The organism is Proteus hauseri (assembly GCF_040139125.1).
Taxonomy (GTDB): Bacteria; Pseudomonadota; Gammaproteobacteria; order Enterobacterales; family Enterobacteriaceae; genus Proteus; species Proteus hauseri_B.
The window spans coordinates 346,028-403,698 of record NZ_JBEEUB010000003.1 but is presented as its reverse complement, the minus strand read 5'-3'; the positions used below and the strand labels follow the sequence as shown (position 1 = coordinate 403,698).

General features: G+C 37.8%; 47 protein-coding genes and 1 other RNA gene (2 of these 48 running past the window's edge). 30 read left to right on the top strand and 18 right to left on the bottom strand.

Annotated features, from left to right (window positions below; genetic code table 11):
- A protein-coding gene (gene hpmA, locus ABN099_RS07740) for a calcium-independent hemolysin HpmA (protein WP_349463060.1) crosses the window boundary here: on the bottom strand, positions 1-2,733 show its 5' portion. 2,001 nt of this gene lie to the left of the window's left edge; only the first 2,733 of its 4,734 coding nucleotides appear in the window; the start codon lies at positions 2,731-2,733; its stop codon lies beyond the left edge, outside the window.
- Positions 2,734-2,766: 33 nt separating this feature from the next.
- Positions 2,767-4,452: a ShlB/FhaC/HecB family hemolysin secretion/activation protein gene (locus ABN099_RS07735; protein ID WP_349463059.1), complete on the bottom strand. Its 1,686-nt coding sequence runs from the start codon at positions 4,450-4,452 to the stop codon at positions 2,767-2,769.
- 845 nt (positions 4,453-5,297) lie between these two features.
- On the opposite strand from ABN099_RS07735, the gene tnaC reads away from it, so the two are divergent.
- The 4 genes from tnaC (at position 5,298) to mutT (ending at position 8,747) form a co-directional block, all read left to right on the top strand.
- A complete protein-coding gene (gene tnaC / locus ABN099_RS19050; RefSeq protein ID WP_432807490.1) occupies positions 5,298-5,402 on the top strand; it encodes a tryptophanase leader peptide in 105 nt (34 codons plus the stop codon).
- 114 nt (positions 5,403-5,516) lie between these two features.
- Entirely contained in the window at positions 5,517-6,920 is a 1,404-nt protein-coding gene (locus tag ABN099_RS07730; RefSeq protein ID WP_349463058.1) for a tryptophanase, read from the top strand.
- A 76-nt stretch (positions 6,921-6,996) separates the two neighbouring features.
- Positions 6,997-8,247 carry an aromatic amino acid transporter gene (locus tag ABN099_RS07725; RefSeq protein ID WP_349463057.1) on the top strand — a complete coding sequence of 417 codons (1,251 nt, stop codon included), beginning with the start codon at positions 6,997-6,999 and terminating at the stop codon, positions 8,245-8,247.
- A gap of 104 nt (positions 8,248-8,351) precedes the next feature.
- The gene (mutT, locus tag ABN099_RS07720; RefSeq protein ID WP_349463056.1) at positions 8,352-8,747 is read left to right on the top strand and encodes an 8-oxo-dGTP diphosphatase MutT; all 396 of its coding nucleotides are present in this window, start codon (positions 8,352-8,354) and stop codon (positions 8,745-8,747) included.
- 88 nt (positions 8,748-8,835) lie between these two features.
- Here the strand turns inward: mutT and yacG are convergent, their stop codons facing one another.
- The 6 genes from yacG to ppdD all read right to left on the bottom strand — a co-directional run bounded on the left by yacG (position 8,836) and on the right by ppdD (position 13,565).
- A complete protein-coding gene (gene yacG, locus ABN099_RS07715; RefSeq protein ID WP_349463055.1) occupies positions 8,836-9,054 on the bottom strand; it encodes a DNA gyrase inhibitor YacG in 219 nt (72 codons plus the stop codon).
- Positions 9,055-9,123: 69 nt separating this feature from the next.
- Positions 9,124-9,876 (bottom strand): cell division protein ZapD, encoded by a 753-nt coding sequence (gene zapD, locus ABN099_RS07710; protein WP_349463054.1) that lies wholly within the window; start codon positions 9,874-9,876, stop codon positions 9,124-9,126.
- Complete coding sequence (gene coaE, locus ABN099_RS07705; protein WP_349463053.1) at positions 9,869-10,492, bottom strand: dephospho-CoA kinase; 624 nt, start codon at positions 10,490-10,492, stop codon at positions 9,869-9,871. The genes zapD and coaE overlap by 8 nt, the downstream gene beginning before the upstream one ends.
- A 234-nt stretch (positions 10,493-10,726) precedes the next feature.
- Positions 10,727-11,926 (bottom strand): type II secretion system F family protein, encoded by a 1,200-nt coding sequence (locus ABN099_RS07700; RefSeq protein WP_349463052.1) that lies wholly within the window; start codon positions 11,924-11,926, stop codon positions 10,727-10,729.
- On the bottom strand, positions 11,923-13,023 hold the full coding sequence (locus tag ABN099_RS07695; protein WP_349463051.1) for an ATPase, T2SS/T4P/T4SS family: 1,101 nt from the start codon (positions 13,021-13,023) through the stop codon (positions 11,923-11,925). Before ABN099_RS07695 ends, ABN099_RS07700 begins: the two co-directional genes overlap by 4 nt.
- A 95-nt stretch (positions 13,024-13,118) precedes the next feature.
- Positions 13,119-13,565 (bottom strand): prepilin peptidase-dependent pilin, encoded by a 447-nt coding sequence (gene ppdD / locus ABN099_RS07690; RefSeq protein WP_349463050.1) that lies wholly within the window; start codon positions 13,563-13,565, stop codon positions 13,119-13,121.
- Between the two features lie 216 nt (positions 13,566-13,781).
- Between ppdD and ampD the strand changes: the two genes are divergently transcribed.
- The 10 genes from ampD to ABN099_RS07640 all read left to right on the top strand — a co-directional run bounded on the left by ampD (position 13,782) and on the right by ABN099_RS07640 (position 27,968).
- On the top strand, positions 13,782-14,324 hold the full coding sequence (gene ampD / locus ABN099_RS07685) for a 1,6-anhydro-N-acetylmuramyl-L-alanine amidase AmpD (protein ID WP_349463049.1): 543 nt from the start codon (positions 13,782-13,784) through the stop codon (positions 14,322-14,324).
- A 327-nt stretch (positions 14,325-14,651) separates the two neighbouring features.
- Positions 14,652-15,422, top strand: a complete 771-nt coding sequence (gene pdhR / locus ABN099_RS07680) for a pyruvate dehydrogenase complex transcriptional repressor PdhR (RefSeq protein WP_349463130.1) — start codon at positions 14,652-14,654, stop codon at positions 15,420-15,422.
- Between the two features lie 166 nt (positions 15,423-15,588).
- Complete coding sequence (gene aceE / locus ABN099_RS07675) at positions 15,589-18,255, top strand: pyruvate dehydrogenase (acetyl-transferring), homodimeric type (protein ID WP_349463048.1); 2,667 nt, start codon at positions 15,589-15,591, stop codon at positions 18,253-18,255.
- A gap of 12 nt (positions 18,256-18,267) precedes the next feature.
- Positions 18,268-20,127 carry a pyruvate dehydrogenase complex dihydrolipoyllysine-residue acetyltransferase gene (aceF, locus tag ABN099_RS07670; protein ID WP_349463047.1) on the top strand — a complete coding sequence of 620 codons (1,860 nt, stop codon included), beginning with the start codon at positions 18,268-18,270 and terminating at the stop codon, positions 20,125-20,127.
- Between the two features lie 201 nt (positions 20,128-20,328).
- On the top strand, positions 20,329-21,756 hold the full coding sequence (gene lpdA, locus ABN099_RS07665) for a dihydrolipoyl dehydrogenase (protein WP_349463046.1): 1,428 nt from the start codon (positions 20,329-20,331) through the stop codon (positions 21,754-21,756).
- 528 nt (positions 21,757-22,284) lie between these two features.
- On the top strand, positions 22,285-24,882 hold the full coding sequence (gene acnB, locus ABN099_RS07660; RefSeq protein WP_349463045.1) for a bifunctional aconitate hydratase 2/2-methylisocitrate dehydratase: 2,598 nt from the start codon (positions 22,285-22,287) through the stop codon (positions 24,880-24,882).
- A gap of 140 nt (positions 24,883-25,022) precedes the next feature.
- Positions 25,023-25,394, top strand: coding sequence for a YacL family protein (locus ABN099_RS07655; RefSeq protein WP_349463044.1), 372 nt, complete (start codon positions 25,023-25,025; stop codon positions 25,392-25,394).
- Positions 25,395-25,486: 92 nt separating this feature from the next.
- Positions 25,487-26,347, top strand: coding sequence for a small-conductance mechanosensitive channel MscS (mscS, locus tag ABN099_RS07650; RefSeq protein WP_349463043.1), 861 nt, complete (start codon positions 25,487-25,489; stop codon positions 26,345-26,347).
- A gap of 176 nt (positions 26,348-26,523) precedes the next feature.
- Complete coding sequence (gene argO, locus ABN099_RS07645) at positions 26,524-27,153, top strand: arginine exporter ArgO (protein ID WP_349463042.1); 630 nt, start codon at positions 26,524-26,526, stop codon at positions 27,151-27,153.
- An 80-nt stretch (positions 27,154-27,233) separates the two neighbouring features.
- Positions 27,234-27,968, top strand: coding sequence for an oxidative stress defense protein (locus ABN099_RS07640; protein ID WP_349463041.1), 735 nt, complete (start codon positions 27,234-27,236; stop codon positions 27,966-27,968).
- A 74-nt stretch (positions 27,969-28,042) separates the two neighbouring features.
- Here the strand turns inward: ABN099_RS07640 and ABN099_RS07635 are convergent, their stop codons facing one another.
- Positions 28,043-28,942 (bottom strand): LysR family transcriptional regulator ArgP, encoded by a 900-nt coding sequence (locus ABN099_RS07635; protein WP_349463040.1) that lies wholly within the window; start codon positions 28,940-28,942, stop codon positions 28,043-28,045.
- A gap of 161 nt (positions 28,943-29,103) precedes the next feature.
- Here ABN099_RS07635 and rpiA point away from each other — a divergent pair, with 161 nt between their 5' ends.
- A complete protein-coding gene (gene rpiA / locus ABN099_RS07630) occupies positions 29,104-29,760 on the top strand; it encodes a ribose-5-phosphate isomerase RpiA (protein ID WP_349463039.1) in 657 nt (218 codons plus the stop codon).
- Positions 29,761-30,032: 272 nt separating this feature from the next.
- Positions 30,033-31,283 carry a phosphoglycerate dehydrogenase gene (serA, locus tag ABN099_RS07625; RefSeq protein WP_349463038.1) on the top strand — a complete coding sequence of 417 codons (1,251 nt, stop codon included), beginning with the start codon at positions 30,033-30,035 and terminating at the stop codon, positions 31,281-31,283.
- A gap of 89 nt (positions 31,284-31,372) precedes the next feature.
- Here serA and ABN099_RS07620 read toward each other — a convergent pair whose 3' ends face one another.
- The 6 genes from ABN099_RS07620 to zapA all read right to left on the bottom strand — a co-directional run bounded on the left by ABN099_RS07620 (position 31,373) and on the right by zapA (position 38,412).
- Positions 31,373-33,520 carry a type I secretion system permease/ATPase gene (locus ABN099_RS07620; protein WP_432807489.1) on the bottom strand — a complete coding sequence of 716 codons (2,148 nt, stop codon included), beginning with the start codon at positions 33,518-33,520 and terminating at the stop codon, positions 31,373-31,375.
- On the bottom strand, positions 33,498-34,859 hold the full coding sequence (locus ABN099_RS07615; RefSeq protein WP_349463037.1) for an HlyD family type I secretion periplasmic adaptor subunit: 1,362 nt from the start codon (positions 34,857-34,859) through the stop codon (positions 33,498-33,500). Before ABN099_RS07615 ends, ABN099_RS07620 begins: the two co-directional genes overlap by 23 nt.
- Positions 34,860-34,861: 2 nt before the next feature.
- Entirely contained in the window at positions 34,862-36,931 is a 2,070-nt protein-coding gene (locus ABN099_RS07610; RefSeq protein WP_349463036.1) for a peptidase domain-containing ABC transporter, read from the bottom strand.
- Between the two features lie 127 nt (positions 36,932-37,058).
- Entirely contained in the window at positions 37,059-37,658 is a 600-nt protein-coding gene (locus ABN099_RS07605; protein WP_349463035.1) for a 5-formyltetrahydrofolate cyclo-ligase, read from the bottom strand.
- Positions 37,659-37,788: 130 nt separating this feature from the next.
- A non-coding RNA gene (gene ssrS, locus ABN099_RS07600) (6S RNA) lies at positions 37,789-37,972 on the bottom strand.
- 110 nt (positions 37,973-38,082) lie between these two features.
- Entirely contained in the window at positions 38,083-38,412 is a 330-nt protein-coding gene (gene zapA, locus ABN099_RS07595; protein ID WP_023581530.1) for a cell division protein ZapA, read from the bottom strand.
- A 175-nt stretch (positions 38,413-38,587) separates the two neighbouring features.
- On the opposite strand from zapA, the gene ABN099_RS07590 reads away from it, so the two are divergent.
- From ABN099_RS07590 to gcvP, 7 genes are all read left to right on the top strand, one after another.
- Positions 38,588-39,166, top strand: a complete 579-nt coding sequence (locus ABN099_RS07590; RefSeq protein WP_349463034.1) for a YecA family protein — start codon at positions 38,588-38,590, stop codon at positions 39,164-39,166.
- A gap of 50 nt (positions 39,167-39,216) precedes the next feature.
- Positions 39,217-40,527 carry a Xaa-Pro aminopeptidase gene (pepP, locus tag ABN099_RS07585; RefSeq protein ID WP_349463033.1) on the top strand — a complete coding sequence of 437 codons (1,311 nt, stop codon included), beginning with the start codon at positions 39,217-39,219 and terminating at the stop codon, positions 40,525-40,527.
- A 13-nt stretch (positions 40,528-40,540) separates the two neighbouring features.
- Entirely contained in the window at positions 40,541-41,713 is a 1,173-nt protein-coding gene (ubiH, locus tag ABN099_RS07580; protein WP_349463032.1) for a 2-octaprenyl-6-methoxyphenyl hydroxylase, read from the top strand.
- Positions 41,714-41,741: 28 nt separating this feature from the next.
- Positions 41,742-42,977, top strand: a complete 1,236-nt coding sequence (gene ubiI / locus ABN099_RS07575; protein ID WP_349463031.1) for an FAD-dependent 2-octaprenylphenol hydroxylase — start codon at positions 41,742-41,744, stop codon at positions 42,975-42,977.
- Positions 42,978-43,390: 413 nt separating this feature from the next.
- Entirely contained in the window at positions 43,391-44,485 is a 1,095-nt protein-coding gene (gcvT, locus tag ABN099_RS07570; RefSeq protein WP_349463030.1) for a glycine cleavage system aminomethyltransferase GcvT, read from the top strand.
- A 34-nt stretch (positions 44,486-44,519) separates the two neighbouring features.
- Positions 44,520-44,912, top strand: a complete 393-nt coding sequence (gcvH, locus tag ABN099_RS07565) for a glycine cleavage system protein GcvH (RefSeq protein WP_349463029.1) — start codon at positions 44,520-44,522, stop codon at positions 44,910-44,912.
- Between the two features lie 111 nt (positions 44,913-45,023).
- The gene (gcvP, locus tag ABN099_RS07560; protein WP_349463028.1) at positions 45,024-47,900 is read left to right on the top strand and encodes an aminomethyl-transferring glycine dehydrogenase; all 2,877 of its coding nucleotides are present in this window, start codon (positions 45,024-45,026) and stop codon (positions 47,898-47,900) included.
- A 99-nt stretch (positions 47,901-47,999) separates the two neighbouring features.
- On the opposite strand, the gene ABN099_RS07555 is transcribed toward gcvP, so the two are convergent.
- Positions 48,000-48,602 carry an HD domain-containing protein gene (locus ABN099_RS07555; protein ID WP_349463027.1) on the bottom strand — a complete coding sequence of 201 codons (603 nt, stop codon included), beginning with the start codon at positions 48,600-48,602 and terminating at the stop codon, positions 48,000-48,002.
- A gap of 28 nt (positions 48,603-48,630) precedes the next feature.
- Positions 48,631-49,617, bottom strand: coding sequence for a tRNA-modifying protein YgfZ (ygfZ, locus tag ABN099_RS07550; RefSeq protein ID WP_349463026.1), 987 nt, complete (start codon positions 49,615-49,617; stop codon positions 48,631-48,633).
- A gap of 273 nt (positions 49,618-49,890) precedes the next feature.
- Here ygfZ and sdhE point away from each other — a divergent pair, with 273 nt between their 5' ends.
- Positions 49,891-50,169, top strand: a complete 279-nt coding sequence (gene sdhE, locus ABN099_RS07545; protein ID WP_349463128.1) for an FAD assembly factor SdhE — start codon at positions 49,891-49,893, stop codon at positions 50,167-50,169.
- A gap of 514 nt (positions 50,170-50,683) precedes the next feature.
- Positions 50,684-51,091, top strand: a complete 408-nt coding sequence (locus ABN099_RS07540; RefSeq protein ID WP_349463025.1) for a protein YgfX — start codon at positions 50,684-50,686, stop codon at positions 51,089-51,091.
- A gap of 132 nt (positions 51,092-51,223) precedes the next feature.
- On the opposite strand, the gene fldB is transcribed toward ABN099_RS07540, so the two are convergent.
- Positions 51,224-51,742 carry a flavodoxin FldB gene (gene fldB / locus ABN099_RS07535; protein ID WP_349463024.1) on the bottom strand — a complete coding sequence of 173 codons (519 nt, stop codon included), beginning with the start codon at positions 51,740-51,742 and terminating at the stop codon, positions 51,224-51,226.
- Positions 51,743-51,855: 113 nt separating this feature from the next.
- Here fldB and xerD point away from each other — a divergent pair, with 113 nt between their 5' ends.
- The 5 genes from xerD to lysS form a co-directional block, all read left to right on the top strand.
- Entirely contained in the window at positions 51,856-52,785 is a 930-nt protein-coding gene (xerD, locus tag ABN099_RS07530; RefSeq protein WP_432807495.1) for a site-specific tyrosine recombinase XerD, read from the top strand.
- 32 nt (positions 52,786-52,817) lie between these two features.
- Positions 52,818-53,525: a bifunctional protein-disulfide isomerase/oxidoreductase DsbC gene (gene dsbC / locus ABN099_RS07525; protein WP_349463022.1), complete on the top strand. Its 708-nt coding sequence runs from the start codon at positions 52,818-52,820 to the stop codon at positions 53,523-53,525.
- A 9-nt stretch (positions 53,526-53,534) separates the two neighbouring features.
- Positions 53,535-55,268, top strand: a complete 1,734-nt coding sequence (gene recJ / locus ABN099_RS07520) for a single-stranded-DNA-specific exonuclease RecJ (protein WP_349463021.1) — start codon at positions 53,535-53,537, stop codon at positions 55,266-55,268.
- Positions 55,269-55,438: 170 nt separating this feature from the next.
- Positions 55,439-56,537, top strand: a protein-coding gene (prfB, locus tag ABN099_RS07515; RefSeq protein ID WP_349463020.1) for a peptide chain release factor 2 whose coding sequence is annotated in 2 segments (ribosomal slippage) — positions 55,439-55,513 and positions 55,515-56,537 — 1,098 coding nt in all. Because the reading frame shifts where the segments join, the coding sequence is not laid out codon by codon here.
- A gap of 8 nt (positions 56,538-56,545) precedes the next feature.
- Positions 56,546-57,671 carry the 5' portion of a lysine--tRNA ligase gene (gene lysS, locus ABN099_RS07510; RefSeq protein ID WP_349463019.1) on the top strand. 401 nt of this gene lie beyond the right edge of the window, so 1,126 of the gene's 1,527 nt are visible here — the first part of the coding sequence; its start codon is at positions 56,546-56,548; its stop codon lies off the right edge, out of view.

The window sequence follows — 57,671 nt, the reverse complement described above, 5'->3', positions numbered from 1 at the left end:
ATTCATAATGGCATCTTTAGCGGTGATTTTTTTATCAAGATTAGTACTGTTGCCCGGTTTTACTGTTTCAACACCTTCTTCTACTGCTTTTTTAATTGGCTTTGTGACACCGCTATAATCAAGGTTAACACCAACATCGACACCAATATTTAAAGTGTCAGTTTTTGATGTCGCTTTATCATTAACAGCAAGGTGATTTACATTTTCGCCAGATTCATTGTATGCGCCATCAACTTGATGCGTTGCACCTTGGTGAGTAATGTCATTATTTGCCGTAATTGTTAAATCGCCAGCAACATGTGTTTCGCTGCCTTTGTTTTTAACGATTTCAGTTTCATTATGTTGTTTGTCGTATTGGAAATCAGCTTTGCTGCCTACTTTATCAACACCACCGGTATAGCTGAAACCACCAGAAATTGTGGTATCAGTAGTATCAGTTTGTTTTTTATTCTCAGCAGAAACAAAAGCTACATTATCACCTGAAACCGTGGCATTACCTGCTGTTGTTGTCAGATTTGAGCCTGTAAAAGTGACATCTTTATCGGCCTGAACATTTACGCTACCACCACTAATCGTTGAACCAACTTGTTCAGTTTCTTTCGCATCATTTTTATTTGATGTGTGAGTGATATGGAAACCAGCACTATATTGCTTGTCTTCAACTTCTTTAGCGTGCCCTGTAACCTCTAATGATGTTTTTTCATCATGAGTTTTAGCCACTTGTTGAGCAGACTTAACATTGATATCGCCTAAAGATTGAATGCCTAGTTCATCAGCACTTTTAATTAAGCTGCCAATAACATTAACATCTTTACCACTTAATACGGTTAATTCGGCATCAGAAACTAGCTCGCTACCGGTTGAGAGTTGCTGATTAGTTTCATTTTTATGAGAATTTTTAGTGATATTAAATGCTGTGCCTGTGCGTTCATCAGTTTTAGTGATGGTTTCGCTGATTGCATTATCAATAACCACATCACCTTGTGCTGTTTTGACAAAAGCACCTTGATGGCCTTTAACTTGGCTACCAGTAATTTTGACACTATTATCTGCTGCAAGTACTAACTGACCATCTGCAGTAAGTTGAGTCGAATGGCTCACTTCCTGTTTGTTGTTATTGTTTTTGTTGTTTCCTCCACCAATACCACCCCAAACAACGTGATTATCAGTGACTGTTTTATCGTTATTGGTATTTTGAACATTGAGATGAATGCTGTCTTTAGCATTAACAACGATATTCTCATCGGAGTGCAGTTTAGTACCTTGTGCAGTAATCGAGCCTTCCGCATTTAGCCCAAGGTTTTTTCCTGCTGATAATTCGCTGGATTTTAACGATTCAGTTTGATGACTATTACTCCAACTTCCGGTTTCTAAACGAGAAGTGTGGTTACGTTTATAGCCATTTTCACTGCGGTTTTCTTGCTCAACTAATCCATTAATATTAATGTCTTTATTAGCATTAATGGCTAATGTATTACCAGCATTGACTTTAGCACCTTCTAGCGTGACATCGCCTTTTGTTGCCGTAAGTGTGACATTATTTTTAGCATCAATTTGACTACCGACTTGCTGTACTAACTCTTTCTCATGGGTGACATCATACTGCCAAGAGTAGAACCAACGGTTGTCGGTATTGGTCTCTTTTTGCTGAAGCTGTTTACCATCAACCGTTAAATTAGCACCTTGCAGTAAAATATCATTACCCATTAAATCAGATGCTTTAATTTGGTTATTATTATTAGCAACCAGCGTGATATTTTTACCTTTTAACTCGGTTTTAGTTAATGTCTGACTCGAACCGCTATCATTTATAGCAACTCCACCGCGGTAATTTTGATAGTTATCACTGCCATCTTTATCGTGGTTACTATAACGTACTTGGCTATCCGTGGTTATATTATCAGCTTTAACATTAAGCTCGTTATCAGCGACAAATTTCCCGGTTAATTTAACACCACTTCCTTCTGCGGTATTGATAATCCGAATACGTCCTGATTGCATACTACCAAAGAAATAGCTGTCTAAGGCTGAGACAGGTTTTTGTGATGAGAGAATATCAAAACGTTGAGAAAACGTATTTTGCCCTGTTAAAGCAGAAATCTCAGCCGCCGTTATTTTTCCTCTGCTATCAATACGAGGGGCAATAAGGTCTAGCAAACCTGGTGCATTTAAGCCATTTTTACCAATAGAAAGCAAATTGGTATTGTTGAGTGTGCTATAGCCAGAAAGATGCCCATTTTCAAACAGTGGATTACCAACCACTAAAGAAGAACGGCTGGTATTAATAAATCCACAACCATCACAGCTGATACCATTAGGGTTAGAAAGAACATATTCGGCAGCGATACCAAAGACTTCTTGCTGCCCTAATAAAAACGACGGATTACGGCTAACGACTTCATTAAGTATCAACGATGCGGCTTGACCATTTAAATTGCTATTTGCATTTAATTGACCCGCAAGCTGAGATTGACCTGCTTCTAACGCATTGTTAAAAACAGCACCCGGTTTACCAACATTAAAATCTTGGTATTGGTTATGAGAAATACCTTCGTTATTAGGTGTGACAATATTAATGACTTGAGTGCCACCATTGACCGAAGAAACATTTGGTCCTTGAGTACCCGAGTCTGGAACAATACTGCCAGCATATGCATTTAGCGATACAAAAATAATCGCTAAAGATGCAGCAAGCCTACCCGAAGGAGAGAGCTTGAAGTTTTTTGATTTCATTGAGTTATCTCCATTTATTGCTATAAGTGTGAATCAAAATAAATATGAAAATCTAACTAGCACTTGAGTAGGGTCTTTGGTTTTATTGGAATTAGGTTGGGTATAGAGCAGATGGCCTTTAGCGACCTCTACATCGAATTGCGCTTGATGATATTGGAAATTAATACCTGAACTGACACCATAACCACTTCGCCACCCTTCAAAATTGCCATGCTGTTGAACACGACCAGCATCTAAGCCAATCCGAGGTGTCATTGCGAAGGTGTTAATGCGATAAGGATAAGAAAGTGAGTTGCGTAAATAGCCGCCGTTATCGCCCGAAAGCGTACTTTGATCAAAGCCTCGAATGGCGCTTTTGTCGGTTAAACTCAGCCATTCAACACCCGGTAGCGTATCTGGACTATATTGACCAATAAACACACTATTGAATAAGAATGTAGAATCTAATAATGAGAAACGTTGCTGCCAATTGGCAAATAGCTTTACTTTTGTAAAGCGGTAATCATTGCCGTTTCCATTAGCTTGGTTTGGTGTGTCATCGGCACCAAACCAACTGACTGCTTTTTCCACACTAAAATTAATACTGGCAACGCCATTTGGGATAATGTGTAAATGGTTGACGCCCATTTCAACGGTTGTTAAGGCGGGACTACTAAGATCTAGGCGTATCTGGCTGAAATAGTTACGAATACGCTTATGAGTAACCAGCATATTAAAGGCATCTATCTGTTTTTGGTTACGGTATAGAACGTAATCGCCTCTTATCCCTATTTGTGTGGTATCACCATGCAAGCGCACCGTTCGTGTCTGTAGTTGCTGGTGGAACTCATATTCTGAATAACTGCCAAAGGTGCTAAAGGTAAATGCGCCATAAGGTAATGAATAGAGCAGTGTATAAGAGCGGTTAAAACGGGTATTGGGATTATCTGTTGTGATATTGGCATTTAAGCTAACAAAATCAGACAACCCTAGTGGGCTATCTAAACTCGCATTAGTGCGAACTAACCAGCGACCAGAATTTTTCTGACCATAGTTGTCTGTTGATATATTTAAATGCCATGGCGCTTGGCGCTGATTTGACAATTGAATGACGGAACCACCCAGTTGTGTACCCGGTAAAATATCCAGCTTTACTTTATTGGATTGCAGGCGATTAGCTTGGTCAAGCCCTTGATCTAACATCGAAAGGGTAAGCGGTTTACCTTCAATATGAGGAAATAAAAGTGTGGTATTTACACCTCTATCATCACCTTCAATACGTTCAACAAATCCTTCAATAACATATAAACCCAGCTCTTGGTTTTCATTAGGGCGTAAAAATTGCACCCTAGCTGTGATATAGCCACGTTGAAGGTAATACTGCGTGAGCTCTTTAACTAAACGATTAATATGAACACTTTTAATGCACTGTTTTGGCAACGGAGATAATAAATCGAGATCTTTTTCATTTAATAAGGTAATACCTTGAATATAAACACCATTTATAGGCAGACAATTATCTGACTCTGTTATAAGTATGGGCGTTGATGAGGTTTCAAGTGCATTCTCTTGAAGTTGTTGATAACGGTTTTGCTCAATGAGTTGATTAATTTCACGTTGACTATCTTGCAATGCTCGTCGCGATTCACCCATTGAACCCATATAACCAATATCATTTGCCGTTAATCCACTGGTTGAAAATCCACTTAAGAGTGTTAATAAAATAACTTTATTTCTCATTTTACCTCATTATAAAGGTATTAATTTAGATTAAATAATATTGCTTAAATATAAAAATAATTAATTGATGTTTTTATATTATCTTTAAAATTAAAATAATAAATACCCGTTACTCTTAAGATGGAAAGAAATTAAAAATCAAAGAAATAAAGGTAAATTATTTCTTGTTTTAGGTTTTAATATTGACATAAGTAAAATGCACTGTGCTGATAATATTGACTATTAATGCTAAATATTATGATTTAATTCACATTCTATTGATTTGTAAGGTTATAATGCTAATGGTGACTTTCTCGTTAGGGATAAGTTAGCATTGATTTTTATATTTTTATAACAGTTTGGCGAGTTTCATAACAGATGGTTTATTTTTTTCGAGATAGGTCCAACTTTAATTAAAACGATAAATACTTTTCATTTGTTATAGATGTGTTTATCTATGTTAGATAAACAAATAATAAATTATGAATTTTTATTTATTAAAAATGAATAAAAATATACTGATAAAAATAATATTATTAGATTTATAATTTAGTGAACAATAAATTATCTTAAAAATCTTTTTATTTATTAATTTAAAAATTCAAAGCAACTTGTCTATTTAATAGAATGTAAATAGGTAATTTATATACATGTAATCCTACTCTATTTTATCAAAAAAAATTTAAACACTAAAATTTAGTTTGTTGTTATTTAGATAAAGTGATAATGATCACGTTAATTTATAATAAACGATAAATAGTGTGATTTTTATCCAAATTATACTATTGTTATATTACTATATTGACTCAACTGTTATATATATTATTAGGTAAATTGTACTATTTCCTGACTAGAAGGGTTAAAGTATGTTCTCATCATTTAATGTATTGATAATATTAAGAGGTTTCTTCAGATTGAAGAAATGGTTTAATATTGACTCTGAACTCGCCTTTTTCTTTCCTAACAAATAATCCCTTTTTTATATACATCTAACTTAATTTAATAATCTTTTTCCGTTTATTTAAATGGGAAGACTATTTTATTTATGCTTTATTTATTATTTAATTTATATTAAAGGTATTATCATGGCTAAAAGAATCGTAGAACCGTTCCGTATTAAAATGGTAGAAAAAATCCGTGTTCCTTCAAGAGAAGAGCGTGAAGCAGCATTAAAAGAAGCAGGATATAACCCATTTTTATTACCAAGCAGTGCAGTATATATTGATTTACTGACTGACTCTGGAACTAACGCAATGAGTGATCATCAATGGGCTGCGATGATTACAGGTGATGAAGCGTATGCGGGTTCGAGAAACTATTATGATTTAAAAGATAAAGCAAAAGAACTTTTCAACTACGATTATATTATTCCAGCTCACCAAGGTCGTGGTGCTGAAAATATTCTTTTCCCGGTATTATTAAAATATAAACAAAATGAAGGGAAAGCAAAAAAACCAGTATTTATTTCTAACTTCCATTTTGATACAACCGCAGCTCACGTAGAATTAAATGGTTGTAAAGCGATTAATATTGTTACTGAAAAAGCCTTCGATTCAGAAACCTATGATGATTGGAAAGGCAATTTCGATATTAAAAAATTAAAAGAAAATATTGCTCAACATGGTGCTGACAATATTGTTGCTATTGTATCAACCGTAACTTGTAATAGTGCGGGCGGTCAGCCTGTTGCAATGAGTAATTTAAAAGAAGTTTATGAAATAGCAAAACAGCACGGTATTTTTGTTGTGATGGACTCGGCTCGTTACTGTGAAAATGCGTATTTTATTAAACAGCGTGATCCAAAATATAAAAATGCCACCATTAAAGAAGTTATTTTAGACATGTATAAATATGCTGATGCTTTAACAATGTCAGCGAAGAAAGATCCATTGTTAAATATTGGTGGTTTAGTCTCTATTCGTGATAATGAAGAAATTTTCACATTAGCAAGACAACGTTGTGTTCCTATGGAAGGCTTTGTTACCTATGGCGGTTTAGCAGGTCGTGATATGGCTGCGATGGTACAAGGTTTAGAAGAAGGTACAGAAGAAGAGTATCTGCACTATCGTATTGGTCAGGTGCAATATTTAGGGGATCGTCTACGTGAAGCGGGTATTCCAATTCAATATCCTACTGGCGGACATGCGGTTTTCGTTGACTGTAAAAAATTAGTACCACATATCCCAGGTGATCAATTCCCAGCTCAAGCGGTTATTAATGCACTTTATCTGGAGTCCGGTGTACGTGCTGTTGAAATTGGTTCATTCCTATTAGGTCGTGACCCTGCAACGGGTGAACAAAAACATGCTGATATGGAATTTATGCGCTTAACTATTGCACGTCGTGTTTATACCAATGACCATATGGATTATATCGCGGATGCATTAATTGGGTTAAAAGAGAAGTTTGCAACACTTAAAGGTCTTGAGTTCGAATATGAACCACCTGTATTAAGACACTTTACTGCAAGATTAAAACCTATCAAATAAGTCACCGTCCACAATAAAATAATGGCTCTCGTGCAATGCGAGAGCCCTATCCTTAATATTATTTAAGGGATACAAAATGGGAAATACTTCAGTAAATAAAGAACCCTCAATTATTGTAGGGGGATTTGTTCTGGGCGGCGCCATGATAGGTGCAGGTATGTTTAGCCTGCCAACAATAATGTCTGGCGCTTGGTTTATTAACTCACTATTTATATTGTTTATTGTTTGTTTCTTTATGTTCCATTCGGGGATATATATCCTTGAATGTATTTCAAAATATGGAGCAGGAACAAACTATTTTGATATATCCAAAGACTTATTACCAAAGTGGGCTTGTTATCTTGCCAATGCCTCATTGATATTCGTATTGTATATATTAATTTATGCGTATATCTCTGCGGCAGGTTCTATTATTTATGAAGCATCATTGTTATATGGTATTAACTTCAATCTAAGAGCGATATTCTTTATATTTACTATCGCACTTGGTGCAACAATATGGTGGGGCGGTGCTTGTGCTAGTCGTCTAACTTCGATTTTCTTATTTGTTAAGATTGTATTGTTTGTATTGGCATTTTCAGGTTTATTCTTTAAAGCAAAAGGTGATTTATTATTTAGTGCAACGTTTGAAGGGAAAAATCAGTTATATCTTTATCCTTTTATTTTCATCATCATTCCTTATGCAATTACCTCGTTTGGTTATCATGGTAATGTTTGTAGCCTTTATAAACTATATAATCAGAATGAAAGAAAAGTTGTTAAGAGTTGTGTGATCGGTTGTTTATTAGCATTAGTTATTTATCTACTTTGGATGATTGGCACTATGGGGAATTTACCCAGAGATCAATTTATTACCATTATCCAAAAAGGGGGTAACTTAGATGCCTTTATTGACTCACTCTATACGGTATTAAATAGTAAATATATTGAAGGCTTTTTATTATGGTTCTCTATTAGTGCTGTTTTCTGTTCTTTCTTAGGTGTTGCGATAGGTCTATTTGATTATATTTTAGCATCACTAAAATTTAAGGATAATAAAACAGGACGTTTAAAATCAGGTGTGCTCTGTTTTACTCCTCCACTGTTGTTATGCCTGTTTTTCCCTAATGGTTTCTTAATTGCTATTGCTTATGCTGGTACTGCGGCTTGTGTCTGGGCAATTATCTGTCCTGCAGTAATGGCACTGAAAGCACGAGAGAAATTTCCTAACTCAGGATTTAAAGTATGGGGTGGTAAAAAACTGATTTATGCAGTTATTGCATTTGGTGTTTTTGGCATTATTTGCCAATCGCTTGCGCAGTTTAATTTACTGCCAATTTATCGTTAATGAATAAGTCAAATCAGGGAAAAGAAAACCAGAGTAGCGCTATTGGATATACGTTATAATAAAGTGAAAATGTTATAAATACGCTGTTATTCAATAGGTTGTCTATGATTGATAAAAAAAAGCTACATATTGCTGCGGGTGTTATTTGTGATAATCACAATAATGTCTTTATTACCCAACGTCCTCTGAAGTCTCATATGGGCGGTTTTTGGGAATTTCCAGGCGGAAAATTAGAAGATAACGAGACACCGGAACAAGCTCTATTACGTGAATTACAAGAAGAAATAGGTATCGATGTTACACAATGCACTCTTCTTGATACGGTAGAACATGATTTTCCAGATAGGCATATTACCTTGTCATTTTTCTTGGTGACGGAATGGGATAATGAGCCTTATGGAAAAGAAGGGCAACTGTCGCGTTGGACACCTATTGTGTCTCTAAATGCAGATGATTTTCCACCCGCTAATCGCACTATCGTTGCTTTATTACAGAAATAATTGTTCGTTTCTGTTATATAAAAACAGCCACAGATTACATCGTGGCTGCTTTTTTTTTGCAAAAGAGTACGCACATTATTTAGGTGGACTAGAATGTTTTAGGCTCTTGCTCTGATGACGGCATTTCACTCCAGTCATCACTTTCATTGATATCGCCTTGGCTAGGAATTCGTTTCTCTTCGTCTGCCCATTCACCTAAATCAATTAATTGACAACGCTTACAACAAAAAGGGCGATAAGGGCTATTTTCATTCCAAACCACTTTTGCTTGGCATGTCGGGCATTTTACTATTAATTCTTCGCTCATTATCTCTCCTGAATTCTATTGGCTATTTTTTTGTTCATTATATTGCTACTGAAATTAATAAATACAATGTTAGCAACAAGCTATCTCAAAAGGTAGTTCAAGAGGTACAGTGCCATTTTCACTATCAAGAGGTAAAAAGCGTATAGCATATCTATTTTTATGACCAGAAACCTGAGGATAAATTTGGTGGTCAATAAATACTTTTAATCGCAGCAACTCTGCATCTTCAGCACTGTCTTGGTAAAAACCACGGTGACTGAGTGCAGGTTTAAAGGTATCAGACTGACGAATAAGCGTGAGTAAACTCGTCAATGCATTTTGTAGCGGCTGTAAGCCTTGGTGCCAGCTTTGTAATTTTTCGTCTCTTACTGTTTGAGGCAAACTTAACCATAAATGTAATGCAGGAACATCAAAACTACAGCATCCGCCAGGAATACTCAGGCGCTGTTTGACTAAACTAATAATTTTATCTTGTTTTAAATGCTGACCAATACGAGGGGCTTTACTTAGTATTGATGCGTTTTGTGCAAGTTCTTCAATTATTTGACTAACAATAGCTTTATCTACATTAGGAAATGAAAGCCACTGGTGTAATTTTTTTTGTCGTTTTTCTAGCTCTTTTAATAATTCGGCACGAATTTCACCACGATCAAGTACTTCAATAAATTCTGAGATAGAACGGAAAAAAGACATCGCAGAAGGTAGCGTATCAATAATATGGTAGCTATTAATCTGGGTTAATGAATTTTCGATTCGAAGCCATGAACGCATTTTTTCATTAAGGGGATGTTCGAAGATGATAGTTGTGATGTCATCACTCATGGCAGTTGTCCTGTAACGCTTGGTGAGCTAATGCTAAGTAGTGCTGATGAAGCTGCTTAATCAAACCAGTAATGTTCTGATTGTTATCATGATTTTCAATAATATCATCAGCAGCGGCTAATCGTTCTTGCCTGCTGGCTTGTGCCGTTAAAATATTAACTACATGTTCTCTACTAACATTATCGCGTTGCATAGTTCGAGTGATCTGCTCTTCTTCAGTCACATCAACAACTAAAACACGATTGGCTAGGTGAGTCAGTTTATTTTCAATAAGTAACGGAACCACCCATATAAAATAGGGTGCTTTGATTTGTTGGATCTGTTTTTGTGTCTCTTGCTGTATAAGAGGATGAAGAAGCTGGTTTAACCATGCTTTTTCCTCTTGGTGTTTGAAAATAATATTACGTAATAGAGCACGATTTAATGTGCCATCAGGGTGTAGGATTGCGTCTCCAAAATGCTGGTGTATTGCTGTTAATCCGGGTGATAAAGGTTCTACCACTAATCTGGCAATGATATCCGCATCAACAAGAGGAACACCCAGCGAGGCAAATCCATTGGCAATGGTGGTTTTTCCACTACCAATTCCTCCTGTAAGAGCAACCGTATAAGTCATTCTAATTATCTATTTTTGATTAATGAAAGTTTACTAGTAGTAGCGTTATTCTAAAGCCTAATTTTGTTTTTATCACAAGATAATACCCGCAATATTTAGGTTTTATTCGGTTATTGTGATGTGCAATTTTCTGCTACCCTGAAATTGTACCTCACGCTGAGTAATAGAACTATCCACAATCAATAAGTTGAGATACAAAGTTACAACTATGTGAAATACTCATAAAAATTGTAATTATCTTATAGTATCACCTAATTGTAGTATAGGAAGATACATAGCGATAATTAGAGTGCCAATAATAAGAGCCATAACAGCCATTAACAGAGGCTCTAACCAAGAATTTAGTCTATTTAGACGCTCTTCAAATTGACGAGCAAACCACTCACTTAATTTTTGGCAAAAAAAGAGTAATTTCCCGGAATTTTCTGCTGAAACAATGAATTGATGACAAATCGGTGGAAAAAGTGGCTCATCTCTCATAAATGAACTTAGCGATTTTCCTTGAGTAATATGTTCTATCATTTTTGAGAGTGCACATTGATAAAGTGGATGAGTTAATTGTTCAGTAATAAAGTTGAGTCCTTTTAATAACGGAAGCCCCGCCTGTTGTGTAATCGTCAATGTTTGAAATATAAGCTGCAATTGGTGATATCGAAATAAAATACCTATATAGGGAATACGAATAAGCAAATGCTGTTCAGCGAGGAAAAATGAAGGGAAATAAATTCTGGCACAATGATAACTTATTATTAGCGTAATAAATAAGCTAAAAATAATAAAACTGTAGTCAATAACCCATTGAGATACGGAAATAAGTGTAGATGTGAGTATGGGTAAGTCCGTATTAAAAGCATTATAGAGTGATTGATATTCAGGAAGTACATAAAGCAGCATGATCGAAGTCGTAATAATCAATACAGAGAATAAGAAGGTAGGGTATTTAAAGGCTTTTTTTATTTTATCAATAGACTCTTTTTTACTTTTTAATTGAGATGCTTGTGATTTTATAATTTCATCTAACTTTCCACTCTCTTCAGCAATATAAATAAAATAGGTTAATGATGGTGGAAAGTAGAGTGGATAAAGGGTTAGTTGTTTTGAAAATGCCCCTCCTTGAGCAATATTATAAGTAATCTCCTCTAATACACATTGCCAATGCAGATAACGGCACTCATTTTTAAGTAATGTTAATGCGGGTAATAGTGCCAAACCAGAATGTATTAATAGAGAGAGCTGTTCTAGCAGTTGAATACGGTATTGGCTATCACTTTCTTTTAATAAAATAGCTCTATATAACCGAATTTTTAAAGGGGTTTTTTGCCACTGAGTAATTTTAATAAATGCCTCACTCTTAGATGAAGCAATGAGTTTTCCTGAACAGTATTCTCCTTGATAAGTAAATGCGTCATATTGATAGATATACTGGAGTTTCATTCAATATCTCCCACAACCTGATAAACTTCTTCTAATGAAGTTATTCCTTGCTTTATTAGTTCAATACCTGAATTGAGTAGTGCAAACGATGAAGGTTTTTGTTGTTTTGCTAATTCAAGACAATCGTAAATAGCGGTTCTTCCTATATAGCCAGAAAAACAGTGCTGACAGCCTTTAGCGTGCCAATGGGGTAAGTTAATGATGTTATCTTTTAGGCTTACGACTTGTTTATCAGGGCGTCGTATTTTGCAATGTTGGCATAAACAACGCACGAGTCGTTGTGAAATAATGAGATTAACGCAGCTGTAAATTAGATCTTCAGCAATTCCTAAGTTATGCAGCCTCATCAAAGTGGCTCGAGTTGAATTAGTATGAAGCGTTGATAATACTAGATGCCCCGTTTGAGCCGCTTTAATCGCAATTTCAGCGGTATGTTGATCTCTAATTTCTCCCACCATGATAACGTCAGGATCTTGGCGTAATAGTGCACGTAATATTGTTGTAAAAGTAATCCCTGCTTTTTCGCTAATCTGAGTTTGATTAATGCCATCAAGGGGTAATTCAATCGGATCTTCTACACTACTTATATTGTGATTGTCTTTATTTAAATATTGTAGACAGCTATATAGTGTGAGGGTTTTTCCACTTCCTGTTGGTCCAGTTACTAAAATCATCCCTTGGGGTGCCGTTAGATATTTTTTAAGTAACGTTAAATGAACGGGCTGAAAACCTAACTGAGTAAGTTCGGGTTGTTGTAAGTTGTTTATTAATCGTAAAACTGCTTTTTCTCCATAAAGTGTCGGGAGTGTTGCAATACGAATTGAATAAGACTTTTCATCATAAGACCAATTAAATTGTCCATCTTGTGGTAATCGCTTTTCTGCAATATTTAAATCAGCAAGTATTTTTAAGCGGGTAATTATCTCTTTAGCGAAGCTGTCTGATGGCGATGGGAACAAATATAAATGGTTATCTATTCTGGCTCGTATTCTAAATTCGTACTTTTGGGGTTCAAAATGTAAGTCTGAAACACGTTGTAAAATACTTTTTTGTAGTATTTGTTCAATAAATTCTGTTGCGTTATGTGCTGTATTCATTAATGACCTCAATTCGCGTGATGTCGATACTTTAAATACAGGAATAATGAAAAGGGGCTTATTCCTGTATCACAAAATAGGCAATAAAGGTGGCATTAATGGGATTTAAGCACTCCGGCACACTGATTTTGTAATGTTTCATTACTTGAGGTGCAGGTTATTTTCCATTCAGGTAAGTAGTCAGTACTATTTTGCTCCGGTGTCATAACAATAGAGAGCCCTTTAAGTTGAGCGCTACCTATGGCACTAATCACACCATTAACCACGGTAATGTCTTCAATATAACGGCTACGAAATTGTTTCGGTATAAACGCAGAGTCTGATTGGCAAGTGTTGTATTGCCCCATTTCATACTGACACAATTCAACGGCGGAACGATAAGGGGAGAGCGTTTGCAATACATCAGTTAATGCTGCTTTTTGTATGTATCCTTGATAGGCAGGAATAGCGATAGAGCTTAAAATGGAAATAATTGCGATAACAATCATGAGTTCCATTAAGGTAAAGCCGTGTTCTGATGAGTGATAATTTAGTGTATTCATATTCTGTTTCTCCTTGATAGATAAGTCACAGAAGTATGAAAAAAAAGCGCTTTATTGACGAATAGATAAGTATTGCTTTGCGTAAAATATCGAAAAGAAAAAAGTGTGATACAGAATTAATCGTTATTATTGGGATAAGATCCGCATTTATGGACGAATACTGATTAGAAAAATCAGTAATACTTATTTTAAGTAAGCATCAATTAAGAGGGTAATATGGAAATTAAACAAGGTTGGTTAGTGGATGCAAAACAGGTTCCATCTCCAAATCATGATAAACGACCTGATGGCGTGATCCCCTCTTTGCTTATTGTTCATAATATTAGTTTACCTCCAGGTGAGTTTGGTGGACCTTATATTGATCAGTTGTTTACCAATACATTGTCTGAAAACGATCACCCTTTTTTTAGTGAGATCAGTGGATTAAGAGTTTCAGCCCATTGCCTTATTCGTCGAGATGGGGAGATTGTGCAATATGTCCCTTTTACGGATAGAGCGTGGCATGCTGGTGTTTCTCTCTATAAAGGAAGAGAAAAATGTAATGACTTTTCTATCGGCATAGAGCTTGAAGGAACAGATAGTTGTGCTTTTACCTCATCGCAGTATCAGCAACTTGCCAAACTTACCTGTGCACTTATCTCACTTTATCCTGAGATAAAGGAGAATATTACAGGACATAGTGATGTTGCTCCGAATAGAAAGACAGATCCGGGACCTCACTTTGATTGGGCTTATTATCGGTCATTATTAAGAAAATAATGGCTTTATTTTGAATGTATAATCATATAATTTGAATTTATATTCTAAATATAAAGGCTGTTACGCTTCAGCTTGACTTAATATGTGTTTAAAAAAGGTTAAAAAACATTAATTTCATCGTTTCCATATTATGCGATCTAGTTATCAATTTTGATGAATTTTTAAAATAATTTGTTAAAATTTGCAGGTTTTTATGATTTCGCTCAACAACTGTATGGACAGTTAGTGAATACTTTGTTACTTTATTATCCATTACAGTAAATTGGTATTACCAATTGACAACTCAATAACTAAGGTAATAGTTATCCAATAATGGCTTCTAGCAATATGGCTTATACTAAAATCCGCCAACCTAAGCTTTCTGATGTGATAGAGCAACGTCTTGAGCATCTCATTTTAGAAGGCACCCTGCGCCCAGGAGAAAAACTCCTGCCCGAGCGTGAGCTGGCAAAACAGTTTGATGTATCTCGCCCATCTTTGCGTGAAGCAATCCAAAAGTTAGAAGCAAAAGGTTTTTTACTGCGTCGTCAAGGCGGCGGTACTTTTGTTCAACTTAACCTTTGGCAAAGTTTTAGTGATCCTCTTGCCCAGTTACTCAGCGGACATCCCGAATCTCAATTCGATCTATTAGAAACCCGTCATGGCCTTGAAGGCATTGCTGCTTATTACGCAGCGTTACGTGGTACTGATGAAGATCTTGCTCGTATTAAAGCAAGTCATGATTTGATTATAAAAGCCCATGAAAAAGGCGATTTAGCCGCTGAATCTGAAGCCGTGTTGCAATACCAATTAATTGTTACAGAAGCTGCTCATAACGTCGTTTTATTGCACTTATTACGTTGTATGGTGCCGATGCTTGAGCAGAATATCCGCCAGAATTTTGAATTTCTTTATACCCGTAAAGAGATGTTAGTTGCTGTAAGTGAGCATCGTACACAGATTTATCAGGCTATTATGAATAGAGAACCAGAAGCTGCACGTGAAGCATCACATCGCCATCTGGCCTTTATTGAGGATGTTTTGTTGGATATGAGTCGTGAACACACTCGTCGTGAGCGCTCTTTGCGCCGGCTCCAACAACACCCTGATTTATTTTAGTAGGACAGATCCTGACCGCTGAGTCTGTACTACCTATCTCCCTGCGATTTTTCAGGGGTAGCGGTAATAACAGCAGGGCCTATCTTCCCGTCATATCCAATAGGTATAACGGGAAGATAGGCTCCCATAAAACCATTAGAAACAGATAACAGATAAGGAATACACCATGTCAGATATGCTGAAAAATGACGTGGATCCGATTGAAACTCGCGACTGGTTACAAGCGATTGATTCGGTCATCCGTGAAGAAGGTGTTGAGCGTGCGCAGTTCCTGATTGATCAGGTATTAAAACAAGCCCGTAATGGTGGACTTAATATTGCTTTAGGTGGCTCTGCTCACAGCGATTATATCAATACTATTCCTGTTGAAGATGAACCCGCTTACCCTGGCAATCTGGAGTTAGAGCGTCGTATTCGTTCTGCTATTCGCTGGAATGCGGTGATGATGGTTCTGCGTGCATCTAAGAAAGATTTAGAGCTCGGCGGACACATGGCATCATTCCAGTCTTCTGCTACTTTATATGAAGTCTGCTTTAACCACTTCTTCCGTGCTCAAAATGACACTGACGGTGGCGATCTGGTTTACTTCCAAGGTCACATCTCCCCTGGTATCTATGCACGTGCATTCTTAGAAGGTCGTTTAACTGAAGATCAGTTAAATAATTTCCGTCAAGAAATTGGTGGCAAAGGTTTATCTTCTTATCCACACCCTAAATTGATGCCAGAATTTTGGCAGTTCCCGACTGTTTCTATGGGTCTGGGACCGCTATCTGCAATTTATCAGGCTAAATTCCTGAAATATTTGAATCATCGTGGCTTGAAGAACACAACGGCACAAACTGTGTATGCGTTCTTAGGTGATGGTGAAATGGACGAACCAGAATCTAAAGGTGCTATCACCATCGCTGTTCGCGAAAAATTAGATAACCTGTGCTTCGTTGTTAACTGTAACTTACAGCGTCTTGATGGCCCAGTTACAGGTAACGGTAAAATCGTTAATGAACTCGAAGGTATCTTTGCTGGTGCTGGCTGGAATGTGATTAAAGTGATGTGGGGCGACCGTTGGGACGAACTGCTGCGTAAAGACACTTCTGGCAAACTCGTTCAGTTAATGAACGAAACACTGGATGGCGACTACCAAACATTTAAATCACGTGACGGTGCTTACGTTCGTGAACACTTCTTCAATCGTTACCCAGAAACTGCTGCATTAGTTAAAGATATGACTGATGATGAGATTTGGGCATTAAATCGTGGTGGTCACGATCCGAAGAAAGTATTTGCTGCATTCCAAAAAGCAAAAGAGACTCAAGGCAAACCAACTGTTATTTTAGCTCAAACCATCAAAGGTTATGGTATGGGTGAAACTGCCGAAGGTAAAAACATTGCTCACCAAGTGAAAAAAATGAACATGGATGGCGTTCACCATTTCCGTGATCGTTTCAGCATTCCTGTTGCTGATGAGCAAATTAAAGAGTTGCCTTACATCACTTTTGATAAAGACTCAGAAGAACACAAATACCTGCATGCTCGTCGTCAGGATTTAGGTGGTTATCTGCCAGCTCGTCGTCCACGTTTTGAAGAAAAACTGGATATTCCTACACTGGAAGATTTCAGCCAGTTACTGGAAGAGCAATCTAAAGAGATCTCTACCACTATCGCATTCGTTCGTGCACTGAACGTGATGTTGAAAAACAAATCAATTAAAGATCGTTTAGTACCAATTATCGCGGATGAAGCGCGTACATTTGGTATGGAAGGTCTGTTCCGTCAAATCGGTATCTACAGCCCGAATGGCCAACAATATACGCCTCAAGACCGTGAGCAAGTTGCTTACTATAAAGAAGACGTTAAAGGTCAAATTCTGCAAGAAGGTATCAATGAACTGGGTGCTGGCGCATCTTGGTTAGCTGCTGCAACATCTTACAGCACTAACAATCTGCCAATGATCCCATTCTATATCTACTACTCAATGTTTGGTTTCCAACGTATTGGTGACTTATGTTGGGCTGCAGGCGACCAACAAGCGCGTGGTTTCTTAGTTGGTGGTACTTCAGGTCGTACAACATTGAACGGTGAAGGTCTACAGCACGAAGATGGTCATAGCCATATTCAATCACTGACTATTCCTAACTGTATCTCTTATGATCCAGCATTCGCTTATGAAGTCGCTGTTATCATGCAAGACGGTTTAGAGCGTATGTATGGCGATAAACAAGAGAACGTTTATTACTACATCACAACACTAAACGAAAACTACCATATGCCAGCAATGCCAGCAGGTGTTGAAGAAGGTATCCGTAAAGGTATCTACAAACTGAAATCACACGAAGGCGCTAAAGGTAAAGTTCAGTTACTGGGTTCAGGTTCTATTCTGCGTCATGTACGTGAAGCAGCAGAAATCCTGTCTGCTGAATACGGTATTGGTTCTGATGTTTATAGCGTAACTTCATTCACTGAATTGGCTCGTGATGGTCAAGATTGTGAACGTTGGAACATGCTGCATCCATCTGAAGCACCGCGTGTACCATACATCGCTCAAATTATGAATGATGCACCAGCTGTTGCTTCTACAGACTATATGAAACTGTTTGCAGAACAAGTTCGTACTTATGTTCCAGCTGATGATTATCGCGTATTAGGTACCGACGGTTTCGGTCGTTCTGATAGCCGTGAAAACCTGCGTCACCACTTCGAAGTTGATACTTCTTATGTGATTGTTGCTGCATTAGGTGAATTAGCTAAACGTGGTGAGATTGATGTGAAGGTTGTTGAAGAAGCAATCAATAAATACAACATCAACCCTGAAAAAGTAAACCCACGTCTGGCGTAAGAGGTAAAGTTAATGTCTATTGAAATTAAAGTCCCTGATATCGGTGCAGATGAAGTTGAAGTCACCGAAGTGATGGTGAAAGTGGGCGACCGTATTGAGGAAGAACAATCCTTAATCACCGTAGAAGGCGATAAAGCGTCTATGGAAGTCCCATCACCACAAGCGGGTGTTGTTAAAGAGATCAAAATAGCCGTGGGCGATAAAGTCCAGACGGGTTCTCTTATTATGGTTTTTGAAGCAGAAGGTGCGGCGCAAGCTGCACCAGCTCAAGCCGCAGCTGCACCAGTAGCAGCTCCAGCGGCAGCAGCCGCACTAAAAGAAGTTCATGTACCAGACATCGGTGGTGATGAAGTTGAAGTTACCGAAGTGATGGTGAAAGTGGGCGATAGCGTTGCTGAAGAACAATCACTGATTACTGTAGAAGGCGATAAAGCATCTATGGAAGTCCCTGCACCTTTTGCTGGTGTAGTGAAAGAAATTAAAATCGCAACAGGTGATAAAGTTAACACCGGTTCACTTATCATGGTATTTGAAGTAGCAGGTGCAGCACCTGTTGCTCAAGCAGCAGCGCCTGCTCCTGCGGCATCTGCACCAGCAGCTTCTGCGGTGAAAGAAGTTAATGTACCTGATATCGGTGGTGATGAAGTTGAAGTTACGGAAGTGATGGTAAAAGTAGGTGATACCATTACTGAAGAACAATCACTGATTACTGTAGAAGGTGACAAGGCTTCTATGGAAGTGCCTGCACCATTTGCAGGTGTGGTTAAAGAGATCAAAATTGCAGTGGGCGATAAAGTGAAAACTGGCTCACTGATCATGATCTTTGAAGTTGCAGGTGCAGCACCTGTTGCTCAAGCAGCTCCTGCACCAGTAGCCGCGCCAGCCGCTTCTGCTCCAGCACCTGCAAAAGCAGCAGCACCAGCAGCGAAAGAAGAGTTTGTTGAAAACGATGCTTACGTTCATGCAACACCAGTCATTCGCCGTTTAGCGCGTGAATTCGGTGTTAACCTTGCAAAAGTAAAAGGTACTGGTCGTAAAGGTCGTATTCTACGTGAAGACGTTCAGTCTTACGTGAAAGAGTTAATTAAACGTGCTGAATCTGCACCAGCGAATGCAGGTGGTGGATTACCAGGCATGTTGCCTTGGCCGAAAATTGACTTCAGCAAATTTGGTGAAATTGAAGAAGTTGAATTAAGCCGTATCCAGAAAATCTCTGGTGCTAACTTAAGCCGTAACTGGGTAATGATCCCTCACGTTAATCTGTTCGATGAAGCAGATATCACTGAGGTTGAAGAATTCCGTAAGCAGCAAAATAAAGAAGCAGAGAAGAAAAAACTGGATGTTAAGATCACTCCGTTAGTCTTTGTGATGAAAGCAGCTGCAAAAGCACTGGCTGATATGCCACGCTTTAATAGCTCTATCTCTGAAGATGGACAGAAACTGATCCTGAAAAAATACATCAATATTGGTATTGCTGTAGATACACCTAACGGTTTAGTTGTTCCTGTTTTCAAAGATGTTAACAAAAAAGGCATTATTGAACTTTCTTATGAGCTGGCTGAAATCTCTAAGAAAGCACGTGCAGGTAAACTGACCGCTGCTGATATGCAAGGCGGATGTTTCACAATTTCTAGCCTTGGTGGTATTGGTACTACCGGTTTTGCACCTATCGTTAACGCACCAGAAGTTGCGATAATGGGGCTGTCTCGTTCTTCTATGAAACCAGTATGGAACGGTAAAGAATTCGTACCACGCTTGATTTTACCAATGTCTTTATCTTTCGATCACCGTGTGATTGATGGTGCTGACGGTGCTAGATTTATCACTCTGATTAATCAGTACATGAGCGATTTACGTCGTTTGGTAATGTAATCATTAAAACCGGTGCTTAGCGCCGGTTTCTCTGATTGTCGTGATAGATTTTACAACCATACATCCTAGGTTGTGAGATCAATCATGTTAGAGCGCTTTTCAGTTTATTAACATTTCTGTAAACTGCATGCGGTATGTAAGTCTCGGTGTTAAATATGGATTATCGTCTGACTCGCCGGACAAATAAATAATGAGGTCACGATGAGTACTGAAATTAAAGCACAGGTAGTGGTTCTTGGTGCAGGTCCTGCGGGTTATTCCGCGGCGTTCCGTTGCGCTGACTTAGGTTTAGATACAGTTTTAGTAGAACGTCACTCTACGCTGGGTGGTGTTTGTCTGAACGTGGGTTGTATCCCTTCTAAAGCGTTACTCCACGTTGCTAAAGTTATCGAAGAAGCGAAAGCATTATCTGAACACGGTGTTGTTTTTGATGCCCCTAAAACAGATATCGACAAAATTCGCATCTGGAAAGACAAAGTTATTTCTCAGTTAACTGGCGGTTTGGCTGGCATGGCTAAAGGCCGTAAAGTTACAGTCGTTAACGGCGAAGCTAAATTTACAGGTTCTCATACTCTCTCTGTTGCAGGTGCTGAAGGCACAACAACAATTACATTTGAAAATGCGATTGTTGCAGCAGGTTCACGTCCAATTGAACTGCCATTTATTCCACATGAAGATCCACGTGTTTGGGATTCAACAGATGCACTGGAACTGAAAAATGTACCAGAGCGTTTACTGGTAATGGGTGGTGGTATCATCGGTCTGGAAATGGGGACTGTTTATCACGCCCTCGGTTCTCAGATTGACGTGGTTGAAATGTTTGATCAGGTCATTCCTGCTGCCGATAAAGACGTGGTTAAAGTATTTACCAAACGTATCAGCAAGAAATTTAACCTGATGCTAGAAACCAAAGTGACTGCGGTTGAAGCAAAAGAAGATGGTATTTATGTAACGATGGAAGGCAAAAAAGCCCCAGCAGAGCCACAACGTTATGATGCCGTTTTAGTTGCTATCGGTCGTGTACCTAACGGTAAATTGTTAGATGCAGGTCAAGCTGGTATTGAAGTTGATGATCGCGGCTTTATCCATGTTGATAAACAAATGCGTACAAATGTACCTCACATCTTTGCTATCGGTGACATCGTTGGTCAACCAATGCTGGCTCACAAAGGTGTTCACGAAGGTCACGTTGCTGCAGAAGTTATCTCTGGCAAAAAACATTACTTCGATCCGAAAGTTATTCCATCTATCGCTTATACTGAACCAGAAGTTGCATGGGTTGGTATGACAGAAAAAGAAGCGAAAGAGAAAGGCGTAAGCTATGAAGTGGCTTCTTTCCCTTGGGCGGCATCTGGTCGTGCTATCGCTTCAGATTGCGCTGATGGTATGACTAAACTGATTTTTGACAAAGAAACTAACCGAGTTATCGGTGGTGCTATTGTCGGTTCTAACGGTGGTGAACTGTTAGGTGAAATCGGTCTGGCTATCGAAATGGGTTGTGATGCTGAAGATATCGCATTAACTATCCACGCTCACCCAACGCTGTACGAATCAATTGGTATGGCAGCGGAAGTATTTGAAGGTAGCATCACTGACCTGCCAAATCCAAAAGCGAAAAAGAAAAAATAAGCGACTTGTTTACTGAAAACAGCTTTACTGAAAACAGCTTTACTGAAAATAGTTTTGCTGAAAACAGTTTACTAAAGTAGTTTAAATGATAAGGGCTAAGTTCTTGCTAGAACTTGGCTCTTTTTTTACGTTTTTTTCTCACCTTTTATCATGGTTAGTTATTTTCTCCGCTGTTATTATTCCTTTCGCTGCTTGTTTTGCCGATATATTGTACTTAATGGTGAAAAATTGAATCAAAGAAACTATTAAAAGTGTGGTTATTAGCTAAAATATTGGTTAAAAGTGCCTGTTATAGATTTTGTTTAAGTGATTTAATCTGAATAAGTAGATATTTGAATCTTATTAATGTTACTTTTATGTGAACGAATTAACATCGTGTTGAAGATTTGCTATGCTGATGGTCCTTAGCTAAGCATAATTTCACAACCTCTTAAGTTTTATGCGAGCAAAAGATCCTCTGACCTGGCATCCAATAGTTAGGGTGCAGACAGCCGGGTATATAAATGACAAAGAAGCGAGGAGAAAGTCGTGCTAGAAGAATACCGTAAGCACGTAGCAGAGCGTGCAGCTGAAGGTGTCGTTCCAAAACCTCTCGATGCCACACAAACAGCAGCACTTGTTGAGCTATTAAAAAATCCCCCTAAAGGTGAAGAAGCGTTCCTTCTAGACCTTATTGTTAACCGCGTTCCCCCTGGTGTTGATGAAGCCGCTTATGTTAAAGCTGGTTTTTTAACCGCACTGGCTAAAGGCGAAACCTCATCACCATTGATCTCTCCAGAAAAAGCCGTTGAATTATTAGGTACAATGCAAGGCGGCTACAATATTCATGCGTTAATTGAATCTCTGGATGATAACAAACTTGCGCCTATCGCCGCCAAAGCGCTTTCTCATACTTTATTAATGTTCGATAACTTCTATGATGTCGAAGAGAAAGCGAAAGCGGGTAATACCTACGCTAAACAAATTATGCAATCTTGGGCTGATGCGCAGTGGTTTACAGAGCGCCCAGCGTTAGCAGAAAAAATCACGGTTACCGTATTTAAAGTCACGGGTGAAACCAACACCGATGACTTATCACCAGCACCTGATGCGTGGTCTCGTCCTGATATTCCATTACACGCATTAGCGATGCTAAAAAATGCGCGAGAAGGTATTGAACCTGATCAACCAGGTAATGTAGGACCAATCAAACAGATCGAAGCGCTAAATAAAAAAGGCTTCCCACTCGCTTATGTTGGTGATGTTGTTGGTACCGGTTCTTCTCGTAAGTCAGCAACTAACTCAGTGCTGTGGTTTATGGGCGATGATATTCCTTTCGTTCCAAATAAACGCGGTGGTGGTGTTGTGCTTGGCGGTAAAATTGCCCCTATTTTCTTTAATACTATGGAAGATGCAGGTGCATTACCTATCGAAGTTGATGTTTCTAAATTAAATATGGGTGATGTAATTGATATTTACCCATACAAAGGTGAAATCCGTGATCATGAAACGAATGAATTACTGGAAACCTTTGAACTGAAAACTGATGTGCTGGTCGATGAAGTTCGTGCGGGTGGTCGTATTCCACTGATTATTGGTCGTGGTTTAACCTCTAAAGCACGTGAAGCATTAGGTTTACCAGTAAGTACACTGTTCCGTCATGCTAAGCCAGTTGCAGAAAGTAAGCGTGGTTTTTCTTTAGCTCAAAAAATGGTAGGTCGTGCATGTGGACGTACTGGTATTCGCCCTGGCGAATATTGCGAGCCAAAAATGACCTCAGTGGGATCACAAGATACTACGGGTCCTATGACTCGTGATGAGCTAAAAGACCTTGCTTGCCTTGGTTTCTCTGCTGATTTAGTGATGCAATCTTTTTGTCATACCGCCGCTTATCCAAAACCTGTAGATGTGACAACACATCACACATTACCTGATTTTATTATGAACCGTGGTGGTGTTTCACTGCGTCCGGGTGACGGTATTATCCACTCATGGTTAAACCGTATGTTATTACCAGATACCGTTGGTACTGGTGGTGACTCGCATACACGTTTCCCTATTGGCATCTCATTCCCAGCAGGTTCAGGTTTAGTGGCTTTTGCTGCTGCAACTGGGGTAATGCCATTAGATATGCCAGAATCTGTTCTGGTACGCTTTAAAGGTGAAATGCAGCCGGGTGTCACTTTACGTGATTTGGTTCATGCTATTCCTTATTATGCGATTCAAGAAGGCTTACTGACGGTTGAGAAAAAAGGTAAGAAAAATATTTTCTCAGGTCGTATTTTAGAAATTGAAGGTCTGCCAGAACTAAAAGTTGAGCAAGCATTTGAATTAGCGGATGCTTCAGCAGAACGTTCTGCGGCTGGTTGTACTATCAAATTAGATAAAGCGCCAATTATTGAATATCTGCAATCAAATATTACATTGCTGAAATGGATGATTGCAGAAGGTTATGGTGACCGTCGTACTATTGAGCGTCGTATTACTTCAATGGAAAATTGGCTAAATGATCCACAGCTATTAGAAGCAGATGCAGATGCTGAATATGCTGCGGTGATCGAAATTGATTTAAATGAAATCAAAGAACCAATTTTATGTGCGCCAAACGATCCTGATGATGCTCGTTTATTATCTGATGTCGCAAACAGTAAAATTGATGAAGTATTCATCGGTTCTTGTATGACCAATATTGGTCACTTCCGTGCGGCGGGTAAACTGCTTGACCAACATAAAGGTCAATTACCTACACGTTTATGGGTTGCGCCACCTACAAAAATGGATGCTGCTCAATTAACAGAAGAGGGCTATTACAGCGTCTTTGGTAAGAGTGGTGCACGTATTGAAGTACCGGGCTGTTCATTGTGCATGGGTAACCAAGCGCGTGTTGCTGATGGTGCAACGGTGGTTTCTACATCAACACGTAACTTCCCTAACCGTTTAGGTACTGGTGCTAATGTCTATTTGGCTTCGGCTGAATTAGCGGCGGTTGCTTCTTTATTAGGTCGTTTACCTGAGCCACAAGAGTACCTTGATTTTATGAATAAAGTGGATGAAACCGCTGAAGATACTTATCGCTATCTGAATTTTGATCAATTAGAGCAATATACAGACAAAGCAGATCAAGTTATTTTTCAAACCACGGTGTAATACTTTTATTTATTCGCTTTAAGCGTATTTAATATGAACAAACGGGAGGATAAAACCTCCCGTTTTTTGTTATTTTTGTCATAATAAGAATAAGATGTTTTTTTCTATAAAAGAGATAAATCAAATAAGGGGCGTACACCATGGATTATGAATTTCAGCGAGATTTAACTGGCGGTATTTTTGCCCGTTTTTCGATGGATCATGAAGCTATTGGTTATTGGCTTAATGATGAAATTCAGGGTGATATAAGCCAGATAGACCAAATTTTTGAAGAGATGGAAGCGGTTAAAGGAAGCGAGAGGCAATGGGAACTTATCGGTAAAGAATACAGCCTATTTATTGATGATGAAGAAATCATGATAAGAGCTAATACACTTCATTTTGAAACCGATGAAATGGAAGAAGGCATGAGCTATTACGACAACGAAAGTATCTCATTTTGTGGGCTAGATGATTTCGCTACTATGCTACAAAAATATCGGTTATTTATTCTAGAAAATAGTAAAAATTAACAATTCCTATATATTTTTAGAATGAATCTGCCACAATATGCTCTTTGTTGCTATTCTTGTTATTACGTTTTTAAGTTGAAAAAGGTGGCCTAATGAATGAATTACCGGGTAGTTTAGATGAAGCAACAGGTTGGTTTGTTGCAAATCAAGACCTCTTTATTCAGTATGCGGTGAATATTATTGCAGCGTTTCTTATCTTATTTGTTGGTCTTTTTGTTGCCAAAATGATTGGAAAAGGGGTTGCTAGAGTCTTAACGCTACGTCATATCGATGCAACGGTAGTAACGTTCTTGTCTGTTTTAGTACGTTATACGGTTGTTGCTTTCACTTTAATTGCGGTATTAGGCAGATTAGGTGTACAAACTGCTTCTGTTATCGCGGTATTAGGTGCGGCTGGTTTAGCGGTTGGTTTAGCGCTACAAGGTTCACTTTCTAACTTTGCCGCGGGTGTATTAATTGTTATTTTCCGCCCAATTCGTGCGGGTGAATATGTCATGATAGGTGCTGTAGAAGGTACCGTGAGAGATGTACAGATTTTCTCAACCACTTTACGCTCAGCAGATGACCGCATTATCGTTATTCCAAATAGCAAAATAATCAGCAGCGAAGTTATTAACTTAACGCGAGAACCTGATCGCCGGACACAAATTATGGTTGGTGTCGCTTACGATGCTGACATAGATACAGTAAAAAAAGTGTTGGGTAATGTTGTTGCTAAAGATAAACGAATTCAGCATGAGAAAGGTGTGACTATTCGTTTACATGAAATGGCGCCTTCTTCATTAAACTTTGTCGTTCGTGTTTGGACAACAAATGGCGATGCATGGCCTGTTTATTGGGATCTAATGGAAGATTTTAAACGCACGTTAGATGCTCATAATATTGGTATTCCATTCCCACAAATGGATATTTATATGCATCAGCCACAAAATGCGACAGCTAAAGCTGAGTAATCTCACTAAAATAGATGCGATAGAGCCACGTTAACAACGTGGCTTTTTTGTATTATTTTACTGGATTACACGTATTAGTTTCTCTTATTAACAATAAGAATGATTCATTTCCTCTAATATCAAAATACACTTATTATTCAGCAAATATTTAACGAATAATTATTAAGGTATTTTGCATGTTCACGACTTTTTTTCAGGGTTTTATATTAAGTGCAGCAATGATTTTACCTATAGGTGCCCAGAATGCATTTGTTCTTCAACAAGGCAGCAAAAAACAATTTCACTTAATGAGTGCATTTTTATGTGCATTAAGTGATGTTGTATTAATTACTGCAGGTGTATTTGGTGGTAGTGCATTACTTAGTCAATCAGAAACATTGCTGTTACTTATTACTTGGGGCGGTGTTGCGTTTTTATTGTGGTATGGCTGGAGTGCATTTAAAACGGTATTTTCAAAAGATATTGAATTATCTCAAACTGCAAATCAGGTAAAAAGCCGCTGGCGTGTGATTGTCACATTAGTTGCTGTGACTTGGTTAAACCCTCATGTTTATCTCGATACTTTTGTTGTAATTGGAAGTATAGGGGGGCAATTAACTTCAGAACTGCGTCCTTGGTTTACGTTTGGTGCGATATTGGCATCAATTTGTTGGTTTTTTGCTTTAGCATTATTAGCCGCTTGGTTTTCTCCTGTGTTAAGCAAAGCGCGCGCTCAACGCATTATTAATCTTTTTGTTGGCTGTGTGATGTGGTTTATTGCTGTGCAATTAGCGGCTCAGGGATGGAAAATTATCTTTCAATCTTAAAGATCTTTACACGAGATGTGCTAATGTTCATTTTATCCGTCATAAGATGGTGTAACTTATTCTCTTGTCAGGAGGTTTTTGTGAAATTAAAAGCGACTGTATTAGCATCCGTGTTAGCGCTTGGGTTACCTTCCGCGGCTTTTGCTGCTGCTGAACCAGAAGGACCACATATTACAACATCGGGTAATGCAACTATTAAAGCCGCTCCTGATATGGCAACACTCAATATACAGGTCAGCGAAAGAGCAAAAGATGCAGCTCAGGCTAAAAAACAAGTTGATGAGCGTGTTGCAAAATACTTTGTTTTCTTAAAAGAAAATGGCGTAGTAAAAGAAGATATTGATGCAGCCAATATTCGTACTCAACCAAATTATGAATATGATAAAAAAACGGAACGTTCCGTGATTAACGGCTATACCGCAACACGTACAGTCAATGTCAAAATTAAAAAATTGGAACAACTTAATACGTTGCTTGATGGTGCATTAGCCGCAGGCTTAAATGAAATTAATAGTGTTGAGTTTGGTGTTAATAATTCAGAGCAATACAAAATAAAAGCACGTGAAGTTGCGATTAAAAATGCGATAGACCAAGCCAGCTCAGTGGCAAAAGGTTTTGGTGCTGATTTAGGTGCGGTCTATAGTGTGAGCTATCGTGCACCAGAAGCGACACCTTATCCAATCGCACAAGTTCGTATGGATGCAATGGCATTAAAAGCTCAAGCACCCGCTGCGGTACAGGAAACTTATGAACAACAAAGTATCGAATTTAAAGATTATGTTGATGTGGTCTTTGAATTAAAACGCACTAAATAATCTTGTTGTCATAAAAATAAAATAGGCTTCAATTGGAAGCCTATTTTTGTGTGAAGAAGATGAAATAATGAGTATCACTCTTCATCTTGTTTTAATACTTTTCGACCAAAATCAATCAATGCATCGGTGACTTTTCTCATGGTTCTGCTTTCAGGTGCAAAACGGTGCCAATAGAGCATTCGACGTTGGCAAAGCCCCGGAGTTAAATCAACGAGCTGACCATTTTTTAGTTCATCTGAAATTTGCAGATGTGGGATCATACAACAGGTTGAACCCTGTCTAGCCAATTGTACGAACGCTTCAGAAGAGTTAACAATATGGCAAGGAACACTACCAGGAGAGAGTCCGAAATTTTGTTGTAGAAATGCCTGATGCATATCATCAAGATGGTCAAAGGCGACCGCAGGCGCTTTTAATAACGATGATTTGGTTACACCATTAGCAAAATAACGTTGGGCAAAATCAGGTGAGGCGACAAATAAGTAGTCTAGCGCACCTAATTGATCTACTAAGCAACTTGGTAATGCTTGAGGTTGGATACTGATAGCACCAACAACTTCACCGCGTCTTAACCGCTCTTGAGTACGGGTTTCATCTTCAACTTGGATATTTAAACGGATCGGAAGTTGCGTTAAAACGGGGTGCAAAGCAGGAAGTAACCATGTTGCTAAACTATCCGCATTCACTGCTAAAGAGAGTAAAAGAGGCGTCGAACCACTATTTTCATCACCTAACCACTGTTCTTCTAATAATTCTACTTGATGTAATAATGCTAATAGTTTTTGTCCTTGCTCTGTCGGTTGCGGTGGGACAGTGCGTACCAGTAAAGGTTGCCCAAACAAGTTTTCTAACTGCTTGATACGCTGTGAAACGGCAGATTGAGTAATACATAGCTTTTGCGCGGCTCGTTCAAAGCCACGCTCTCGAATGACAGCATCAAGGGCTTGTAGTGCCCGATAATCAGGACGTTTCATTAACAGACTCTCTTTGATTTTATATTCTATTGCCTACTATGCCATATTTTTGTTTGTAATGAGTTAAAATGTTGCTTCTCAGTTTTTGATGTGTCTCCTGCTAGTTTTCAATGCAATATGCTATTCTTATTCCATTAATGTGATAAATAAGGTTTTTTTAAATGACTCAGGATGAATTAAAAAAAGCGGTAGGTTGGGCGGCGCTTGATTATGTAAAACCCGGCATGATTGTTGGTGTGGGTACCGGTTCAACTGCTTCTCATTTCATTGATGCATTAGCGACAATGAAAGGTCAAATCGAAGGAACCGTTTCAAGTTCAGTTGCATCAACTGAAAAACTGAAAAGCTACGGTATTCCTGTTTTTGACTGTAATGAAGTGGATTCTTTAGATATTTATGTTGATGGTGCTGATGAGATCAACCATCAAATGCAAATGATTAAAGGCGGTGGTGCGGCATTAACGCGTGAAAAAATAATCGCGGGTGTAGCAAAAACGTTTATCTGTATTGTTGATGAGTCTAAACAAGTTGATGTATTAGGTAAATTTCCTCTCCCTATTGAAGTTATTCCGATGGCTCGCTCTTTTGTCGCGCGCGAATTAGTTAAACTAGGTGGTCTACCTGAATATCGTGAAAATGTGGTTACTGATAATGGTAATATCATTTTAGACGTACATAATTTAACAATTCTTAATCCTATTGAGTTAGAAAATAAAATAAACAGTATCCCCGGTGTGGTAACGGTAGGATTATTTGCTAATCGTGGTGCAAATATCGTATTGATGGGAACCTCACAAGGCGTTAAAACAATCAAGTAATTGATAGAAAAATAGGTAACAGCGGTTACCTATTTTTTTCAAATTATTTCAAAAACCTTAAATACAGTGATATATATCACACGATAGTTATATCTCTACCTAAAATTCTGTCATTATCCCAGTCAAAATCATTTTGCTCGGTAGAAAATCACTTTATCTATCGCTTATTCTGCCATTGTGGCAATCGGTTGTATTGCGACAAAATCTATTTTTGTTATGTTGATGGGACAGGATTCAGTTTTCATACATGTAACAACGATAGGGCAGGGTAAATGGTTAAAGTATCTTTGGAAAAAGAAAAGATAAAGTTTCTACTACTGGAAGGTGTGCATCAAAGCGCAGTAGAAAATTTACGAGCAGCAGGTTATACCAATATTGAATATCACAAAGGCGCATTATCGGACGAAGAATTAAAAGAAGCTATCCGTGATGCTCGTTTTGTTGGTCTTCGTTCTCGTACTCACTTAACAGAAGAAATTTTTGCAGCAGCAGAAAAACTGGTTGCTGTTGGATGTTTCTGTATCGGGACTAACCAAGTTGATTTAGATGCGGCTTCCCGTCGTGGTATTCCTGTTTTTAATGCGCCATTCTCAAACACCCGTTCCGTGGCTGAGATGGTACTAGGCGAATTATTGCTTTTACTTCGTCGTATTCCAGAAGCGAATGCTAAAGCACACCGTGGTGTGTGGGATAAACAAGCTAAAGGCTGTTTTGAAGCGCGTGGTAAAAAACTGGGAATTATTGGTTATGGTCATATTGGTACTCAGTTAGGTATTTTAGCGGAAAGTGTTGGTTTAGATGTCTATTTTTATGATATCGAAAACAAATTGCCTTTAGGTAATGCAACACAAATTCGTCATCTGTCTGAATTGCTTAATATGTGTGATATTGTCAGTCTTCATGTACCAGAAACAGCATCGACCAAAAATATGATTGGTCATGAAGAAATTCAACGTATGAAACCAGGCTCTATTTTGATTAATGCTTCACGCGGTACGGTCGTGGATATCCCTGCATTAGCTCAAGCATTAGAATCTAAACACTTATCAGGTGCTGCTGTTGACGTATTCCCATCAGAGCCGGGTGCAAATAATGATCCTAACGATCCTTTTATTTCAGAATTAATTCAATTTGATAATGTGATACTGACACCACACATTGGTGGTTCAACACAAGAAGCACAGGAAAATATTGGCTACGAAGTAGCAGGTAAATTAGCGAAGTATTCTGATAATGGTTCAACGTTATCCGCAGTTAACTTTCCTGAAGTATCATTGCCAAGCCATAACGAAGATGTAAACCGTTTATTGCACATTCATGAAAACCGCCCTGGTATGATGAATAGCATCAACAAAGTATTCACAGAAGAGAATATCAACGTTGAAGCACAATATTTACGGACATCAGGCAATGTAGGTTATGTGGTTATTGACGTCACCACACAAACGAAAGCACAAGCTGAATTAGTGTTACAAAGAATTAAAGCGTTACCGGGTACTATTCGTGCTCGTATGTTGTATTAATTTTACTTTTATATTCGCTAATAAATAACATTAAGCAATAATGAAAGGCTCGAGTTAATTATCGAGCCTTTTTTATTTTTAGTAAAAAGTCACTGTGTTTGCTTATCCCATAATTGGCGATAAAGAGAGTGATTTTTTAATAGAGTAGAGTGTGTTCCCTCTTCTAGCACTCGGCCTTTATCAATAACATAAATATAATCTGATCGAGATATTGTGTTTAATCGATGAGCAATACTAATCACGGTTCTATTTTTACAGATAGTGGGTAAATTCGCTAAAATCTCAGCTTCAGATTGGTAATCAAGTGCTGAAGTTGCCTCATCAAGTATAAGAATACAAGGATTAGTTAATAGCGCTCTTGCTAAGGCAATCCGCTGACGCTGCCCGCCTGATAAGCAGCCACCTCTTTCGCCAACTTGGGTATTAAAGCCTTTAGGTAACTGTTCAATAAAATGAAAAGCACCCGCAAGTTTTGCTGCATCTATTATTTCATTTTCAGTACAGTGAGGTTTTGATAAACGAATATTCTCAGCAATAGTCCCCGTAAAAAGAAAGTTCTCTTGTAGTACGATACCAATGCTCTGTCGTAGAGATAAAGGATCCGCAATAGCGAGATCCATTCCATCGATATATATCTGACCCTGCTGTGGTGTATAAAATCGCTGAATTAAACGCGTAAGCGTACTTTTTCCTGAACCCGAAGGTCCAGTAATACCAATAAATTTACCCGCGGGGATTGATAATGAAAGTCGCTCGATAACATCAGGTGAATCGAGAGCGTAACGAAAGCGAACATTAGAGAAAACAATATTTCCTTGGATATTGGGCATGGTTGCAAGCCCTTGATGTTGGTGCTCTGTGGGGGAATTTAAAATATCACCAATGCGATGTAGTGAGATTGTTGTTTGCTGAAAATCTTGCCATATTTGCGCTAATCGTAATATTGGTTGGGTAATATGAGCGGCAAACATATTAAAGGCAACAAGTTCACCTACCGTGAGTTGTAAATTTATAATTAACTTTACGCCATACCATAAAATAATAGCGGTAGTAATCTTATGAATAATTGAAATTAGCTGCTGTGCTAAAAGCGCTGTCTTCGCGGCAGAAAAACGATTAAGAATATGAATAGTTATTTTATATTGCCATTTTTTTATAAATAGTTGTTCAGTTGCCGTAACTTTTATGCTCTCTATACCATTTATTGCTTCGGTTAATAAGCTAGTGTTATCTGCACTGGCTTGATATTCCAGCTCAACCCAATAACGAATAATAGGACCAATAATTAACCAAAGAAGAAAGTAGAGTACTAAAGCAGCAACCGTTATCCATGTTAATAATATAGAGTAAGAAAACATAACAGCAATAAAGAGCGTAATAAAAATCAGATCAAGTACCATCATAAAAGCAGAACCAGTAATAAATTGTCTGATATGTGATAGCTCTTGAATACGAGCAATAATTTGCCCTGATTGACGCTGATTAAAAAACAGATTAGGGAGATGAATTAAGTGCTGATAAGCTTTACCTGAAAACTCAGCGCTGAACTTGCAAGAAATAAAAGTATAAAGTTTATCTCTTAATAGTAGATAAAGTGGTTCTATTATAGCAATAAGAAACAATACACCACCTAAGACATGTAAACTTGAAAGACTACGACCTGTTAATACTTTATCAATAATTTTTTCGAAAATAATAGGGTTAATTAAGGCAAATAATTGAATGACACATGAAAGAATAAATAAAAGAAAGAGTGATTTTTTTTGGCGTAAAACAGATGGAATAAACCACCTTAAGCTAAATGTACTATTTTTGTTATTTTCTTTATGATAAATGGTTAGTAATGTTTTGAGTATCTCTTTATTTGTTAATATATATTCTTTTTTGTTTTTACTTTTTGTATCTAAAACAACAATTTTATCTTTTTTCTTCTTTTTTAAGATATACCAGTAATTATTAATTTCAATAAGCGTATTAATCGCGATATCTTCACTGCTGTTACTATTTAATGTGGAAAATTCACATTTTAGATTAAGATGATTAGCCGCTTCAATAACTTTCCATTTGGTTAAGTTGTTACTTTTACCTATAAGATGAATAATCTGTTTTTTGGTGATTTTACCTCTATGTAATTTAGCATAGTAGAGTAAGCCATCAAGAATAGATGAGTGATATAAATTTTCTTTTTCATTAATATCCATATATTTTTCACTATTATTTTTCTCTAAGTGCTTCATGACGATAAACTTCAATAGGACTAAGTATATAATCAATAACTCTGCGTTTATCTATAATAATTTCAGCAATTAATGACATACCTGTTGTAAGTTTATATTCATGCCCTTTCATATTGATAAATTGTGTATTTAATTCAATTAATGTTGGATAGACTAAGCCTAATTGTTCATGCTGTACTGAATCTTTTGCAATATTAATCACTTTACCTTCAATGGTGCCGTATCGAGTATAAGGATAAGCATCAATCTTGATAATTGCTTTTTGATCTTTATAAATAAAGGCAATATCTTTGTTAAGAACATTCACTTCTGCGATATTTTTGTTAGTATCAGGAACAATAACCATCACACTTTGTGCTGGTTGTAATACACCTCCTAATGTATGAGTTGTTAATTGCTGAACAGTACCAGTTACTGGTGAACGAATGACTTTCAACTGTTGCCGTTTTTCTAAATGACTAAGAGTTTGATTTAATATTAATATCTCACTTTCATATTGCTTATATTTATCGTGCCACTCTAGCGATTTTTGTTTAATTAGTTTGTCTAGGCTCTCTGTTAATAGATTTTTTTTGCTAGTCATAAGTATGAGTTCAGACTGCTTTAAATTTATCTGCCTTGTTATATCAAGTAATTCTTTCTCATTTTCCAAATACTCCATTCTACTAATAACTTTTTTATTAAGTAAGATACTCTTTATTTCTAATCTTTCATCTATATTTTTTTTTAGTTTATTTAGTGAGGTTAGATTGTTTATAATTGACATTTTATTTTTATTGTTTATTTCTATTTCAATATTTATATTGTTAACGTTGGAAATAAATTCATTTTTTTCTTTCTTATAACTTACTAAAATAGATTTTCTAATTTTATTATCAAGTTTATTAAATTGGTAAAGTGATTCTAATGGGCTGTCTTGGCTTAATGCTTGATAGCGAATTTTTAATATCATTGAATGATTAAGTTTGTTTTTTATACTTTTTATTTCTTCATCGATACCTAGTATATCTAACGTTAATAAAGGTGTACCTTGCTTTACATATTGTCCATTTTTAACATGAATTTGTGTGAGGCGACTTTGTTCATAAGCTTGGATATGTTGTGAATACCCTGTAATAATTAATCTACCTGTTGCTGATGCTTGTACATCAAGTTTTCCCAAATATGCCCAAACAATAAAAATAATAACACTTAAGGATAGAGTTATTGCTATATAGTGGCTATACGGTGTCGGCGGTTTTTTAATGATGGCGATGTGATTAGGATAAAAATCATAATTACTGTTTACTCCTTTATGAGAAAAAAAACGTGATATTACCGACTTTATTTTTAACTTCATTATTAACATCCTTGTTGAATATCCCAAAGCTTTTTATAGTGACTTTCTTTATTAATTAGCTGATGATGATTTCCTTGCTCTATAATCTCGCCATTTTCTAATACTATAATGCGTTGGCACTCTCTTACACTAGAAAGTCGATGGGCAATAATAATAACAGTTTTATCCTTTGCGATTAATGGCATATTTTTTTGAATAATAGATTGAGATTCATCATCTAGGGCGCTTGTTGCCTCATCAAAGATTAAAATTTTAGGTTTTGCTAAAAGTGCTCTTGCAATAGCAATTCTTTGGCGTTGACCACCAGATAAAGAGCTGCCTCCTTCTACAATTAATGTGTCATAACCGAGCGATAATTTTAGAATAAATTCATGAGCACCCGCTAATTTAGCTGCAACGATAACTTCATCCAGTGAAGCATCAGGAACAGAAAGGCGAATATTATCAAAAACGGTTAAATGAAATAGAAAGCTTTCTTGTAATACAAAGCCTATTTGTTGACGTAATACCATAGGATTAAATTGTGAAACAGGAGTGCCATCTATATAAACATGACCTTGTTGAGGAATATAAAGCGCAGAAATCATTCTAGCCAGTGTACTTTTTCCTGAACCAGATGTACCAACAATACCAATAACTTCATGTTCTTTTATATTAAGTGAGATCTGATTTAAAATAGGGACTGTATTGCTTTGATAATAAAAGCTAACATTATCAAAAATAATTTCGCCTTTAATATCTAGGGATAGTGTTGCTATCTCTTTTTCTTTAGGAAGATTAAGAATATCTTGTAAATTATAAATGGCTATTTTTGTTCTTATGTATTTTCCCCAGGTAGAAACTGCGGTGCTTAGTGGATATAAACAATGGCTTAATAACATATTAAAGGCAATTAGCTGACCTATTGTCATCGATAAATTAATAACTTCATAAGCACCAAACCATAAAATTAACGCAATAGTTATTTTCTGAAGCGAAGAGACAATAAAATTGGAAAGATTATCAATATTTTGTGATTTTAAATTTTGATAAATCAATTGATGAATCTGATTATTCCATTGTTGTGTAAATCGTGGTTCAAGAGAAAGACTTTTTATGGTTTCTATTCCACCGATGCTTTCTGTTAGAAATGCAGTATTAATCGCGGATTTATGATATAGCTGTTGAATTGATTGTTCTATTTTTGGTGAGATTATTTTGGCTAAAATAAAGTAAAGTGGAATGGTGGCAAGAAAGAGTAGTGTTAGTTTTAAAGAGAGAATAGCCATTATAAAAATAAAAACAAAAATAAATAAAAAATCTACTACAAGTAGTAATAAGGTACGAGTAATAAACTCTCTAATAATATCTAACTCTTTTACTCTGGCAACAATAGTGCCAGTTTGTCTATGTTTGAAATAACTAAGTGGAAGTTTAAATAAGTGCTTTGTTAGCTTTAAACTCAGTGACATGTCAATTTTATTTGCCGTGTGATGATAGATATACTCTCTTATTCCTTTTAGTGTTCCTTCTGAAATAGCGATAAATACTAAACCAATAATTAATACATCAAGTGTAGAAAAAGCTTGATGTATAATGACCTTATCCATAACCATCTGTATGGCTAAAGGTGTCGTCAGTGCTAAAATTTGCAAGATAAATGAGTAAAAAAGAACACTTCGAAAAGTAGCTTTATATTTCATAAAAACTGGATAAAACCATGCAATATTAAAGCTACTATTATTCTTGAATTCAATGTGATAGTAGGTTTCTTTTGCGAGTGTAATAAACTCTTTTCGATTTATTTTTTTTGTTTTATTGGAATTGGTATCAAGAATAAGAAATTCATTTTTGTTATTTTTTAATAAGATTAATATGTTTTTATTTTTATCAAAAAAAATAACAGGACTTGTGATATTTTTATTTAAAATGGAACTTATTTGTTTTTTCTTTATTTTGAATTTATAAAGTTTTTCTATTTCTTTAATATGTGTTGTTTCTTTTATTATATCTAGATTAATTGGATCTTTTTCCAATAAATGAAAAATAGTATTAATCGCATTTATTAGGTTGTTTTTCTTGTTATTATCCATCCTGGCGTTAATATCCTCAATATGTGAATTAATGATATAAAAACGCAGTTAACCCTATTGTTATTTTTTTAGATATAAAAAAACAAAGATATTTATTGGTAATGAATTGAGTTAATACATTGATAAATTAAGATGAAAAATGCCAAATTTTATTTGGTGTAATAATTTCAGGTAATGGTACGTCCCAATCAGCAACCGGAAGTTGTTCAACTTGCTGGCAAGTATGTGCAAGTCCTATTGGATAAAACGATTTTTGTTGCCAATTTTCTAATGTTCTATCATAAAAACCTCCACCCATGCCTAAGCGTTGACCTGATGAATCGAACGCAACAAGTGGTGTAAATATAATGTCGATCTCTGATAACGGAATAACATCATTTACATTAAGAGGCGGCTCTGAAATGTTAAATCGATTTTTTATCAATTGCGTTTTGTGGGTATAACGCAAAAAAAGCAGATGATGGCGATGAAAAGGGTGCAAAATCGGTAAGCAAATTTTTTTGTTTAGTGCCCATAATTGTAAGATCAAAGGTGCAGTATCAATTTCACCATCAAAAGAGAGAAAAAGGGCAATGGTATCAGCATCTTTGATTTTGGGATGAGAGAGAACGTTGTCACTAAGTTGTTGAGCAGCAAGTTGTTGTTGCTCAGGAGTAAGAGAACGCCTCTGTTGACGAATAGCTTTGCGAATTTGGTCTCTTTGCTGAAAAAGCAAGGCGTTTGTCATTTATCAGCCCATCAGTAAATTGTCAGTTTTAATGAGGAGTTGTCATTCTCATCAATCTATAAATCTAAGGATATAAAAAAAGCTCTAAACGCTAAGCATTTAAAAATACTTAATGTTTAGAACTTAGATGGAGGTCTCCAAGATGCCGCCGCAAGCTGTAACCCTTGAACCCATGGTCCAAGGTGAACATAGTGTTGTTACCATTAGGCTGCCTGAACGAATCGGGTATGCTCACAAGTAACAGATCACCACGTTCTATGTGTTTCGAATATCGGCTCAGGGGACTGGCCCGCTGGCAAACATCTCAGAGAAATTTGGTGGGTGCCGTTAAGCACCTTATCTATAAACTATTGTATTATTTTAATTGCAGAAAGCAACCTATTATCTGTTAATTTCGTGGTGTACGCATGCTTTCTGAACAAATCTACTTTGCAGTTGAAAAAGTGCGATCATGGTGCTTGCCTTGATCGTGTAAAGCTTGTTCAATGGACTGTTGTAGCATTTTTATTTTCTCTTCCATATTGTAGGCATAGTCTCTCGTTTTTAGCTTTTCTTCTGCCAACTCATGGCTCATATTCAATGCCACTATAAAAATTAAGTGCTCTGTGTTGGAAACACCACTGCGCTCCTTGAGATCTTGTAATCGTTGTTCAAGTTCAGCAGCAGAAGCCAGTAAAGCATCTCTTTGTTCTGGTGGGCAATTGACTCGTAATGAGCGCCCAAAAATTTGAAGATCAACGGGTTGTGCGGACATGATTCCTTCCTGACATAAAATCTGTGCTACGTACTGAGTAGTGTATACGGTTATAACGCTGTATTAAACGCTATTACAGCAAAAATTCCAATGATTAACATAGCTTAACTGGTACAGCGACTTCTATTGATGGTAGCATATCTTGAACTATTCCCCTAAATGCGACGTTTATTTTATGTCAAAAGAAAACACATTACCGAGTTATCAGTCTATCGACGCTTTATTACAGCAACATACTGTTCCTTTAACCGCTGCAGAAATGCATGGGTTGATAACAGGTTTTATTTGTGGTGCTGTCCGCGATAGTAGTTGGAAAACGCTGTTACATGATCTGACTAACGAAGGTTTAGCATTTCCTAAAACGTTATTAGACCCACTTGAAGCACTGTATCATGTAACTTATGAGCAACTCGATGACAGCGTATTCAATTTTTCTATGCTACTTCCTGCTGAATCAGATTCTATTTTTTTAAGAGCAGATGCACTTGCTGGTTGGGTAAACCATTTTCTTTTAGGTTTAGGTGTTGCACAGCCTAAACTATCTGAGCACAAAGAGCTTCTCGAAGTTATTACTGATTTACGTAATATTGGTGCATTAGGTTATGAAGAAGACGAAAATCAAGAAGAACTTGAAGATGCACTTGAAGAAGTTACCGAATATGTAAAAGTGTCGGTTCAACTTTGCTACATTACATTTGTTGCCCCAAAAGGCAAGGAAAGTGATGAACAAGATGAACAACGTATTTTACATTAATCACATCATTAATTAGAAATCATAAAGATAAAAGAAAGACAGGAGAGGGTATGAATAAGCAAGAATTTTTATCCCGTCGTCAGGCGTTATTAGCTCAGATGAAACCTGCTAGTGCGGCTATCTTTTTTGCTGCACCAACAGCGCAACGCAACGCTGATAGTGAATATCCTTATCGTCAGCATAGTGACTTCCTTTATCTGACCGGTTTTAGTGAACCAGAAGCGGTTCTTGTGCTGATTAAAAGCGATGAAACTCATAATCATAGTGTGCTGTTTAATCGTGTGAGAGATCTCACCGCAGAAATCTGGTTTGGTCGCCGTCTTGGTCAAGATGCGGCACCTGAAAAACTAGGCGTTGATAAAGCGTTACCTTATGAAGATGTTGGTGAACAGTTATATCAATTACTTAATGGATTGGATGTTGTTTATCATGCGCAAGGTGAATATGCTTTTGCGGATGAAATCGTGTTTAGTGCTTTAGATACCTTAAGAAAAGGCTCTCGTCGTAATTTAAAAGCGCCACAAACAGTTATTGATTGGCGTCCAATGGTTCATGAGCTACGCCTATTTAAAACGGATATTGAAATTGATTTAATGCGTAAAGCAGGTGAAATTTCGGCACTTGCACATACTCGCGCAATGCAAAAATGCAAACCGGGTATGTATGAATATCAACTTCAAGGTGAAATTGAGCATGAGTTTGTTTCTCATGGTGCACGTTTTCCGTCTTATAACAGTATTGTTGGCAGTGGTGAAAACGGATGTATTTTGCACTACACCGAAAATGAAACCAAAATGCGTGATGGGGATTTGGTCCTAATCGATGCTGGATGTGAATATGCAGGCTATGCCGGTGATATTACGCGCACATTCCCTGTTAATGGTAAATTTACGCGTCAACAACGTGAAATTTACGACATTGTTTTAAAATCAATCAATGTCTCTCTCGAATTGTACAAACCTGGTACAAGTATCAAAGAAGTCACCGAGCATGTGGTGTATATCATGGTCGAAGGACTCGTAAAACTGGGCATTATGCACGGTGAAGTCGAACATTTGATCGAAACAAAAGCTTATCAGCGTTTCTTTATGCATAGCCTCAGTCATTGGTTAGGGCTTGATGTTCATGATGTTGGTCATTATGGCGTCGAACGTGACCGTATTTTAGAACCAAGAATGGTACTGACTATTGAACCGGGTCTTTATATTGCACCAGATGCTGATGTACCGCAGGAATATCGCGGTATTGGTATTCGCATCGAAGATGATATTTTAATTACAGAAACGGGCAATGAGAATCTCACCGCATCTGTAGTTAAAGATGCTGATGACATTGAAGCACTAATGGCAGGAAAAATTTAAGGCTAATATCCACATGAACGTGATTATCGTTGGTGGTGGAATGGCGGGAGCAACACTTGCACTCGCGCTTTCTGCGCTAAATAAAGGTAAAATTTCAATATCATTAATTGAAACGTCAGAGCCTGACAAAGGTCATCCGGGGTTTGATGCCAGAGCAATAGCACTTGCCCATGGTACTGCAAAGCGATTAGAACAAATTGGTATTTGGTCAACGCTTAAGCCTTTTGTTACACCAATTAATCATGTTCATGTTTCTGATAGAGGACATTGTGGTTTTGTTAATATAAGTGCGCAAGACTACGCTATTTCAGCGTTAGGCTACGTAATAGAGCTGCACGACGCAGGTCGTCAGCTTTTCGCTCAATTAAAAAAACAGTCCAATATTCAGTTATATTGCCCAGCTAAAGTTGAGCATGTGCATCGTGATATCGACGCTGTTGAAGTGACGCTTAATGATGGTACTCGGTTAAAAGGTGATTTATTGGTTGCCGCCGATGGAACACATTCAGCAATAGCACATCAGTGCCATATTCAATGGCAACGTGAACGTTATGAGCAAGTCGCGGTTATTGCCAATGTAAAAACAGAAATTGATCCGCAAGGTAAAGCCTTTGAACGCTTTACTGAATTTGGTCCTTTAGCGATGTTACCCATGAGTGAGGGGCGCAGTTCCCTTGTATGGTGTCATCCAATGGCGAAACAGGCTGAAATAGCGCAATGGGATGATAAAACAACGATTGCTCATTTACAGCGTGATTTTGGCTGGCGATTAGGACGCATTGAGCATATAGGTAAGCGCAATAGCTATCCTCTAGTATTACAAAAAGCGAATCAAATTATCAGCCATCGCCTTGCGCTAGTTGGAAATGCGTCACAAACGCTTCATCCTATTGCAGGACAAGGTTTTAATCTTGGTCTACGAGATGTGATGGCATTGGCTAATACATTAACCAAAGCAATTAATTCAGATGTTGATATCGGTAGCTATCAAGTGCTATCTCAATATCAGCAACTTCGCCAAAACGATAGAGAAGAGACGATTGGAATAACGGATGGGTTAGTTAAAGTATTTGCTAACCGCTGCATGCCTTTAATTATATCGCGCAATATTGGATTAATGGCGATGGAACTTATTCCTGCTCTACGTAATAGATTGGCACACCAAACCTTAGGTTGGACAGACTAAGTATAATTGTTTTTAGGATACTTTTATTATGAAATCATTTGATGTTGTTATTGCTGGTGGTGGAATGGTAGGGCTTGCATTAGCCTGCGGATTACACGGGTGTGGTTTACGTATAGCGATAATAGAAAATCACCCTGTAACGGAACATTTTCACTCGCAAGATGATTTTTCATTACGGGTATCAGCAATTAATACGGCAAGTGAGTTACTGCTTAAAAAATTAGGTGTATGGGAAAATCTCAATGCATTACGAGCAACACCCTATCAAGGTATGGAAGTGTGGGATCAAGATAGTTTTGGTCGCATTCAATTCTCTGCTCAAAAAGAAGGGTTTACTCATCTAGGCTCTATCATCGAAAATCATTTAATCCGCGAAGTACTTTGGCAAAAATGCGAAAGTTACAGTGATATTACGTTTTACTCACCCGCTCAAATTGAACGTATTGTGTGGGGTGAAAATGATGCTTTTATTACACTTGATAATGGTGAGATGCTAACCGCCAGATTAGTCATCGGCGCTGATGGCGCTAACTCTTGGTTACGCAAAAATGCAGATATCCCACTCACTTTTTGGGATTATGAACATCACGCGTTGGTTGCGACTATTCGCACTGAACAGCCTCATAACAATGTCGCTCGCCAAGTCTTTCATGGTGAAGGCATTTTGGCATTTCTGCCATTATCAGATCCACATACCTGTTCTATCGTTTGGTCTTTACCGGGAAATCTTGCTCAAGAGTATAAAAATGCAGATAAAACCCTGTTTGAGCGCACCTTGGGCGTTACTTTTGATATGAGCTTAGGGCAATGTGAACTGATAAGTGAACGCATGACGATTCCTTTAACGGGGCGTTATGCTCGTCAATTTGCGGCTCCTCGCTTAGCGTTATTAGGAGATGCGGCACATACCATTCATCCTTTAGCTGGACAGGGTGTAAATCTTGGGTTTATGGATGTCGCAGAACTTATTGGTGAAATCCGTCGCTTAAAAGCAGAAGGCAAAGATTTTGGCGAATATCTCTATTTAAGACGTTTTGAGCGTCGTCGTAAACATGCTGCTGCGGTCATGTTAGCAAGTATGCAGGGATTTAGAGAGCTATTTGCTGGTAATAATCCCGTCAAAAAGTTAGTAAGAGATATTGGTCTTTCGTTAGCAGATAGTTTACCGGGCGTAAAACCTAAGTTGCTTGAGCAAGCGATGGGGGTTTCTGATTTGCCAGAATGGTTAAGTGGTAAAAATTCCACTTCAGTTGAAAAAATCTAATTCACCGCCCATTTCACATTACTTTTTTTTATGCTTAGCTGAAAAAATAGAACTAAAAAAATCTATTTTTTCAGCCTATTCTTTGTGATACCTCCCCTTTTTCAGTAATTCTTCGCTAAAAATGAGTGTTGAACCGCATATTTGCAATCATTAGTTCTGCATACTTATAGCTCTCCTTTATCATTGAATAAGGGAATACCCTATTTTAACTTATGGTTTATTTTTTCTCACAATGATAAGTTCAAGGGAAAGGTATCGTTTGCGTTATATGTTAATTGCTCATAATTGTTAAATGTATGTTTAGAATTAGCGTTGATTTAGTGGTTAATTCTATGATTTTTAATTACGTTTTATTTTATATTTAACAATATGCGTTCTCTGAATAATCTAAAGTAAAGTAGAAAGAGGGAAGAATGGCAAAACAGACTCCGTTGTATGATGAGCACGTAGCCTGCGGTGCTCGTATGGTTGATTTCCATGGTTGGATGATGCCGTTACATTACGGCTCTCAAATCGATGAACACCATATTGTACGTCGCGATGCAGGTATGTTTGATGTTTCTCATATGACCATTGTTGATTTACATGGTGCTCAGGTTCGTGATTTTCTGCGTTATTTATTAGCGAACGATATCGCTAAACTCACTGAAAAAGGTAAGGCACTTTATACCGGAATGCTTAATGCATCAGGTGGCGTTATTGATGACCTTATTGTCTATTACTTCGATGAAACCTTCTACCGCCTAGTGGTGAATTCAGCAACTCGAGAAAAAGACCTCGCATGGATAACAGAACATGCCACAGATTATGTGGTTGATATTCAGGTGCGTGACGATCTCGCTTTGATTGCTATTCAAGGACCCCATGCGCCAGAAAAAGTCCAAAGCTTATTAACACCACAACAGCGCCAAGTCGTCTCAGCCATGAAACCATTTTATGGTGTGCAACTAGATGAACTATTTATTGCTACCACAGGTTATACCGGCGAAGCAGGATATGAAGTCGCCATGCCAAAAGAGCAAGCCGTTGCGTTTTGGCAAAAATTATTAGCTGTTGGTGTGAAGCCAGCAGGATTAGGTGCAAGAGATACATTACGTTTAGAAGCGGGAATGAATCTTTATAGTCAAGAGATGGATGAAACAATTAATCCTCTCGAAGCTAATATGGGGTGGACGATAGCGTGGGCACCTGAAGATCGTCAATTTATTGGTAGAGAAGCATTAGAAAAATTACGCGCAACAGGCACAGATAAACTTGTGGGTTTAGTGATGCGAGAAAAAGGCGTGCTACGTGCAGGTACTGCCGTTCACTTTACTGATGATTTGGGTGAGATAAGAGAAGGTGTTATTACCAGTGGAACTTTCTCTCCAACATTAGGCTTTAGTATTGCATTAGCGAGAGTCCCAGCAGGTATTAAAGATAGCGCAATTGTATTAATGCGTAATCGTGAAATGCCAGTAGAAGTAGTGAAACCAGGATTTGTTCGTTCTGGTAAAGCATTGGTATAACACGCACAACTATTTTAAATGGAGAGTATGGTCAATGAGTCAAATACCGAGTGAATTAAAATATGCACAATCTCATGAGTGGGTTCGTTCTGAAGGCAATGGCGAATACACTGTGGGAATTTCTGAACATGCACAAGAGCTTTTAGGTGATATGGTGTTTGTTGATTTACCTGAAGTAGGTAGAGAAGTGAATGCAGGCGAAGATTGCGCAGTCGCTGAATCCGTAAAAGCGGCGTCTGATATTTATTCACCATTATCAGGCGAAATTGTTGCTGTAAATGAAGAGTTAGATGGTTCTCCTGAGTTAGTAAACAGCGCACCATATGGCGAAGGGTGGTTATTTCGTATTAAAGCTAATAATGAAAGCGAATTAAATGACTTACTCAGTGCTGAAGGTTATCAAGAGTTGGTAGATAACGAAGAGTAAAAATAACGCCTCGTCCATGAAAATGACGGGGCGTTTTTCTTTGTCTATTAAGCCGTTGTTAATCACGTAACTGCTTATAAACCCACAGTGAAATTCAGGAAATTACTCGAAATGACACAGACTTTACATCAATTAGAATATCGTGATGAATTTATTCGTCGCCATATTGGTTCATCCCCAGAACAGATTAAAGAGATGCTCCGTGCGGTTGGTGTCTCTTCATTGAATGAATTAACTAAAAAAATCGTTCCTGACAATATTCAATTAGCAACTCTGCCTGATGTTGGCGAGGGGGCGACAGAACAAGTTGCGTTAGCTGAATTAAAAGCCATCGCTAGCCAAAATAAACGCTTCACGTCTTATATTGGTATGGGGTATGCACCATCTGTACTTCCACCGGTGATTTTACGTAATTTATTAGAAAATCCGGGTTGGTACACCGCTTATACGCCTTATCAACCTGAAGTTTCTCAAGGACGCCTTGAATCGCTGTTAAATTTCCAACAAGTCACTATTGATTATACAGGGATGGATTTAGCGTCAGCTTCATTACTTGATGAAGCAACAGCCGCCGCAGAAGCAATGGCAATGGCAAAACGCGTCAGTAAATTAAAAAATGCTGAGCGTTTTTTTGTTGCTGATGATATTCATCCACAAACACTCGATGTCGTGAAAACACGTGCAGATACCTTTGGTTTTGAAGTCGTTGTTGATAAAGCCGAAAAAGTATTAGAGCTTGAAGGTGTGTTTGGTGTGCTATTGCAGCAAGTTGGCACAACGGGTGAGTTGCATGATTACAGTAAACTACTAACAGAATTAAAAAACCGTAAAATTATTACTAGCGTTGCTGCTGATCTAATGGCGCTGGTGGTATTAACAGCACCGGGACATCAAGGTGCTGATATTGTTTTAGGTTCAGCTCAGCGCTTTGGTGTGCCAATGGGCTATGGCGGACCTCACGCCGCATTTTTTGCTTGTCGTGATGAATATAAACGCGCAATGCCGGGACGCATTATTGGCGTCTCCCGTGATGCTGCTGGTAATCGTGCATTACGTATGGCAATGCAAACCCGTGAACAACATATTCGTCGTGAAAAAGCCAACTCGAATATTTGTACATCACAAGTATTACTCGCCAATATTGCAGCGATGTATGCGGTTTATCATGGTCCTGAAGGGTTGAAAAAAATTGCCCAGCGAATTCATCGATTGACTGATGTTTTGGCTGCGGGTTTAAAACAAAATGGCATGACATTACGTCATCAAACTTGGTTTGATACTTTAACCATTGAATGCGCAGATAAAGCGGCTGTATTACAGCGTGCTAAAGATGCTGAAATTAACTTACGCACTGATATTGTTGGTGCTGTTGGTGTGACATTAAGCGAAAAAACAACCCGTGAAGATGTGTTAGCACTAGTTAAAATTATTAGTGGTAAGGCGCTTGGCGTTGATATTGATACTTTAGATGCGCAAGTCGCTGCATCATCAACATCGATACCTGCATCTATGTTGCGTACTGACACTGTGTTAACTCATGAGAATTTCCATAATTATCACAGCGAAACAGAAATGATGCGTTATATGCATCGTTTAGAAAATAAAGATTTAGCATTGAATCAAGCGATGATCCCATTAGGCTCTTGTACCATGAAGCTTAATGCTGCTGCTGAAATGATCCCCATTACATGGCCTGAATTTACAGAACTTCATCCATTCTGCCCGCCTTATCAAGCTAAAGGCTACCAGATAATGATAGAGCAGCTTTCAACGTGGTTAGCCGCATTAACAGGCTACGATGCCATGTGTATGCAGCCAAACTCAGGTGCTCAAGGTGAATATGCTGGTTTATTGGCAATCCGTCGTTATCACCAAAGCCGCGGCGAAAACGCACGCCATATTTGTTTGATCCCAAGTTCGGCTCATGGCACTAACCCTGCATCGGCACATATGGCGGGTATGACCGTTGTCGTTGTGGGTTGTGATGATCACGGTAATATTGATATTGCTGATTTAAGAGCAAAAGCAGAAAAGCACCAAGCTGAACTCTCTTGTGTGATGGTGACTTATCCTTCAACGCATGGTGTTTATGAAGAAGGTATTCGTGAAGTTTGTGAGATAATTCATCAATATGGTGGGCAAGTTTACCTTGATGGCGCCAATATGAATGCGCAAGTGGGTATTACAACACCGGGCTTTATTGGTTCGGATGTGTCTCACCTTAACTTACATAAAACGTTCTGTATTCCTCATGGTGGTGGTGGTCCTGGTATGGGACCTATTGGTGTTAAAGCGCACTTAGCACCGTTTGTACCAGGGCACTCTGTTGTTGAAATGGAACATGTCACTACTCAAGGTGCAGTGTCAGCAGCACAATTTGGTAGTGCATCTATATTACCTATTAGCTGGATGTATATTCGTATGATGGGCGCTGAGGGGCTGAGACAAGCTAGCCAAGTGGCAATCTTAAATGCGAACTATATTGCACAAAATCTGAAAAAAGATTACGACATTCTTTATGCCGGTGCTGATGGCTATGTTGCCCATGAATGTATTATCGATATTCGTCCATTAAAAGCGAATTACGGTATTAGTGAAATGGATGTGGCGAAGCGTTTAATTGACTACGGTTTCCATGCGCCAACCATGTCATTCCCTGTAGCGGGTACATTAATGATTGAGCCAACAGAGTCTGAAAGCAAAGTGGAAATCGACCGCTTTATTGAGGCTCTGCTTTCAATTCGTGCAGAAATTGCTCAAGTTGATAAAGGTGTTTGGTCGATTGATGACAACCCATTAGTGAATGCGCCACATACACAATATGAATTAGTACAAGAGTGGTCACATAGTTATAGTCGTGAATGTGCGGTATTCCCAACTGAAGCGACGAAAAATAGCAAATATTGGCCTGCGGTAAAACGCCTTGATGATGTTTATGGCGACCGCCATTTACACTGTTCATGTGCGCCAATTAGTGATTACGAATAAACGATAATTTAGTTTTATTCTTAAAATAAAATACCGATGGATCCTCCATCGGTATTTTTTTAATAAAACATAATACTTGATAATAAATAGTGCCGATGTTTACTTCAGCCAGCCTTTTTCTTTTGCCGCTAACAGTTGCGGATAAAGATATTGCCAGAACTCAGGCCACTGCTTTTCAATAAATAGATTACGTTCTAATACTTGCTCTAAGCGAATATTATTTTCTACCCAGCTTTGACCTTCGTTATGCAAGTTCATCAGCATTGGCATTGCGCGATCAAGAATATTAGCAAACTGCGATTCTGGTGTTTCAGCCGCATCATATTCAAGCCACAAATTCAAAAAGTAGTCACTTTGAGGCGATGGTAATAAAGAAAAAATACGTCTTGCTGCTTTCTGCTCTTGCTCTTTTACTGCTTCACGAGCGGCAACGTCATAAACCATGACATCACCAGCATCTATTTCAACAATATCGTGAATTAATGCTAACTGAATAGCACGACCAATATCAATATCACCTGCATAAGGTTGAAAGCTCATCGCCGCTACGGCAAAGTGCCAGCTATGCTCTGCGGTATTTTCAGAACGACTGTTATCTAATACATTATTTTTACGATAAACACGTTTGAGCTTATCTAATTCAATAATAAAGTTAATCGTATCAGAGAAGGGGCCAAAAGCCCCCTGAGGTAATTGAGTCATAAAAATCCGTTCTTGGTTGGAATAAAGATTACTCTTCTGCTAAAGAGTAGGGCAGTGATTTAATGGATAACTTGCTGATACTATCGCCTTGAATACGAAATACGCTATCTGCTGGCATATCATTATTCATGACAACTTCAGCGAGAATAGTATTATCAGCCATACGTACTGCACTTAATACAGTACCTGTTTTACGCCATTTATCTTCACCAAGTTGCCATTCAACGCTGCCACCAATTTCAGGTAATTCAGTGCCACCACCTGATAACAGATACATTGCACGCTTATTAGCACCTCTAAATTTTGCGCGAGATACCATCTCTTGACCTGTATAACAGCCTTTTTTAAAGCAGATGCTGTTCGGTAAAGCTTGTAAATTGGTTGCTTGAGGTAAGAATTGCTCAATATTTGGCGTATCAATAATGGGGTAACCTGCTTCAATGTCTAATGCTAACCACTGTTCACTATCGCTTATTTCAGCTTTTAGCGTGGTAACAAGATTTTTTGCCGTTTCTTCATCAGTGACAATTAGAAAACGCTCTGTAGGCAAAGGTAATTGAAGAATATAGCTGTTTTCATGGTTAATCACCTCATTGGCTTTACGTGGAATATTAGGGAAATATTCGGCTAAAGCTTGGGCGGCACCTTGTCCGGCTAGTCCTAATAATACGGCATCTGTTTTTTCGGCTAAGGTAACCTTTGAGAATACTGCGTATTTTTTCAATTCACTGAGTTGTTTTTGTGCGACATTTTTACGCAGAATATAAGCAAAACCATCTTGCTGGTGGAAAAAACGCAGCGTACTCCACATTTTCCCTTTTGCTTCACAGTGTGCAGCTAAAGTGTGTTCTGTTGCTGCAAGTGCTGCAATATCAGCCGTTAATTGACCTTGTAGATACTTTTCACTATCAGCACCTGTTGCTGTTATTAGTGACCATTCATCTAAGGAGATCAGAGTTAACGGAAGATTGATTGCTGCATGAGGGCGCTTAGCTTGAATAGAATTTTGAGTCATGACATCACCAGCCATTTAATTAATCAGATATTGTTGTTTATGGTAAAAGAGTCACAAGACAATGCAAGCCATTATTATTTATAGAGCGTAAAAATAATATCGATAAAGAACAAACTATTTACCTTCAAAGGGTTGCTGATAAAAGATATTGAGATTAAACCGTCAAACTGTGATCATTTTGATGTTAAAAATTTCATGATAAGACTATCATCAATGATAGGAAGAAATAGTGGTATTTCTTGATTTGAACAATGCAAAGAGCAGAGTATGACTATCGATATAGAGAACAAAGCACGAATTAACTGGGCATGCCGTCGCGGAATGCGCGAACTAGACATCTCCATCATGCCTTTTTTCGAAAACGAGTATGATACGCTATCTGATGAGGATAAAGCGCTGTTTGTTCGCTTACTAGAGTGCGCTGATCCTGATTTATTCAACTGGTTAATGAACCATGGTCGTCCAGAAGACGATAAACTTTATTATATCGTTAAGTTAATTCAAGAGCGTAATAAAGTAAGAATGTCTGATATTGTTGATAAATATCGATAATAAATAGATTATAAAACAGCATAATAAAATAACGCCTTTATTATTAAACGAATAAGGGCGTTTTTTCATCGATTGCAAGAGATCTTTAATGGTTAATCAAGGGAAAATAACTCATTGAAATAAACTATCTTAAGTTAAATATGCGATGCGATAAATAATAACCAGAAACAATAGATCTATAATTTTCAATGAAATTACCTTATTTCTTATCATGAAACTGCGTGTTAACTCTAGAAAATGCTATTCAATTCCCTTTTTTATTCTCTTTTTTTTTCTATCATAAATAGATAGGTTATGCTTATTTTAATCACAGCGATGAGCGATGAATTGAGTTGTGTTTATTTGTAGTTTTTTGATTAAGTATTAAATAGTAAGAATATAGCTAAAAATAAAAAAAGAATTATTAGCCAATTATTTTTTAGCTTAACAAAGCAGTTTGATGATAAAGCGTGTATCATTATTTTAAAGTACACTTGTTATTAAATTATTTATTAAAACGGAGTTGATATAACTCGTGATTTTATGGAAATCGCATCTCACGGTCTCGTGGTTTACACAGCTATTTTCAACAGCTATTTATGTGGCTTTTGAAATAGCGCTTTTACTTTACCCATGGCCAGCTGATTTTATTTATATTTGGGTTCCTTTGTTACTGTTACTGATAGCCAGTTGGTATTTTACCCAAAAAAACATCAGTAAGATCAAGGGTGATTTAGTTTTACTTAATGGTAATCGTATTCAGTGGAAGCTTCATGAATGGCAATTAACTAAGCAGCCATGGATAAGTCGCTTTGGTACTAAAATAACGTTAACCTCTATTTTAAATAAAAAACAGATAACTCTGTGGGTGGCTTTTGATAGCATGACAGAAAGTGAATGGCGAAATTTTTCACAACTATTAATGCAATATCCAGATATTTAATACCTAAGCATCTCATACCCAGAAAATGACATACTGGGTATTTGTAGGTAGTCAATTATGCAATTATATCGGCAGTTAAGATGACAATATGTAGTTGATGTAGTTGATGTACTTGTTTTTACATCGTCATCTTTATAGATTTTCTTCGATTTCTCGCAAAATTTGCATACACCATTGTGATAAACGTTCATCCGTCTCTTCAAATTGGTTTACATCATCAAGCGCTAAACCGACAAAATATTTACCATCATCTGATAGCGGTTTAGGGCTAACAAACTCATAACCATCAACAGGCCAAAAACCGATAAATTTAACACCAATTGGAAGTAAATGATGATAAAGCATACCCAGTGCATCAAGAAACCATTCACTGTAATCAACCTGATCGCCCATACCATACATGGCGACTAGCTTGTCTTTTAAATTCAATGTAGGCAGCACTTCCCAAATATTTAGCCAATCTTCCTGTATTTCACCAAAATCCCAAGTAGGAATGCCTAAAATAAGAATGTCGTACTGTTCCATAAGTGTAATATCACACTCTTGGACATTATGGAGGTCAACAAACTCCTCACCGAGAATGTCACGAATTTTTTCTGCCACCATTTCGGTGTAACAGGTGCTGGAACCGTAAAATAGACCAATTTTCATGAAAGTTTTAAGATATTTTTGCCAATAAAGGTCACTATTGTACCAGAAAATTTTTTTGATGAGGCATAATGTAAGGCTTGCATAGCAACATAAGGGGAAAGCCTGTGAGTGACATAAAACAACCAACAGCGCATACACTAAGCGTAAAAGACAAAACTGATCTCATTATTGAGCAATTTTTAGATAATATTTGGTTAGAGCAGGGATTATCTGAAAACACCTTAAGTTCCTATCGTTTAGATTTACGAGCATTAGGTCAGTGGTTAGAGAAAAACCAGCTTGATTGGCTATCAGTCACTACATTAGATTTACAAGCTTTTCTCGCTGTGCGACTTGATGAAGGATATAAAGCCAGTAGTGCGGCGCGATTGCTCAGTACTATGCGTCGATTATTTCAATATCTTTATCGTGAAAAATTACGTTTAGATGATCCTAGCGCGCTGTTATCAACCCCTAAATTACCTAAACGACTCCCAAAAGATTTAAGTGAACGACAAATTGATGATTTACTTAACGCACCCTGTACCGAAGAACCCATTGAACTACGTGATAAAGCAATGCTTGAAGTCCTCTATGCCTGTGGGTTACGTGTTTCTGAATTAGTCGGATTATCTTTACCCGATATTAGCTTAAGACAAGGTGTATTACGTGTTATTGGTAAAGGTGATAAAGAGCGTTTAGTTCCTTTAGGTGAAGAAGCTATTTACTGGCTAGAACAATATCTGCAATATGGAAGACCTGCATTGATGCAAGGAAAAACAGATGACATTGTCTTTCCTAGTTTACGAGGGCAGAAAATGACACGACAAACCTTTTGGCATCGTATAAAACATTATGCAGTGATTGCAGGAATAGATAGCGAGAAATTATCTCCTCATGTATTAAGACACGCATTTGCGACACATCTTTTAAATCATGGCGCAGATTTGCGCGTTGTACAGATGTTATTGGGGCACAGTGACCTCTCTACAACACAGATTTATACCCATGTTGCTACCGAGCGCTTAAAGACGCTTCATCAGCAGCATCATCCAAGGGGTTAGCCTTAACTTGTAGGCGTAGAATAGGAATTAGAATGAAAAAGAAAATACTATGGTTGCCTATATTATTGAGTATGGTGTCAATGCCTGTTTTAGCAGACAACAATTCAATAGAAGAGCAACTTGCAAAAATGCAAATCAAAGCTGAAAGTATTCAACCAACACCCATTGTTGGATTAAATGCAGTGCTTTCAGATAAAGGTATTTTTTATATTACTGATGATGGAAAGTATTTAACTGCTGGACCTATTTATAATATTAGTAATGGTGAGCCTGTTAGTATTGCTAATCAGATAATTATGAAAAAAGTTGATTCGTTAAAAAATGAAATGATTGTCTATAAAGCACATAATGAGCGCCATGTTATTACAATATTTACTGATATTAGTTGCCCTTATTGTCAAAAGTTACATCAAGAAGTACCTGAATTAAATAATCAAGGTGTTACCGTTCGTTATTTAGCTTTTCCACGTAATGGTGTAACCAATAATGCTATTAGTAAACAGATGAATGCGGTTTGGTGTAGCGGTTTTCCTAAAAAATCATTAGATAGTGCATTTAAAGGTGATGCTATTGTATCCATTGATGAATGCAAAAAAATCAATATTAATGAGCATTTTAAATTAGGTACGATGATGGGTATTCAAGGAACACCGGCAATTATTTTACCAAATTCTAGTATTTATGGTGGATATATTTCTGCTAAAGATCTTATTGAACTACTTGATAAACAAGAGAAGTAATAACGCGTTATGGTCACTATTGAACCCAAATTACTCCGTCGTACTGCGCAATCAACACAATTGCCTGAAAGTTTAGATCCACTATTACGGCAAATTTATGCTAATCGAGGCATAACTTCTGATTCGCAACTAGAAAGAAGCTTAAAAGGTTTACTGCATTATCAATCACTAACGGGAATTGATACGGCAATTGCATTATTGGTTGATGCACTAAAGCGGCAATTAAACATTGTAATTGTTGGCGATTTCGATGCTGATGGCGCAACCAGTACCGCATTGGCAATAAAAGTATTGCGTCAAATGGGCTATCAACAAGTTAGTTATCATATTCCAAATCGTTTTGATGATGGCTATGGATTAAGCCCGCAAGTGGTTCATGATGTTGCGAAGAAAGGCGCAGAGCTGATTATCACGGTAGATAATGGTATCTCCTCTTTTGAAGGTGTTGATGTTGCTCATGAATATGGTATTTCTGTACTGGTTACTGATCACCATTTACCCGGTCAATCATTGCCTGCTGCTGATGCCATAGTGAATCCCAATCTTGATAACTGCTCTTTTCTTTCTAAATCATTAGCGGGTGTGGGTGTTACTTTTTATTTGATGAGTGCACTAAGAGCAGAGCTTGAAAAACAGGGATGGTTTGAACAGCAAAACTTAAAACGCCCTAATATGGCTGATTTTCTCGATTTAGTGGCATTAGGAACCGTTGCGGATGTCGTGCCATTAGATGAAAACAACCGTATTTTTGTTTATGAAGGATTACGCAGAGTTAGAGCTGGACATTGTTGCGCGGGTATTAAAGCGCTGACAGAGGTCTCTCGTAAAGAGTTATCTCAACTTGTTAGTAGTGATTTTGGTTTCTCTTTGGGACCTAGATTAAACGCCGCAGGACGCCTTGATGATATGTCAGTAGGTGTGGCGCTGTTATTAACCGATGATATTGGTTCGGCTCGTCAAATTGCCAATGAACTTGATGGATTAAATCAAACACGTCGTGAAATAGAAGCAGGAATGCAAGAAGAAGCATCAACAATATTTCGCCAATTTATGGGAACTCAACATGATTTACCCAATGGGTTAGCGATTTACCATCCTGAATGGCACCAAGGTGTGGTTGGAATTTTGGCTTCTCGTATTAAAGAAAAATTGCATCGTCCTGTTATTGCTTTTGCACCAAGTGGTGATGGCTTATTAAAAGGCTCAGGTCGTTCTATTCATGGTGTGCATTTACGAGATGCATTAGAAAGACTAAATACCTTAAATCCGGGCTTAATGGTTAAATTTGGTGGACATGCCATGGCAGCAGGGCTCTCACTTGAAGAAGATAAATTTACGCTTTTTCAACAGCATTTTTCGTCGTTGATGGCAGAGCTTGTTTCTGATGAACAACTGCAAGGTGTTATTTTATCTGACGGTGAATTAACAGACAGCCAATTATCATTACCAACGGCTGACATGTTGCGAGAAGCGGGTCCTTGGGGGCAAGCATTTCCCGAACCGTTATTTGATGGCAAATTTCAGTTATTAAAGCCTCGTATTGTGGGTGAGAAACACTTGAAAATGATACTTCAGCCATTAAATAGCAACCTGCTAATAGATGCTATTGCATTTAATATTGATAGAAATGTATGGCCAGATAACAGTATTAAAATGGTTGAAATTGCCTATCGATTAGATGTTAATGAATTTAGAGGTCAGCGTAATGCTCAACTTTTAGTTGAACATATTTGGCCTTGTTAATATGAGTAAAATAATAATATTTGCTGGCATAAACAGCAGTGTGGAACGGGTTGTGACAATCCCATAGCCAATTGAATATAAATGCTATAATCCCACTGACAGATCCGTTACAATATGCGGTTCAAAATTTATTCCAATTGTTTTTAAAAACAACATAAAGACGAAAAAGCATGTTTGAAATCAATCCAGTAAAACACCAAATCGAGGAAGTGTCAGAACGAACTCACGTCCTCAGGGGGTATCTTTGACTATGATGCCAAGAAAGAGCGTTTAGAAGAAGTTAACGCAGAGTTAGAACAACCCGATGTTTGGAATGAGCCAGAAAGGGCGCAAGCATTAGGTAAAGAGCGTTCATCTCTTGAGGCGATCGTAGAAACAATTGATCAATTAGATCAAGGGCTAGAAGACGTTTCTGGCTTACTTGAACTCGCTGTTGAAGCTGACGATGAAGAAACTTTCAATGAAGCTGTAGCAGAATTAGATGGTTTAAATCAAAAGCTAGAACAATTAGAATTCCGCCGCATGTTCTCTGGTGAATATGATAGCGCAGCTTGTTATTTAGATTTACAAGCGGGTTCTGGTGGTACAGAAGCACAAGACTGGGCAAGTATGCTAATGCGTATGTATTTACGTTGGGCTGAGTCTAGAGGTTTTAAAACTGAGATTATTGAAGAATCAGACGGTGATGTCGCTGGATTAAAATCAGCCACTATTAAGATCATCGGTGAGTATGCTTATGGTTGGTTACGTACAGAAACTGGCGTTCATCGTCTTGTGCGTAAAAGCCCATTTGACTCAGGTGGTCGTCGCCATACTTCATTTAGCTCTGCATTTATTTATCCTGAAGTTGATGACGATATTGATATTGAAATTAACCCAGCAGATTTACGTATCGACGTTTATCGCGCTTCTGGTGCTGGTGGTCAGCACGTCAATAAAACAGAATCAGCGGTACGTATTACCCACGTTCCTACAGGTTTAGTCACTCAATGCCAAAATGATCGCTCTCAACATAAGAATAAAGATCAGGCAATGAAGCAGATGAAAGCAAAGCTGTATGAGCTGGAAATGCAAAAGAAAAATGCTGATAAGCAAGTTATGGAAGATAATAAATCAGATATTGGCTGGGGTAGCCAAATCCGTTCTTATGTCCTCGATGATTCGCGTATTAAAGACTTACGCACCGGTGTGGAAACACGTAATACACAAGCTGTATTAGATGGTGATCTTGATAAATTTATTGAAGCTAGCTTAAAAGCGGGCCTGTGAGGAAAAACATGTCGCAACAGCAACAAGGTGCGGAGCAGGCACCTGATTTAAATAACGAACTGCAAGCACGTCGTGAAAAATTATCCGTTTTACGTGAAAACGGTAACGCATTCCCAAATGATTTCCGCAGAGATGCAATGTCTGACGAGTTACATCAAAAATATGATGCAATGAGTACAGAAGAGTTAGCCGCAGCAAATGTGGAAGTGGCTATTGCAGGTCGTATGATGACCCGCCGCATTATGGGTAAGGCATCTTTCGTAACATTGCAAGACATGGGTGGCCGTATTCAGCTTTATGTCTCTCGTGATGATCTGCCAGAAGGCATCTATAACGAGCAGTTTAAAAAATGGGATCTTGGCGATATTCTTGGTGGTCGTGGTCGTGTTTTCAAAACGAAAACAGGTGAACTAAGTATTCATTGTACTGAGTTACGTTTACTGACTAAAGCACTGCGTCCTTTACCAGACAAATTCCATGGTTTGTCAGATCAAGAAATGCGTTATCGTCAACGTTATTTAGATCTGATTGCTAACGAAGAGTCACGTAAGACCTTTAAAATTCGTTCTAACGTAATGTCAGCAATTCGCCAATTTATGGTGAATAAAGGCTTTATGGAAGTTGAAACTCCGATGATGCAAACTATCCCTGGTGGAGCAACTGCACGTCCGTTTATCACTCACCATAATGCGCTGGATATCGATATGTATCTGCGTATCGCGCCAGAACTGTATTTAAAACGTTTAGTTGTAGGTGGTTTTGATCGCGTATTTGAAATCAACCGTAACTTCCGTAACGAAGGTGTATCTCCACGCCATAACCCTGAGTTCACAATGATGGAACTCTATATGGCATATGCGGATTACCGTGACCTTATTGAGCTGACTGAAGAGTTATTCCGTACTATCACACGTGATGTATTAGGATCATCTTTAGTAAAATATGGTGATGAAGAGTTTGATTTTGGGAAACCATTTGCAAAACTAACCATGAAAGAAGCTATTTGCAAATATCGTCCAGAAACCGTAATGGCGGATCTTGATGATATGGATAAAGCCGTTGCTATTGCTCAATCACTTGATATTAAAATTGAGAAAAGCTGGGGTTTAGGTCGTATTCAGTGTGAGATTTTTG

What these genes read in the sequence shown, in the direction of transcription:
- aceE (WP_349463048.1), top strand. Translation starts at nt 15,589, where the DNA reads ATGTCAGATATGCTGAAAAATGACGTGGATCCGATTGAAACTCGCGAC.
- ABN099_RS07590 (WP_349463034.1), top strand. Translation starts at nt 38,588, where the DNA reads ATGTCAAAAGAAAACACATTACCGAGTTATCAGTCTATCGACGCTTTA.
- ABN099_RS07695 (WP_349463051.1), bottom strand. Translation starts at nt 13,023, where the DNA reads ATGAATACAGCACATAACGCAACAGAATTTATTGAACAAATACTACAA.
- pepP (WP_349463033.1), top strand. Translation starts at nt 39,217, where the DNA reads ATGAATAAGCAAGAATTTTTATCCCGTCGTCAGGCGTTATTAGCTCAG.
- recJ (WP_349463021.1), top strand. Translation starts at nt 53,535, where the DNA reads ATGGTCACTATTGAACCCAAATTACTCCGTCGTACTGCGCAATCAACA.
- yacG (WP_349463055.1), bottom strand. Translation starts at nt 9,054, where the DNA reads ATGAGCGAAGAATTAATAGTAAAATGCCCGACATGCCAAGCAAAAGTG.
- aceF (WP_349463047.1), top strand. Translation starts at nt 18,268, where the DNA reads ATGTCTATTGAAATTAAAGTCCCTGATATCGGTGCAGATGAAGTTGAA.
- ampD (WP_349463049.1), top strand. Translation starts at nt 13,782, where the DNA reads ATGGAAATTAAACAAGGTTGGTTAGTGGATGCAAAACAGGTTCCATCT.
- mutT (WP_349463056.1), top strand. Translation starts at nt 8,352, where the DNA reads ATGATTGATAAAAAAAAGCTACATATTGCTGCGGGTGTTATTTGTGAT.
- zapD (WP_349463054.1), bottom strand. Translation starts at nt 9,876, where the DNA reads ATGAGTGATGACATCACAACTATCATCTTCGAACATCCCCTTAATGAA.
- ubiI (WP_349463031.1), top strand. Translation starts at nt 41,742, where the DNA reads ATGAAATCATTTGATGTTGTTATTGCTGGTGGTGGAATGGTAGGGCTT.
- mscS (WP_349463043.1), top strand. Translation starts at nt 25,487, where the DNA reads ATGAATGAATTACCGGGTAGTTTAGATGAAGCAACAGGTTGGTTTGTT.
- ABN099_RS07605 (WP_349463035.1), bottom strand. Translation starts at nt 37,658, where the DNA reads ATGACAAACGCCTTGCTTTTTCAGCAAAGAGACCAAATTCGCAAAGCT.
- ABN099_RS07555 (WP_349463027.1), bottom strand. Translation starts at nt 48,602, where the DNA reads ATGACTCAATTACCTCAGGGGGCTTTTGGCCCCTTCTCTGATACGATT.
- coaE (WP_349463053.1), bottom strand. Translation starts at nt 10,492, where the DNA reads ATGACTTATACGGTTGCTCTTACAGGAGGAATTGGTAGTGGAAAAACC.
- ABN099_RS07730 (WP_349463058.1), top strand. Translation starts at nt 5,517, where the DNA reads ATGGCTAAAAGAATCGTAGAACCGTTCCGTATTAAAATGGTAGAAAAA.
- zapA (WP_023581530.1), bottom strand. Translation starts at nt 38,412, where the DNA reads ATGTCCGCACAACCCGTTGATCTTCAAATTTTTGGGCGCTCATTACGA.
- ABN099_RS07700 (WP_349463052.1), bottom strand. Translation starts at nt 11,926, where the DNA reads ATGAAACTCCAGTATATCTATCAATATGACGCATTTACTTATCAAGGA.
- rpiA (WP_349463039.1), top strand. Translation starts at nt 29,104, where the DNA reads ATGACTCAGGATGAATTAAAAAAAGCGGTAGGTTGGGCGGCGCTTGAT.
- ABN099_RS07620 (WP_432807489.1), bottom strand. Translation starts at nt 33,520, where the DNA reads ATGAAGCACTTAGAGAAAAATAATAGTGAAAAATATATGGATATTAAT.
- ABN099_RS07725 (WP_349463057.1), top strand. Translation starts at nt 6,997, where the DNA reads ATGGGAAATACTTCAGTAAATAAAGAACCCTCAATTATTGTAGGGGGA.
- ABN099_RS07610 (WP_349463036.1), bottom strand. Translation starts at nt 36,931, where the DNA reads ATGGATAATAACAAGAAAAACAACCTAATAAATGCGATTAATACTATT.
- gcvH (WP_349463029.1), top strand. Translation starts at nt 44,520, where the DNA reads ATGAGTCAAATACCGAGTGAATTAAAATATGCACAATCTCATGAGTGG.
- ubiH (WP_349463032.1), top strand. Translation starts at nt 40,541, where the DNA reads ATGAACGTGATTATCGTTGGTGGTGGAATGGCGGGAGCAACACTTGCA.
- tnaC (WP_432807490.1), top strand. Translation starts at nt 5,298, where the DNA reads ATGTTCTCATCATTTAATGTATTGATAATATTAAGAGGTTTCTTCAGA.
- dsbC (WP_349463022.1), top strand. Translation starts at nt 52,818, where the DNA reads ATGAAAAAGAAAATACTATGGTTGCCTATATTATTGAGTATGGTGTCA.
- serA (WP_349463038.1), top strand. Translation starts at nt 30,033, where the DNA reads ATGGTTAAAGTATCTTTGGAAAAAGAAAAGATAAAGTTTCTACTACTG.
- lpdA (WP_349463046.1), top strand. Translation starts at nt 20,329, where the DNA reads ATGAGTACTGAAATTAAAGCACAGGTAGTGGTTCTTGGTGCAGGTCCT.
- ABN099_RS07735 (WP_349463059.1), bottom strand. Translation starts at nt 4,452, where the DNA reads ATGAGAAATAAAGTTATTTTATTAACACTCTTAAGTGGATTTTCAACC.
- ABN099_RS07635 (WP_349463040.1), bottom strand. Translation starts at nt 28,942, where the DNA reads ATGAAACGTCCTGATTATCGGGCACTACAAGCCCTTGATGCTGTCATT.
- ygfZ (WP_349463026.1), bottom strand. Translation starts at nt 49,617, where the DNA reads ATGACTCAAAATTCTATTCAAGCTAAGCGCCCTCATGCAGCAATCAAT.
- argO (WP_349463042.1), top strand. Translation starts at nt 26,524, where the DNA reads ATGTTCACGACTTTTTTTCAGGGTTTTATATTAAGTGCAGCAATGATT.
- ppdD (WP_349463050.1), bottom strand. Translation starts at nt 13,565, where the DNA reads ATGAATACACTAAATTATCACTCATCAGAACACGGCTTTACCTTAATG.
- gcvP (WP_349463028.1), top strand. Translation starts at nt 45,024, where the DNA reads ATGACACAGACTTTACATCAATTAGAATATCGTGATGAATTTATTCGT.
- pdhR (WP_349463130.1), top strand. Translation starts at nt 14,652, where the DNA reads ATGGCTTATACTAAAATCCGCCAACCTAAGCTTTCTGATGTGATAGAG.
- fldB (WP_349463024.1), bottom strand. Translation starts at nt 51,742, where the DNA reads ATGAAAATTGGTCTATTTTACGGTTCCAGCACCTGTTACACCGAAATG.
- ABN099_RS07655 (WP_349463044.1), top strand. Translation starts at nt 25,023, where the DNA reads ATGGATTATGAATTTCAGCGAGATTTAACTGGCGGTATTTTTGCCCGT.
- ABN099_RS07615 (WP_349463037.1), bottom strand. Translation starts at nt 34,859, where the DNA reads ATGAAGTTAAAAATAAAGTCGGTAATATCACGTTTTTTTTCTCATAAA.
- gcvT (WP_349463030.1), top strand. Translation starts at nt 43,391, where the DNA reads ATGGCAAAACAGACTCCGTTGTATGATGAGCACGTAGCCTGCGGTGCT.